Consider the following 48,895-nt stretch of genomic DNA (forward strand, 5'->3'; position numbering starts at 1 on the left):
GTGATCGCTCGGCTACTGGCCAGCTTGACCGCTCCGAGAGCGGACATGACCGTGGCGACGGAGGGTATGCCGTAACCGCTTGCCCGACCGTTCCCGGCGGTGTCAGCCGAGAATCGGCATAACCGTATCGACAATGGACTCTGTCGTCGGCAGCGCCGCGATCACGTCGGGCGGGCTCAGTTGACGCTGTAGTGCTCGTTGGTGCGCCGCGCCGACCAGCAGCAAGGCGGCGGCTCGCAGATCCACCGTGCCGGGATCCCGCTGGTCGGCGCGCCGCATCGACAGCTGCGCAACAACCGCGTCGACCGCACGATGCGGCCCGATATCCAACTCCCGACTGCGCTCCGCGAACTTCGCGCGTAACTCCACATCCGACTGCACCGCCGCCATCACCGGAATCGCATCCACGAAGAACTCCTCCAACGCCTCGACAAGCGCCACCAGCCCCGCCCGCAACCCCGGCTCCTCCTCGACCTCTCCGAGTACATCCTTCACCGGCCGCAAATGCCGCTGAATCACCGCCTGCAACAGCCCCATTCGATCGCCGAAGTGATAAAAAATGCTCGACTCGGCCACCCCCGCCCGCTTCGCAACCTCCTTCGTGGACAACCGAGCCACTCCTGCCTCCACCAAAATCTCCTGCGCCGCACCCACAATCGACTCCCGCACCCCCGTCGAAGGCCGCCCCCGCTGCCCGCGCGTCGCCCGCGCACCATCCGCAGCTTTCGCCACCGCAACCTCCTCTTCACACCGATCAGCCCTTGCAGTATGCCCCACCCGGGCGTATTTTCTGAGTATCTACTCAGTAATTATCCGAAAAGCGGAGCCACCCCCATGACCAGCACCAAAACCACCACCACCCAATCCCGAATCCAACGCACCGGCGACGTCATCGTCCGCTTCATCCTCCGCTCCCCACTACACCCCCTACTCAGCAAACGGCTCCTCATCATCACCGTCTCCGGCCGCAAAACCGGTCGCGAATACGCCAACCCAGTCGGCTACGCCCAACACGAAGCCCACCTCCTCATCGGCACCGCCGCCAATTGGCGCCACAACCTGATTCCGGGCGTTCCTGTCCGAATTCTCCTGCGCGGCAACCACATCCAAGCCACCCATGAAGTCATAACCGACGAACCCCGAGCCGCCACCCTCTACCGCGAAATCCTCACCCAAAACCCAACCCACGGCCGCTTCGCCAAAATCCACCTAAACCCCGACGGCACCGTAAACCTCCCCACCCTCCGCACGGCCCTATCCCGCGGCACCGCCATAGTCCGCCTCCATCCCCTGTGACCGGCCATGATCTTCGGCATCGCCCCAACTATTCGGCCAACTAGTCCGAATCCATAGTCTTCGTGTCGACCGATGGCCAGGTCGGGACTGTCTGAAATCAGATGCTCCCAGCAGTCGGAGGTCGCAGTTCATCCTGATTCCAACGGTGCAAGTTGATTTCAACCTGCGGCTTGGAACTCGCTGAACCTCTCCTCAAGCAGTTCGGGCGAGGGCCAGTCGCTGCGCCGGTGCGGCCTGGTCAGTGGCTTTCCATTCATCTGTTGGAATCCGTGCTGGAGCATCGGCCCGTTGCTCCGGTCTCTCATCAGCTTCGGGCCGATATGAATACGGTAATCGGGGGCTACCCCAAGCAGATTCGCGTCGTACGCCGCGTGGTGGATCTTGCAGAGGCACAACCCATTTATGACATCGGCGGAACCATGCTCTTTCGCGTCGCCAATGATATGGGCGGCATCGAGCAACTGCCCGTGGCCTACGGCGCATATCGCGCATCGCCTGTCATATGCAAGCAGGATCCTGCCTCTGAATTCTGGTTGGTGTAGTCGCTGATTGGTCACCCGCTGGGCATATGCGCGCTCAATGGGTTTCAGGTTGAGTGGATCGGCTACGGAACGCAGGCTGTCATCCAGCGCCAAGAGGAATCGCTGATTCTCCATGTCGTCTGCGAGGACGTACACCGGGCATACCGGGACGTAGACGCCTTCACGGATCCATTGAAGAAGGATGATGGGTAGTCCCAACTCGTAGGCGCGCCGCAACTTCGTGTTGTCGCCGTTGACGTTCCCTTCCCGGTATGCATAGGCGTAGAGCGATTCGCCGACTTTCTCGTCGGCATACTGGCTGTCAGGTTTGGACATAATGGACAAAGTGGCCAGCAGGTTCTTCGGATTCCATATGCCCTTGTTTCGATCAACCAGCTTGTAAACCTCGCCCTTGACGCGAAACTCCGTAAGTTCGGCACGGGTCAAGGTGCCCTTCTTCTCGACCTCCTGCGTCAGGTGCTCGAACAGCATCTGACGCAACGCTAGCTCCGCCCCACTCTCCACGAGTGGAGTGTGCCATGTTCACTCGATCGGCGTTGATCGTTCAGTCGAGCCCGAGTTCAGTCGAGTGACTGGATACTGACTCGTCGTCCTGGTCCATGTCTTCGCAGTACGCAGGCCAGCCGTCCTCGTCGACCTCGCACCACGAACCGTCTGATCGCTGCAACGTCGGATGGCTATGGGAAGGAGCCAGTTCCAGCTTCTCGGGGGTGTCTTCGTTGAATGCAGCGAGCAGCGCCTTGACCGATGGCGCGATTTCGTTCTTCTTGGGCTGGATCTCGCGCATCTGAGCTACGACCCCATTGGCTTTGGGAGGTCCGTCGCGGACAGCAGAGCGACCCAATAGTCATTACGAAGCGCGTCCCAGAGGTCGTCGTGCTCAGGAAGCATCTGCCGAGCGTCGGCCAGATCGGGGTACGTGTCGAAAATGATCGTTCCGAGTTGCGCTTCCGGAAGCTGTGTGCGCGACGGCAAACGAAAGGCGGTGAACGACTTATACGGGAACTGCACGCGCAAGATGTGCGCAGAACGCCCGACCAGTTGCCACACCGCGACCTTCCGGTCGTCCTGGGTTTGCGTGGTCCGCAACGCATCTCGGCGCATCACGCCGCCCCACCGTCGGTGCGCCCGGTGCCGGGGGCCTCGACACCCCGGCACCGAGACGATTCTGTGGGAATGGGATGGTCTGCCCATGAGCGGATTGCGGCCGCGAACCGCTCGACCATGTCGGCCGGTGCTCCGCTGTATACGGCTGGCGGCCCGACGAACGGATTGCGTTTCGGAAGCTCTCGGCTCGGCATGTGCAGACCTCCAGGACCTCGACGGTTTTGGGTGCGCCCGGTGCCCTGAAACAACTCCTGATGAGGGAAGAGAGTGTGCTCTTCGGGCGTACTACCAGCACACACTCTGTCGGCGCTGGTAGTAAGGTCGTCGGAGGTGTTGAAGGGTGGTGGAACGCCCACCATCGCTGACCAAATGGGTGATGTGATGAAGGCTCCGAACACGCAGCTCTCGCAGTGGCTCACCCGTTCCGGGTGGAGCAACAAAGAGTTGGCGCGCCGCGTGCGCTCCCTCGCGATCGAGTGGAACGAACCTCATGTCAGGCCGGACGCCTCGAGCGTGCGGCGGTGGACAGACGACGGGGAAGCCCCGCGCCGCCCGGTTCCGGCGATGCTCGCAGATCTGTTCTCCGCGCGGTTCGGATTCCGCGTGACGACCTATGACCTCGGTCTGGGTGACGCACTGTCTGTTGACCGTGCCCTCACCTATAGCCCATCGTTGGCGGAGACGGTAGAAGCTGTCGCAGATCTTGGGAGGGCAGACGTGGACCGGCGAAAGTTGCTTGTCACCGCGCCGTTTGCGGTAGTCGCGGCGATCGGACCATCCCGTGACTGGCTGCTCAACACCCTTGACCAGTTGCCTGACGAACGGCAGCGGGTTCGACTCGAAGACGTCACCGCGGTGAAGAACATGTTCGCCACCTTCCAGGAAATGGACATCTTCCAGGGCGGCGGCTCGGGTCGGTTGGTGCTGGCTGCGTACATGGACGAGCATGTCTACCCGCTGCTTCGCCGGACATTCACCGACGAGGTTCGACTGGCACTGTGCGGAGCGGCTGCCGAACAGACCTATCTGCTCGGGTGGATGGCGTTCGACAATGGCGAGCACGGGACTGCGCAGCGGTACTTGATCCAGGCACTGCGCCTGGCCGAGGAATCGCGCGACCCAGCGCTCGGCGCCCACGTACTTGCCGGAATGGCCGATCAAGCGACCCTGCTCGGCTACCCCAAGGAAGGCCGTCGACTGGCCCAGGCGGGCCGCCAAGGGCTTTCGAAGGTGAACTCTCCGGCGTGTCTCGCGGACCTATGGACGCTTGAAGCTCGCTCCCTGGCAGTCCTGGGCGACAAGGTCGGGACGGCGCAGGCGGTCAATGCCGCCGAGGACGCGTTCGCTCGGGTGGAACCCGATCATGAGCCGGAATGGGCGAAGTTCATCGATGAGGCGTACATCTGCGGTGAGTGGGCCAACGCCTTCCGAGACCTCGGACAACCTGAGGACGCTGCACCGCACGCCCGACGGTCGATCGCATACGCCCGCACGCAGAATCGTGCGCGGCGAGGTGCGTTGTCTCATGCCGCGTTGGCGGTGACGCACATTCAGAAGCGCGACCTTGATGCCGCCTACGCGGCAGGTGTGCGGACGGTTGATCTCTCCCGCAAGGTGAAGTCGTCTCGTTCGGTGGAAGCGGTCCGCGACGTTCAACGACGCATGAGGTCGTTCGGGCCGCACCCTTTGGTCGCGGACTTCAACGAGCGCGCTCGGACGCTGCTGGTGGCGTGACCTGAATCGTCAGGAGTGCGACCAAGAGCTCGCAGCGGGTCACTAGATGATGGTGTGTTTGTGCTGCCAGGCGGCCAGCCCGAGGGTGGCTACTCCCAGTAGCAGGAGCAGGACGGCGGAAGTCATTAGGCGGGTGGAGATTTGGGAGAGGCGGGTGGAGCGGGAGCGGGTGGTGAAGTAGGCGTCGGTGGGGAGGTTGTCGCCGATGAAGCAGGACTTGGAGGCTTGGGTGGCTTTGGTTGCGAGGGAGTCGGTGGCTACGGATGCGGTCAGGGCGGTGACTGCGGCTGTGATGCAGAGGATCGAGATGGTGGTGAGTGCGGCGAACGGCATGAGATCCCCCGAGGATGTCGGCTTCTAGAGGTCAGTCAGTGGTCGCGCTGACTACAAGAAGTGTTGCAGCAGGGTCTGACATCTTTTGCCGTACAACAGGTTCGTGAGCGGGCGTCGGTTTGTGCGGTTCGAAGCTGCGGATGCGAACCGGCATGGACGGCATCCGGGGGTGTTCGGGCTGGTCAATGGATTGGCGCGGGCGGGGGTGTTGACGGGGGAGCAGGAGTGGTTTCGGCGGGTCAACAATGATTGGTACAACGCGAATCTTGTTGACCCGAGTGAGGTGGATCCTGGGATTTACGACCGTGCGGTTCATCCAGGAGCGGCGTCGTGGTTCAAGGCGGCGGCCGTGGGGATGATCGCGCGGGTGGAGGGGTACCTCGCGATCCTTGACGCGCATGGCGTGAGGTGGGTGCGGTTGGATTCCGGTGCGCTGGGGGAGATCCTGTACGAGGATTCGAATCAGGTGGTTGCGGTGTGGGGTGCCGGATCGACGCTGGAGTCGTCTACCGCGCGGTTTGTGTAATGCGTTTGGCCAGTTTCCATTTCACGTACTAACCGAGTGGTGTGTCCGGCCATTCGCTGCCGCGCGACGGCGGCCGCTGGAGCACCGAATTGCACGCGAGCTGAGCCGAGGACGATATTACTGCAGCGCCGCTCGGTGAGGTTGCCCGCGCGAGAACCTCGCCGGATCAACGTCACCGGAACTGGTGGCGGGTCCTGCTCGGGCGATGCCGCCAGGGATTCCGGTGATTGTCGGTTCAGTTGGGGTGGAAGCCCCAGTGCGACCCAGACGGCGTGTACCTGTCAGCGGCGTACTTCGTCCACGGTAACTCGCTGATTTTCGTGTCGCGAAAGTTCGCATGCCTCAGCGATATAGAACGCTTCGAGTGCGTCGGCGGGTGTGCAAGGGCTGGCGAGTTCGCCAGATACGACCGACAGGAACGCCGCGAGTTCATCGGTATACGCCCGACGGAACCGCTCCATGAATCCGGGGTAGGCGGGGAGACCTGAAGGGGCGTAGTCGGATTCGACGGAAGTCAACGGTGCCCGATCGTCCAACCCGACGACGGCATTTCCGAGGGAGCCGAGCGCTTCGAGGCGGACGTCGTAGCCTGCGCCGTTGTAGCGGCTGAGGGAGACGGTTGCCAATGTGTCGTCGTCCAAGCGCAGTAAGACCGCGGCGGTGTCCACATCGCCCGCGGCGGTGAAAAATTCCTCGCCGCGGTTGGCGCCGGTCGCATAGACCTCGACCACCTCGCGCCCCGTAACCCAGCGGATTATGTCGAAATCGTGAACCCCGCAGTCGCGGAACAACCCGCCGGAACGTCCAATATATTCGGCCGGTGGGGGAGCGGGGTCGAGGGTGGTGGCGCGCAAGGTGTGTAGCCAGCCGAGTGAACCGGAGGCGATGGCGGCTCGGGCGGCGCGGTAGCCGGCGTCGAAGCGGCGTTGGAAGCCGATTTGGACTGGGACGGTGGAGTTTTCGAGGTGGGTGATGACGTCGAGGGTGCCTTGGATGTCGGCGGCTACCGGCTTTTCGCAGAAGACGGGGATGCCCGCGTCGACGGCGCGGGTGATGAGTTCGGGGTGGGAGTCGGTGGCGGTGGCGATGATCAGGCCGTCGAGTTGGGCGGCGAAGAGTGCGTCGATGTCGGGGACGGCTTGGACGCCGAGTTTGGTGGCGGCGGCATAGGCGCGTTCGGCGTCGGCATCCGCGACGATGACGGTGTCGACACCGGGCAGGTGTTTCAGCGTTTCGGCATGGGAGGTGCCGATACGGCCGACACCGGCCAGGCCCATGGTGAGTGCAGATGTCATCGGCTCTCCTTCGGGTGAAATAGCGGTTCAGTCGCGTGGTGCCGCGGTCGTCGAGCGCACAACCAGGGCGGGTTCCAGACGGCGGCGCACCGGTTCGGTGCGACCGTCGTGCAGTCGTTCGACGAGCGCTTCGATTGCCAAGCGGCCCATCTGAATGCGCGGTTGATCGATGGTGGTCAAGGAGATATGTCGGAGCGCGGCCAGTGAGGTGTTGTCGTAGCCGACTACCGAAACATCTCGCGGCACCGAGAGTTCGGCCTCTTCCAGTGCTGACATCGCACCGACGGCGTTGAAGTCGTTGCCGCACACCAGTGCGGTGGGAAAGTTGTCGCGGGAGAACAGGTTCAGCAGCTTCTGGACTGCGGCGATACCCCCGGAGTCGGTGTGCTCGCTGGCAATGATCATGGGCTCCAACCCATTTCGAGCCATTGCAGCGCGGTAGCCGCGACGGCGCGACGCCGAGGTGAAGGCACCTCCGCCGTCGAGATGCACGATCCGGCGGTGGCCGAGCGAGACCAGATGATCCACGGCGAGTGCGGCGCCGAGCTCGCCGTCGTCATTGACGGTATCGATGTCGGCAATGGTAGAGCTGCGCGAAATGAGCACGATCGGGCACTTCTCGGCGGCGTCGCGGATGGCCGCCACCGGCAGTACGGGTGAGAGCAGGATGATGCCGCCGGGGCGGAAGGACAGCAGGCTCTCCAGAGCGGTGCGCTCCCGGGCGGCACTGCGGCGTCCGGTATTGAGGATCAACTCCACGCCCGCGTCCTGGGCGGCCGCGTCCATACCCTCCACCACATCGGCGAAGAACGCATTGCGCAGGTCGGAGACCATGACGCCGATGATGTTGGAGGTTCGGCTGGCCAGCGACCGAGCCATGATGTGCGGCTGATAGCCGAGATCCTTCGCGGCCGCCAGTACCGCGCGGCGTCGATGGTCGCTGACCTTGGGGGAGTTGCGCATGACGAGGGAGACCAATGCGCGGGATACCCCGGCGCGCGCGGCGACATCCTCCATGGTCGGTCGAGCCATATCGCCTCCGTTCAGCATCTCACCGTGCTCCTGCAGTGTCGGACGTTACAAGGTCGACCAGGCCTAATCAATAGAGCGCTCTAATCCGACATTTTTCCCACCGCGAGCGCCGGGTATTTCCGCTGGAAGCGCCAATTTTCGCAGGTAGCAGCGATAAAACAGCGACCGGTGCAGTACTTGACACAGTATGACCTACGTTACATAGTTGGAGCGCTCCAATAGCGCCATACGTCGATCGACACCGAAGGTCGGAGAGCCCGGATGACCCAACCCCGCTATCCGCTGCGCATCGCGGCCGCGCCGATCTCCTGGGGAGTCTGCGAAGTCCCCGGCTGGGGTCATGTGCTCGACGCGCGAACCGTCCTCGCCGAGATGGCAGCGCTCGGCATCTCCGCGACGGAACTGGGCCCACCCGGCTACCTACCGCGGAATCCAGCCGAATTGCGCTCGCTGCTAGATGATTTCGACATCACCGCGGTCGGTGGCTTCCTGGCCCTCCCGCTGCACCGCGATCCGGAGCGGACAATCGAGACCGCTCGCGAGAACGCCGCGCTGTTCGCCGCGACGGGCGCGGAGGTGATCGTCCTCGCGGCCGCGACGGGCCTCGACGGATACGACACGCGCCCAGCGCTTTCCGACGAAGAGTGGCGGACCCTGATCGAAACCGCCGCCGCCATCCGGGATGTCGCTGCCGAATTCGGACTGCGCACCACTCTGCATCCCCACGTCGGCACCTACGTCGAGAGCGAAGCCGAAGTCGACAGGTTCCTCGCCGATTCCGATCTCGACCTCTGCCTGGATACCGGCCACCTGCTCATCGGCGGCACCGATCCGGTGCGCCTCGCACAGCGCTGTCCGGAACGCATCGGACATATCCATCTCAAGGATGTACGCAAAGCCATCGCCGACCGAGTGCGCAGCGGCGCAATGGAATACAGCGATGCCGTCCGCCGCGGCATCTATGTTCCGCTCGGCGAGGGCGATATCGACATCGAGGCCCTGGTGCGCAGCGTGCACGCCGCAGGTTACCGCGGCTGGTATGTCATCGAACAGGACACGGCATTGCGCCCCGACGATTCGGCAGAACAGCCGAGCCGCGACGCCGCACGCAGTCTGATCCACCTTGCGGGCATAGGTGCCGCGCTGGGCTCACCCCGATCCCCTTGGGCCCGAATCTAGATGGGAAGTGATGACAACGATGTCGCTCGAAATACGCACGGCATGGTGGCGGCGATCCCGCCGCGTGCTGCCGTGGCTGGCCGCGGCCACCCTCCTCGCCGCGTGCACCGGTCCGGGTGCGGATGTCCCGGCACCGACCCAATCCCCGGTCACCCATGGCAAATTGGGCTCCGTCGCCGTGGTGACGCACGGCAGCCCGGGCGACGCCTTCTGGAACGTCGTCAAGAACGGCGCGGAGGCAGCGGGCAAGGACCTCGGCGTCCGCGTCGAATACAACTCCTCGGGCGATCCCGGCCAGCAGGCCAAACTCATCGACAACGCTGTCGCGCAGGGCGTGGACGGTCTCGTCGTATCAATGGCGAATCCGGAGGCATTGCGGCCCTCGATCGAAAAGGCAGTGGCGGCAGGCATTCCGGTGGTGACCATCAACTCGGGTGAGAGCGAGAGCGCCAAGTTCGGTGCGGTCGGCCATGTGGGACAAAGCGAAACGTTGGCCGGACAGTCCGCGGGTAAGCGCCTCGCCGACGCCGGCCGCAAGAAGCTGCTGTGCGTGATCCACGAGGCGGGCAATATCGGTGCCAATCAGCGCTGTGACGGCGCGACCAAGGCCTTCGGCAGCGGCACCACATTGCAGGTGGATATCAACAATCCCACCGACGCCCAGTCCCGCATCAAGGGCGCGTTGGAGGCGGATAGGTCCATCGACGCGGTGCTGACGCTGAATTCACAGGTCGCCGCCCGCGCGGTGGACGGGGTGAAGGAATCGCAATCGTCCGCGACGGTCGCGACCTTCGACCTGAATTCCGATGTGGTCGAGGCGATTCGGGCGGGCAAGCTGCTGTTCGCCGTGGACCAGCAGCAGTACGAGCAGGGCTATCTGCCGATTGTCCTGCTGCAGCTGTATCGGACGAATCTGAACTCGGTCGGTGGTGGCGCACCGGTGCAGACGGGTCCCGCCTTCGTCGACAAGAACAATGTCGAGGCCGTGGCGGCCCGTGTGGCACTGGGCATGCGCTGAGGGAGTGGATGAAATGACTATTGCCACAAAAACTTCCGAGGTCACTCCGAGCACTCCGCCGGACGGTCCGTCGCTCTTCCAGCGGATGGTGGTGCGACCGGAGATCGGCGCACTGCTGGGTGCCGCACTCGTCTTCGTATTCTTCTCGATCATTACCGACCGCTTCCTCAGCCCGCTCGGCATCGCGACCTGGCTGGACGATTCGTCCACGCTCGGCATCATGGCGGTCGCGGTGGCGCTACTGATGATCGGCGGCGAATTCGACCTGTCCGCCGGTGTCATGACCGCTTCCACCGCACTGGTCACCGCCTTGCTCGCGGTGCACGCGGGTTGGAACGTCTGGCTCGCGCTCTTGGTTTCGCTGCTGTTCGCACTCACGGTCGGTGCGTTCAACGGCTGGCTCGTGATGCGAACGGGGTTGCCGAGTTTCATCGTCACCCTCGGCACTTTCCTTGCACTGCAAGGCCTCAACCTCGGCGTCACCCGCCTGATCACCGGAACCGTTCAGGTGTCGGGTATTCGCGGCGCCGACGGCTACAACTCGGCCGGTTGGGTCTTCGCCTCGACACTCGATATCGGCGATACGCACCTGCAGGCATCGGTCATATGGTGGGTGGTGCTCACCGCGATCGCCGCACTTGTCCTGGTGCGCACCAAGTTCGGCAACTGGATCTTCGCGGTGGGCGGTGCGCTGCCGAGCGCGCGGGCTGTCGGCGTCCCGGCCGATCGGACGAAGATCCTGCTCTTCATGACCACCGCCTTCGCCGGGTGGGTCGTCGGATCCTGCAGCATTCTCCGGTTCTCCAGCGTGCAGGCGAATCAGGGCGTTGGGCTGGAACTGCACTACATCATCGCGGCCGTGGTCGGCGGTTGCCTGCTGACCGGTGGATTCGGTTCGGCGATCGGCGCCGCGATCGGTGCGCTGATCTTCGGCATGGCGCGGCAGGGCATCGTCTTCGCCGGATGGGACAGCGACTGGTTCATGCTGTTCCTCGGCGTGCTCCTGCTGGCCGCGGTGTTGGTCAACAACATATTCAAGAAGCGAGCCGAAAGGGTACGCCGATGACGACACCATTGATCGAAGCGATCGATATCGGCAAGAGCTACGGCGGTGTGGTCGCACTGCGCGACGTCTCGACCGTGGTCAATGCGGGACAGGTCACCTGCATCCTCGGCGACAACGGTGCGGGCAAGTCGACACTGATCAAGATTCTCGCCGGCGTGCATCAGCACGATCGCGGGGAACTGAAACTGGACGGCCAGCCGACTCGATTGTCCTCGCCCCGTGCGGCTTTGGACCACGGCATCGCCACCGTCTACCAGGATCTCGCGGTGGTGCCGCTGATGAGTGTCTGGCGCAACTTCGTACTCGGCTCCGAACCGACGATCGAATACGGTCCGTTGCGGCTGCTGGACCGTCGCAAGGGACGCGATATCGCACGAGAGGCGTTGGCGGACATGGGGATCGAGATCCACGATTTGGAACAGCCGGTCGGCACGCTGTCGGGCGGACAACGCCAGTGCATCGCGATCGCCAGGGCGGTGCACTACGGGGCCAGGGTGCTCATCCTCGACGAACCGACCGCAGCGCTCGGCGTGAAACAGGCCGGTGTCGTACTGAAATACGTCGTGCAGGCGCGGGATCGTGGGCTCGGAGTCATTCTGATCACCCACAACCCGCATCACGCCTATCCGGTCGGCGACCGCTTCCTGCTGCTCAAACGCGGCGCGATGCTCGGCTCGTACGAGAAGTCGGAGATCGACCTGCCGGAGCTGACCCGGCAAATGGCCGGTGGCGCCGAATTGGACGCGCTGCAGCACGAATTGCAGCGCGTGGTGACGCCGTGAAGCTGACAACGGCGCAGGCCCTGGTCGGCTGGCTGGTCGCCCAGCATTCGGAGACCTTCGACGGTCGCGAAGTACCGCTGTTCCCGGCCGCTTTCGCGATATTCGGGCACGGTAATGTGCTCGGCCTCGGCACCGCACTGTCCGAGCGTCGCGATGAAATCCCGGTCTGGCGTGGGCATACCGAACAGGGCATGGCGCTGGCGGCCATCGGCCTGGCCAAGGCGACCCATCGGCGTCAGGTCGGAATCGCGACGTCCTCGATCGGTCCCGGCGCGCTGAATTTGGTAACCGCCGCCGGCGTCGCCCATGCGAATCGTCTTCCGCTGCTGCTGCTTCCGGGCGACACGTTCAGCAGCCGCGCACCGGATCCGGTGCTGCAACAGGTCGAACACTTCGGCGACCCGACCATTACCGTCAACGATGCATTCCGCGCCGTGAGCCGCTACTTCGACCGCATCACCCGCCCGGAACAACTCATCGCAACCCTGCCCCAGGCGGCCCGGGTACTGACCGATGCGGCCGATGTGGGCCCGGTGACACTGGCGCTGCCACAGGACGTCCAAGCCGAGATCTACGACTTCCCGGATGCTCTATTCGAGCCGGTCGTGCACCGAATCACGCGTTCGCGCCCCGACTCGCGAGTGGTGGCCGAGGCGGCACGGGCACTGCGATCGGCCCGACGTCCGCTGCTGGTCCTCGGCGGCGGTGTGCGTTATTCGGGTGCGGGCCGGCTGATACTGGAATTCGCGGAGCGGCACGAGATTCCCATTACAGAAACCACGGCTGGCCGCACCCTCGTACCGCACGACCACGAATTGTATGCCGGTCCGCTCGGTGTGACCGGCTCCGCATCCGCCAATGCCCTTGCCGCACAGGCGGATCTAGTGTTGGCCATCGGCACCCGATTGCAGGACTTCACCACAGCGTCCTGGACCGTCTTCGCGCCCGACGTCCGGTTGATCACCATCAACACGGCGCGGTTCGACGCGGTGAAGCACGGCGCGCTCGCGGTCGTGGGTGACGCCGCCGCGTCGGTGTCGGAATTGGCTGCGCTCCTGGTCAATTGGCAGGTGGATGCCGCATGGTCCGACCGTGCGGAAGGGCTGCGCACCACTTGGGACGCCCACATCGACAAGCTGCGCGCGCCGACCCCGGGTACCCCGAGTTACGCCCAAATCGTTGGCGTCGTCAACGAATTGAGCGCACCGGACGACTACGTCATGACCGCTGCGGGCGGTATGCCCGGCGAGCTGATCGGCGGTTGGCGGGCCACCGGCACCGTGCCGACCATGGATGTCGAGTACGGATTCTCCTGCATGGGTTATGAACTCGCGGGCGCCTGGGGTGCGGCCATGGCGCATGTGCACGGCCTGGTCACCACCATGCTCGGCGACGGCTCCTATCTGATGCTCAATTCCGAACTGTTCTCCGCGGCCTTCGCGGGCCACCGGTTCGTCGCGGTCGTCTGCGATAACGACGGCTACGCGGTGATCGCCCGGCTCCAGGAGGGGCAGGGCGGTGACCCCTTCAACAACTTCTACGCCGACTGCCGCACCAACCACCCACAACCGCCCCGCGTCGACTTCGCAAGCCACGCAAGATCATTGGGCTGCGCGGTATTCACCGCGACGGACCTGACCGAGTTCCGCGGCGCATACGTGCGGGCCAGGACAGCGGCACTGAGCGAGTCCCGCCCGGCCGTCGTGGTCGTGCGCACCCAGCCTTCCGCCTGGACCGATGCGGGTGCGTGGTGGGAGGTCGGTGTGCCGGAGCACTTAGCGGGCCGCGCGGCGTACGACGAGGCCAAGGCGGCGCAGGTGCGTTACCTGAACAGAGCCGAATCAGCGGAGTAGTCAGGCGTCGAATTCGCGCTATATGACGATCTCGTGGCACATTTGGTCACGGTCGCATAACTGAAAACCGACCACTTAGTGCACATCCAAGGCCGAAGTCGCGTATTTTCTTTACGAATTCTTAGCTTCGGTCCGGCGTCTGTGTCCGGTGTGGTTGCTGGGATTCCGGCAGTGTCCGCGCGGGTAGCCGAAAGTGTGCGCTGACCGGCCGATCTATGCGCCGCGAACGCTTTATGCTCAGGATAGCCAGCCCTTCGCAACCGGTGTTGCGTCCGCCGCCGCAGCGCCGCGCGAACGTCGGCTTGCTCACAGTTACCGCTGCTGGATGTGGCCGAATTCGTCGGATGATGGCATTGTTGATCGAGAGATCGGGCTCATCGAAGTGATCTGCTCGGCTCATCAACAGGAAGTAAGAAGTAAAGAACATGGCTCAAGGCAGTGTGAAGTGGTTCAACAGCGAGAAGGGCTTCGGCTTTATCGCTCAAGACGGAGGCGGCCCTGACGTCTTCGTGCATTACTCGGCCGTTTCCGGCTCGGGTTTCCGGTCCCTCGAAGAGGGCCAGCGCGTGGAGTTCGAGATCGGCCAGGGCCAGAAGGGCCCGCAGGCCCAGGACGTCCGCGCTATCTGATCAAGCGTGACTTAGGAGGCTCGCACCCGGCAGGGGGTGCGGGCCTCTCGTCGTTTTCGGGGGATATTCAGGCGGTCTTGGTGAAGGTGACATGGGTGACCGCGGGGGGATTGCAGCACCGAGCTGATCTGGTAGCCCGGCAGGGTGCCGAGATCGTCGTAGAGCCGCTCGCCCGCGCCGAGCAGAAGCGGGACTACCGCGAGATGCATCTCGTCCACCAGACCGGCGCGCAGGAACTGCCGGATCGCCGATGAGCCGCCCGCGAGCCGCACATCCTGACCGTCGGCGGCCTTGAATGCTTGGCGCAGAACCTCTTCCGGCGTTTCGTTCACGAAATGGAACGTCGTGCCACCCGTCATCGGCAGCGATGGTCGCGTGTGATGGGTCATCACGAAGGTGTCGTGGTGGTAGGGCGGGTTGTCGCCCCACCAACCCTGCCATTCGTGGTCGGCCCACGGGCCGCGGATCGGGCCGAACATGTTGCGCCCCATGATGGTTGCGCCGATACCGGCATCGCCCGCGACCATGAAATCGTTGTCCACGCCGGTCTCGCCGGTGTCCGCGCCGTCCATCTGGTGTGCGTAGCGCGTGGCCCACACCCAGTCGTGCAGCCGCAGCCCGCCCTCGCCGAGCGGATTCTCGGGTCCCTGATTCGGTCCGGCGATGTAGCCGTCGAGCGATATCGCGATGTTGTGTACGCGCAACTTGGCCATGATTCTCTCTTTTCCGATCTGATTGCATTTTGCAATCGCTTGTGGACAGCCTAAGTGCAACTGGTTGTAGAATGCAAGCAGTAAATTCGACGGAAGGAGCGCCGCATGCGCGACGAGGGACGTTCGGGCTGCCCGATCAACGCGACCATCGAGGTGATCGGCGATCGGTGGACGCTGCTGGTGCTGCGCGACGTGATGTTCGGCAATCGCCGCCACTTCCGCGAGCTGCTGGCCGGATCGGAGGAGGGGATCGCGTCCAATATCCTGTCCGACCGGCTCAAGCGCCTCGTCGCCGCCGGACTGCTCAGTCGTGAGGACACCCGTCCCGGTCAGAAGGCCGAGTACCGGCTCACCGAGCCCGCGATCCAACTGGTGCCGATCATGGCGCAGTTGGGCGCATGGGGGCTCCGGCATCGCCCGACGACGAAACGCCTGCGCGTACGCGCCGAACTCCTCGAGGAGGGCGGCCCACAGCTCTGGGCCGAGTTCATGGACGAACTGCGCGAGTCGCACCTCGGTATTCCGCGTCCCGATCCGGATGCCCCGACCGCCACCGACCGGTTGGCGCGCGCATACGCCGCCGTCGCCGAGTGATGCAGAGCTAGCTACAGCCCTTCTGCAGCGGCCAGGACTTCCTTGCGGAAGAAGTCGGCGGTCACCGCGCGAGCCCGATCCATGTCCCGGTCGCGCGTCTTCGGGAAAGCAGCTGTCGCACGGTCGAATTCGGCAGCGATGAACTCCGCGATCGGGACCGGCACTGCGCCGCTACCCATCTCACGGGTGCGCGACTTCAGCTCGGTCAGCTCGGCGAACCGGCAGTCGTAATCGGAATCGGGCGACGGGAATCCCCAAGCCCGGCTACCGCTTTCGATGGCCAGCGGCACCGACACCCGATGCGCGTGCTCGATCCGATCGATTTCGGCATCGATCGACCCGACCACCATCGGGTCCATCGAAGTCGGAATCGCGCGCAGGGACATGGTCGGTGATCGTAGTTCGGCCCCGATCAAGCGGACCAGCCGTTTTCGCACTGCCGCGGCGACTGAGGGTGTGTGACGATGAGCGTCGTGCCGGATTGGACTTATCACCCGTTGCGCCCGATGGCGAATGCCCTGGTCGGGGAGCGTCGCGCGCAACTATTGGCATTGCGGTTGCTATCGGGTTTGATCGCGCTGCCGGGCGGCGGGCGGGCGATCGAGCGCATTTTCGACCACCCGCGGTTGCCCGCCGAATGGGCCGAGCGATTCGGTGCGCGGGTTCCGCTCGAGGTCGCGTGGCATGCGATCCGGGTGCTGCCGGTGCAGGGCGCCGCAATCGTCGAGGTCGGGCCGGTGGGCCGGGACGATATCGCGGCAGTGCGTGCCGCCGCCCTGGATCGCCGGTGCCCGGTCATCGCGCTGGTCGACGACCCCGAGGTGGGCACGGAACTGGAGCCGCACGTCGATCAGGTGATCGTCGGCGAACCCGCCGACCGGCGCTACCTGACCGAACCCGATATCGCCGCCGCGGTGACGGCCCTGGCCGACTCCGCCGCCACCGTGCTCGCGACCCCCGCGGTGCTGATCGCTGCCGGACCCGGCTGGTTCAACCGCGTCATCGAGGCCGCGCAACCGACCGCACCGCCGCCGCCGACCCTGCGCGACGTTTCGCTGGACCCACGCCGCTGGCCCGCGTGGTGCTGGGGCCTGCTGGTCGGCATCGGCATGATCGTCGCCGGAATCGGGGCGGCGGCAATCACTTTGGGGCCTGTACTGCTCTGGTACGACCGCGACTACCTCGGCACGGACGCGGACGGACTGCACGAAATCAACCACCACCTAGTGCATTTCCTACAGCACGATCGAATCACCATGGCGGGCAATATGATCGCGATCGGGGCGCTGTACACCGGCTTGGCCTGGGGCGGCATTCGTCTGGGCCGCGTCTGGGCCCGCAACGCGTATCTGCTCTCCGGCCTGATCGGATTTCCGACGCTGTTCTACTTCCTGGTGATCGGCTTCGTCGAGCCACTGCACGTCACCGCGGCCGCGGTGCTGTTCCCGATGTTCCTGCTCGCGGTGTGGCGCAAGCCGACCACGCCGTATTGGACGGTGCCGCGGGAGTGCCCCGAGTGGATCAGGCGGCGCGCGCTCGTAGGCCAGCTGCTGCTGGTCGCGACCGGGGTGGGCGTATTCATCGGCGGCGTCGTCATCTCGACCGTCGGACTCACCTTCGTATTCGTGCCGACGGATCTCGAGTTCATGCACACCGATGCGGCCACGCTGGAAGACGCCAACGCGCACCTGCTGCCGTTCATCGCTCACGACCGGGCCGGCTTCGGCGGCGCGCTGATGGCGACGGCGGTGGCGATCGTGCTGCTCGGACTGTGGGGTTGGCGACAGGGCGAGGCATGGGTGTGGTGGACGCTGCTCGGTGCGGCCGTCGCCGGTTCGGCCAGTGCGCTGGTCATCCACTTCTTCATCCACTACACCGCGTTCGTACATCTGCTCCCGGTGTATTTCGGTAGCGCCATGCTTGCTGTCGCACTGATCTTGGCGCGCCCGTATCTGATGTATCGCGCCGACCAATACCGCTGACTCGCGATATCGCGGCAGTGCGGTCTGCTGTGTCCGAAAGTTGCCGGGGTTCTGCCTGGCCTATCTCGGATAGATCTCGGGTGATGTCGCTTATTTTCTCAGAGATCTCTCAGAAAGCTTCCTTTGCGGCGCTAATTACAGCTCGAAAAGGTGCTCCCGACCTGCGTTCATGCACATATGTCCTGATCAGAGATGTATTGGTCAGTTGTCCAGATCACAATGAAATGCGATACGTAGTCTGCGTCACAATCCGCTGGAATTTCGTAACCGTATTTGTGCACGCCCCGATGTGCCATGTGTCAGCCAGTTCGACTGGATTTGTTTTCGACGAAGAGGAAATTTCATGATCCCCGTTATCATCGACACCGGTTCCGCGGCTCTGGACGGCCTGTTCTCCACCGGTAGTGCTGCTCTGCACGGTATTTTCAACACCCTGTGGACGGGTTCGTTCGGCGGCTGATAGCGCTGTCTCGGTCGATCGCTTCGACCGCGTGGACGCCGCTGTGACGGCGTACGACGAGGGAAGGCCTCGCACCGATGGTGCGGGGCCTTCCTTCATGTTGAGGCACCCGCCTACCGGGGGGTAGGCCGCGACGGATTCCGGCCAACTAAGCTGGTGCGCGGTAATTGCCGACCCCCTTTCCTCCCAGGAGTGCCCCACAGTGAGCCAAGCAGGCCGCCCTGTTGTTCTGATCGCCGACAAGCTCGCCCAGTCGACCGTCGACGCGCTCGGTGACGGTGTCGAGGTCCGCTGGGTCGACGGCCCCGACCGTCCCGCGCTGCTGGCCGCGGTGCCCGAGGCGGACGCCCTGCTCGTCCGCTCGGCGACCACCGTCGACGCCGAGGTGCTCGACGCCGGGAAGAACCTGAAGATCGTCGCCCGCGCCGGCGTCGGCCTCGACAATGTCGATGTGCCCGCGGCCACCGAGCGCGGCGTCATGGTGGTCAACGCGCCCACCTCCAACATCCACACCGCCGCCGAGCACGCCGTCACGCTGCTGCTGGCCGCGGCCCGCCAGATCCCGGCCGCCGATGCCACCCTGCGCGAGCGCACCTGGGCGCGTAGCAAGTTCAACGGTGTCGAGATCTTCGACAAGACCGTCGGTGTGGTCGGCCTCGGTCGAATCGGCCAGCTGTTCGCCGCGCGTCTCGCCGCCTTCGAGACCAAGGTGATCGCCTACGACCCCTACGTCTCCCCGGCCCGCGCCGCCCAGCTCGGCATCGAACTGCTGCCCCTGGACGAGCTGCTCGAGCGCGCCGACCTGATCTCGGTGCACCTGCCGAAGACCCCCGAGACCAAGGGCATCATCGGCAAGGAAGCCATCGCCAAGACCAAGCCGGGCGTCATCATCGTCAACGCCGCCCGCGGTGGGCTGGTCGACGAGCAGGCGCTCGCCGACGCCATCAAGTCGGGTCACGTGCGTGCCGCCGGTCTGGACGTATTCGACACCGAGCCGTGCACCGACAGCCCGCTGTTCGACCTGCCGCAGGTCGTGGTGACCCCGCACCTGGGTGCTTCCACCGCCGAGGCGCAGGACCGCGCGGGCACCGATGTCGCCAAGTCCGTACTGCTGGCCCTGGCCGGTGAATTCGTGCCTGGTGCGGTGAACGTCACCGGTGGCACCGTCGGCGACGAGGTCGCGCCGTGGCTGGAGATCGTGCGCAAGCAGGGCCACCTGCTCGGTGCGGTGTCCAACGAGCTGCCGGTCAGCGTCGAGGTGCAGGTGCGGGGCGAGCTGGCCGCGCAAGATGTTGCGGTGCTGGAGCTTTCGGCGCTGCGCGGCATCTTCTCCGCGCTGGTCGAGGACCAGGTCACCTTCGTCAACGCCCCCGCGCTGGCCAAGGACCGCGGCATTACCGCCGAGGTCACCAAGGTTTCGGAGAGCCCGAGCCACCGCAGCGTCGTCGATCTGCGCGCGGTCTTCGGCGACGGCAGCACGCTGAATGTGGCGGGCACGCTGACCGAGCCGCAGCAGGTGCAGAAGATCGTCAACATCAACGGCCGCAACTACGACATGCGCGCCGAAGGCCTGAACCTGGCCGTGCTGAACTACGACGACAGGCCGGGCGCGCTCGGCAAGATCGGCACCAAGCTCGGTGAGGCGGAGATCGACATCCTCGCCGCACAGCTGAGCCAGGATGTCGACAAGGAGGGTGCGACCGTGGTTCTACGTGTGGCCCGCGAAGTCCCCGCCGACGTCCAGGCCGCGATCGCCGAATCCGTCGGTGCGGCCAAGATCGTCCTGGTCGACCTGTTCTGACCACTACCGGCGCCGCGCACGTCGACCGTGCGCGGCGCCGTCACTGTGCCGGGCATGACCTGTCATGCCGCGCACGGTGACCACCGGGCTGCGCTGCCTGCCCGACAGCGGCGTGCGGTGCGGGACGAAGTACGGTGGCGCTCGGCAATACTGAACGGAGCCTTGTTGTTATGAAGCTTGCTGTTATCGCTGGTGATGGGATCGGCCCCGAGGTCATCGCGGAGGCGCTCAAGGTGCTCGACGTGGTGCAGCCGGGCGTCGAGAAGACCGAATACGACCTCGGCGCGCGGCGCTACCATGCGACCGGAGAGATCCTGCCGGATTCGGTGCTGCCGGAGCTGAAGCAGCACGATGCGATCCTGCTCGGCGCGATCGGCGATCCGTCGGTGCCCAGCGGTGTGCTCGAGCGCGGACTGCTGCTGCGCACTCGGTTCGCGCTGGATCATCACGTCAACCTGCGTCCGTCGAAGCTGTACCCGGGTGTGACGAGTCCGCTCGCGGGCAATCCGGATATCGACTTCGTGGTCGTGCGCGAGGGCACCGAGGGCCCCTACACCGGCACCGGCGGCGCGATCCGGGTGGAGACCCCGCACGAGGTCGCCACCGAGGTCAGCACCAATACCCGCTTCGGCATCGAGCGCGTCGTCCGCTACGCCTTCGCCAAGGCGCAGGCCCGGCGCAAGCATCTGACGCTGGTGCACAAGAACAATGTGCTGACCTTCGCCGGTTCGCTGTGGCAGCGCACGGTCAACGAGGTCGCGGCGGAGTTCCCGGAGGTGCAGACCGCCTACCAGCACATCGATGCCGCCACCATCCACATGGTCAATGACCCGGGCCGCTTCGATGTGATCGTCACCGACAACCTTTTCGGCGACATCATCACCGACCTCGCGGCCGCGGTCAGCGGCGGAATCGGCCTGGCGGCCAGCGGCAATATCGACGCCTCCGGAACCAACCCGAGCATGTTCGAGCCGGTGCACGGCAGTGCCCCCGATATCGCGGGGCAGTCCAAGGCCGATCCGACCGCCGCGATTCTGTCGGTGTCATTGCTGCTCAACCACCTTGGAAACACCGAAGGCGCCGCCCGCATCGAAGCGGCGGTCGCCAAGGATCTCGTGTCGCGTGGCGGCGCGGCCTCGACCGTCGAGATCGGAGATCGGATCGCCGCGGCGGTCTGACCTGTTCTGCCCGACGGCCCGCGCTCGAGCGAGTTCGAGTGCGGGCCTTTCGGCTTCGCAGGAGCGCGAGGGAGTCCGATGAGCGAGCGCCGGGGACCGTATACCGATGTGGATTTGCACCGTTTACCGGACGGCGGTAAGGGTTTCGAGCTCGAGGACGGCTGGTTGATCGCGGTCGCGGGCGGTGCGCGTCACGATTTCGTGGTGCAGCGGCTCGGGCGCCTCATCGATATCGCGGCCGGTGGGGCCGCCGTGCACGTATGTATCGGTGGTGGTTGGGAAGTCAACACGCCCAGCGGCATTCGCAAGCCCGATATCGTGGTGGTCCCGAGAGATGTTGCGCGGGCGGCGATTATCGCCGAAACGCCCAGGCTGCTCTCCGGTACGGAGGTGCTGCTCGCCGTGGAGATCGTTGCGCCGGGCGACGGCAGCGAACGCACCGATCGGGTCAGGAAGGTTCGCGAGTACGCGGCCATCGAGATTCCGCAGTACTGGATAGTCGAGCACCATCCAGAGGTCCGTATCCACCGAATGCTGCTCGCGGACGGCGCCTTTCGCGCCCGTCCAACGGTGACGGCAGGCGCCGTGTTCACCGCGGCGATCCGAGCCGATCCACCGTTTCGGGTGAGTTTCGATCCGGCCGCCTTGATCGTGATCTGACCTGTTCGCGCTCGGTCAGCGCGCTGCCGACCGCCGTGGCCCTGCCATCGGGTCTTGGGACACGGTTATCTCCTTTGTTGTAAGGGAATTCGGTGAAGCCAGGATCAACGGGTTGGTGGGGTCGGCGGCTTCGGCATGTCGGGTGGGGTGGGCATCGGGGGTGGGCCGGGTGGCATCGGCATGTGCGGTGGGGCGGGGAATCCGGCTGGCGGGGTGGGGAATCCGGGTGGTGTCGGGGGAACGGGAGGGTTGGGCGGCATCGGCGGCATCGGGGGTGTGGGGAGCGGGCCCATCGGGGGCATCGGGCCGCTGAAGCGTTGGAATGCCGCTTGGCGGGAGGTGCCGAGGAGATCGCCGATTTCGGCCCAGGTGTGGCCTTCTTCGCGGGCCTGCCGGGCCAGGGTGTGCAGGATGTCGTCGACGAGTCGACTCAGATTTCGGGTCGCCGTGAGCGCGGCGAGCACCGGCACGCTGGGCCTGCCCTCCTCCGGGCCCAGCACACCCACGACCAGTTCCGCATTGGCGGACAACAACTTTCCGAGCATCGCCCGCTCGTCCTGCGGGTCTACGCGCTGCTGTTCATCGGACATATGTAAAGCCTGGCTTGACACGGTCGCCTTGTCAAGGCTGGGTTTACATGGCCGGTCGGAGGTGCGAATCCATTGCTTGGCCTAGGGGATGCCGCCTATCGCGAGGACCGGCTAGGCTCCGGCGTCGCGTTCAGTCGAAGATCAGGCGGACAACGTCTTCTCGGATCGGCTTCGATCCTGCGGCGCGACGCGACCTGAATCCGTGATTGTCTTTGGAGGCGGGCCCGACGTACATGCATCGCGCCCGCCCCGGAGAACCGGAACGGGCGCGAATTCCTAAGGGGCCGTTATTCGGATCGTCGATCAGTGGGGACCAACGGAACCGCCGCCATTGCCAGCACGGCGGCCAACAGATATGCGGCGGGGAAACCGCTTGCGGTGATCAGCGCGCCGAAAACCGGTGGTATGGCGGCCATTGCGAGGTTCTGGCCGGTGTTCTGGATGCCGAGTCCACGTCCACTCCAGAACGGTCCGGCGATTTCGGCCACCGCGGTGAAGGCCAGACCGTTATCGGAGACCGTGATGACCGATGCGGCGATCAGCAGCGGAATCGCGGCCCACCACGCGTGCGTCCATGCGGCCGAAGCCAAGGCGGCCATGGAGATTACGGCGGCGATGGCGACGGTGCGCAGCGGTCCCAGTCGGCTGCCGACGCGATCGGACCACGCGCCCGCGCCGATTCGTCCTATGGCGCCGAGGAATTGGGTTCCGGTCACCAGAGCGCCCGCCACGGGCAGCGACCAGCCAACGTCACTGTGCAACCACAATAATGCGAAAGTCCATACGGTCCCTTGGGGAATGCACAGCAGCACCGATACCGCGTGGATCCGCCACAGCGTTGAATCACCGCGATACGGGTTGGCTCGATCCGCCGCCGCGCCCGCGGGCCGTGGCGGATCGACTATTCCGATCAAGCAGCCAAGCGCGGCGACACCCGCCATCACGGCGGGCACGAGAACGGCCGCCGAGACCCCGTGTGCGGCCGCGACGGCCGGAATGCTGAGCGCGCCGATGCCGACGCCGATGGGCTGAGCGGTCTGTCGAATACCCATGGCCAGTCCACGCCGCTGCGGCGGGAACCAGCCGACGATCACCCGGCCGCTGGCCCCGTTGGTACTCGCCGCGCCGACGCCGCCCAGGAACAGCAATGCGCCGAGCAGCACGTGATCGGTGACGGTAGCCGCCGCGATGCCCGCGCAGAACATCAGCAGCGGTCCGCCGACCAGTACCTTGTGCTCGCCGATCCGGTCCACGACATATCCCCAGGCGATCAGCGTGCATACCAGGCCGACCGTCGGCATGGCCACGAGCAGGCCCGCAGTAGCCAGCGGCATGCCACCGGCCGTCAGCGCGGGCAAAAGAAATGGAACCCCGTGGACGAAGACGGCGCTGGAGGCCTGCGCGAACACACCGAGGCCGAGCATGGACCACCGTCGGACGTCGCGCATCTGCGTCACGGTCGTAGCCATCGGCCTCACCTCGGAATCTCAAAATATGGGAATGAGTTCTCATTGTATGAACATCGAGTCTCACCGTACACCCAGTGGGCAAGCGGATTCCGCTGTGGTGCTGTCGAACTGCTCACATCGCGAGCCGCCGAACCCGTCGCCGCGCGCGGTTCCGGACCGCTCGGTCGGGCGCGTTCGAGCAGGTCGAAGGCGGTCGATAGACTGCGGTGCATGCGTCTAGGTCGAATCGCCAGTCCCGATGGAGTCGCTTTCGTCAGCATCGAAGGGGAGGGGAGCGAGAGCGTCGCCAAGGAGATCGCGGAACATCCGTTCGGTACTCCGACATTCACCGGGCGGAGTTGGCCGCTGGCCGATGTGCGCCTGCTCGCGCCGATTCTGGCCAGCAAGGTGGTCTGCATCGGTAAGAACTACGCCGCGCACGCGGCCGAAATGGGCGGGGTCGCACCGGCGGATCCGGTGATCTTCATGAAGCCGAGCACCTCGATCATCGGCCCGAACGCGTCGATCGTATTGCCGCCCAGCTCATCCCAGGTCGATTACGAGGGCGAGCTCGCGATCGTCATCGGCCGTCCGTGCAAGGACGTGCCGGCCGCCCGCGCACTCGACGTGGTGCTCGGCTACACCGTCGCCAACGATGTGACCGCGCGCGATCAGCAGAAGCACGACGGCCAGTGGACCCGGGGCAAGGGCTACGACACCTTCTGCCCGCTCGGCCCGTGGATCGAAACCTCGCTCGACCCTTCGGATCTGGAGATCGTCACCGAAGTCGACGGCGAGGTACGCCAGCGCAGCCGCACTTCACTTCTGCTGCACGATATTCCGAAGTTCATCGAGTGGGTGACCACAGTGATGACGCTGCTGCCCGGCGATGTGCTGCTCACCGGCACCCCGGAGGGCGTCGGCCCGCTGCAGGCCGGGCAGAACGTCTCCGTGACCGTCGAGGGCATCGGAACCCTCACCAATCCTGTTGCCGCCAAGCGCTAATCGAAAGAGAGCCATGACTGAAGTACGGGTCCGCTTCTGCCCGTCACCGACCGGAACGCCGCATGTCGGCCTGGTCCGGACGGCGCTGTTCAATTGGGCGTACGCCCGCCACACCGGCGGCAAGTTCGTCTTCCGCATCGAAGATACCGATGCCGCACGCGATTCCGAAGAATCATACGGTGCGATCCTGGACGCGCTGCGCTGGCTCGGTCTCACCTGGGACGAGGGCCCGGAGGTCGGCGGCCCCTATGCGCCCTATCGGCAATCGCAGCGACGCGAGCTGCATATGGAAGTCGTGCGGAATTTGCTGGCGGCCGGTGAAGCGTACGAATCCTTCTCCACCGCCGAGGAAGTCGAGGAGCGCCATCGGGCCGCGGGCCGCGATCCGAAACTCGGCTACGACAACTACGACCGCGATCTCACCCCCGAGGAGATCGAGGCCCATCGGGCCGCCGGGCGCCCGGCGGTAATCCGGCTCCGAATGCCCGACGAAGACATCACCTGGCACGATCTCGTGCGCGGTGAAACCACCTTCAAAGCGGGTACCGTGCCCGATTTCGCACTCACTCGCGGTAATGGCGATCCGCTCTATACGCTGGTTAACCCGGTCGACGACGCATTGATGAAGATCACCCATGTGTTGCGCGGCGAGGACATTCTCTCGTCCACGCCGCGCCAAATCGCACTCTATGCGGCTATGCGCCGGATCGGTGTCGCGGAGTTCACTCCGGAGTTCGGTCATCTGCCGTTCGTGATGGGGCAGGGCAACAAGAAGTTGTCCAAGCGCGATCCGGAGTCGAATCTGTTCGTCCATCGGGATAGGGGATTCATCCCGGAGGGTTTGCTGAATTACCTGGCGCTACTCGGCTGGGGCATCGCGGATGATCGCGATGTTTTCTCGATGGCCGAGATGGTGGCAGCCTTCGATATCTCGAAAGTGAATTCGAATCCGGCCCGTTTCGATCAGAAGAAGGCGGACGCGCTCAACGCCGAACACATCCGATTGCTGGAGCCGGGTGATTTCACGCACCGCTTGCGTGAGTTCCTCACCGAACACGGCCACATCGGCGCCGACATCGACGACAAGTTGTTCGCCGCGGCCGCCGAACTTGTGCAAACCCGGATCGTGGTGTTGTCCGACGCGTGGGAACTGCTGCGTTTCTTGTTCGCGCCCGCGGAAGAGTTCGCGATTGATCCGGCGGCGGGGTCGAAGAACCTCGGTTCCGAAGCCACCCCGGTATTGGACGCCGCCATTGCCGCGCTGGAGCCGCTGACGGCCTGGACCACCCCCGCTATCGAGGATGCGCTCAAAACCGCGCTCATCGATGATCTGGGGCTCAAACCACGTAAGGCGTTCGCACCAGTGCGAGTGGCTGTGACGGGTTCGCATATCAGCCCGCCGCTGTATGAATCGCTCGAGCTGCTCGGCCGCGAGACGAGCCTGGCTCGGCTGCGCTCGGCGCGGGACTGGGCGGCACCGGCCTGAAAATCCGCCTTTGACCGAAAAACAGGGCGTTGACCAGCCGATTTGTAGTAGACCGTATGCGGTTTGGTACTCTACTTCTCGGCTCGGAACTCCGGCCTCGGGTCATCCGGACACGAGGCCGAACGTCCTGGTCATTGGGGTATGGTGTAATTGGCAACACAGCTGATTCTGGTTCAGCCATTCTAGGTTCGAGTCCTGGTACCCCAGCGGAAATGTTGTTCTTCTCTCGGCGCGCGACCGAAAGTTGTTCAGCATCCGGCGATTTGGTCGCCGAGCTTCGGTCGGCTAAGCTAACCGAGCTTCCACTGATCGAAAGATCAAACGGAAAGATCACCCGCTGAAATGTGGGAGATCGAGTCCTGGCCCCGTCGTCTAGCGGCCTAGGACGCCGCCCTCTCAAGGCGGTAGCGCGGGTTCGAATCCCGTCGGGGCTACAACGAGTGCAAGGCTCATGCTCACACAGAGCGTGAGCCTTTCTCGTTTTCGCATTGTTTTGTGGGGGTGAAACCCCCACACCCACCCGGAGGGCTTCGCCCCCGGACCCCCGAGTCTGGCCTGGGCTTCGCCCGGAACAGCAGGTCGAGGTGTAGTTGGGTGGGTGGGGCCCTGTTTCCTCGGTGCTGTGGGCACTTTTTCGTGGCGGTGTCCATCAGGGCGCTGGCGTGGGTGCGGGTGCGCCCAACGGGGGCGATGCCCTCAGGTGACCCAAGTTGCCCCTCGGGTGGCCCGAGTTGCCAGAGTAGGGAGAGTTTCTGGATACGCAAAAGCCCTCCAGAGGTTCAGCTGGAGGGCCTTTGGGTGATGGGGCTTTTATCCGCTCTTGCGGCGGAACTCTCGCTTATGGCTGGCGTTGCCGTGGGGGGAGGTTGCCTTGGAGCGGCCGTCGAGGTGGTCGTTCGACTTGGCGTTGTGCTGGTTTTTGCGCTCCAGGGCTTCCTTGAATTTGCGTTTGACGTCTTCGGTGCTCGGTGCCGCCTTGCCGTTGGAACTATCCGCTTCCGCCATGTCTGCTCCTCGTCGTCGCGGCCGGGTGGCGCGCCATGGGGCGTCGCCGCGCTGCCGATTCGGGTCGATCAGGGTTGACGCTACTGTGCCGCACCCGGCGTGTCAGGCCGATTTTGCCCGCGTGGCGCGATCAGTCGAGGGGTGGGGCGGTGGTGCCGCCGAGGGGGAGTTGGGGGAGGCCGAGTTTGCGGTGGTCCCAGCTGCGGAGGCGATCCGGGACCACGCGGACGGCTATGCGCTTGTTGAGCATCTGCTCGACGAGCGGGCGGACTTCTTCGCTGTAGGGGGCGGTGTAGCGCTCCCAGACGCTCACGCCGACGGCGAAGAGCTTGTCCGGATCATCGATGATCTCGGCGTGGCCTTCGATCGAGACGCCGCGCAACTGGTCGTAGGTCTGGCCCGCCTCGACCATGCAGGTTACGCGGGGGTCGCGGCCCAGGTTGACTGCCTTTTGCGACTTGGCCTTGGTCTCGAACCAGATCTCGCCGTCGATGAGCGCGTACCACATCGCGGTCAGGTGCGGCGCACCGTTCGGGCCGATGGTGGCCAGCGTCGCGATGCGGCTGCGCTGCAGGAATTCGGAAATCTCGGCGTCGGACATGACGATCTGCGCCCGTTGGTTTACTCCCATGCGCACCAACTTTAGAGGTTCGAAACTAGAACGTGTTACAGCCGCTTGTGGAGTGCGTCCGCGGCGGCTACCAGGTCGGCTGCCCAGCGGGCGCCCGGTCTGCGGCCCATGCGATCGATCGGGCCCGACACCGAGACCGCCGCGATGACGTGGCCCGCGGCGTCACGCACGGGTGCGGAGACGCTGGCCACACCGCTGGCCCGCTCGGCGGCGCTCTGGGCCCAGCCGCGCTTGCGGACCTCGGCCAGCGCCCGCTCACCGAATACCGCATCGGCCAGGATGATGCGCTGCAGTTCCGGATCCGCCCAGGCGACCAGCACCTTGGCCGCCGAACCGGCGGTGAGCGGCAGGCGCGCCCCGATCGGCACGGTGTCGCGCAGGCCGACGGGTGGTTCCAGGGCGGCGATGCAGACCCGCGCATTGCCGTCTCGGCAGTAGATCTGGACGCTCTCGCCGGTGATCTCGCGCAAGCGCGGGAGAATGGCCGCGGCGGCCTCGTGCAGTGGATCGCTGGCCCCGGCGGCGAGCTCAGCGAGGGCTGGTCCGGGCCGCCACAGACCGTTGTTGTCGCGGGCGAGCAGCCGGTGTACCTCGAGCCCGACGGCCAGGCGATGGGCGGTGGCCCGGGGCAGGCCGGTGCGGGTGCACAGTTCGTTGAGACCGCAAGGGTGCTCCGCGACGGCGTATAACACCGACACCGCTTTGTCGAGGACGCCGATACCGCTATGCTGTCTCATAGAACGATATTAGCGTCTCGGATACTGAGAATGCCACTCAAGGGGCTGCTCGCTCCGGACGCGTCGGAACAGCCAAAAAACTTGTGCAACCGTGAGCGCGCCTCAGCCCGGAACGCGTACCTCGGTTGCTCGTCGGAAAGGTGATCGAGAATGGCCGAGCGCCGCACACTGGCCGAGAAGGTGTGGGAGCAGCATGTCGTCTCCCGCGGAGCGGGCGAGGGCGCCTCGCGGGAGCCCGATCTGATCTACATCGATCTGCACCTCGTGCATGAGGTGACCAGCCCGCAGGCCTTCGACGGACTCCGCGCCGCGGGCCGTCCGGTGCGCCGTCCCGATCTCACCATCGCGACCGAGGACCACAACGTCCCGACGATCGATATCGATAAGCCCATCGCCGACCCCATTTCGCGCACCCAGGTAGAGACGCTGCGTCACAATTGCGCGGAATTCGGTGTGCGCCTGCATCCGATGGGGGACCTGGATCAGGGCATCGTGCACGTCGTCGGGCCGCAATTGGGTTTGACCCAGCCGGGGACGACGGTGGTGTGCGGCGATAGCCACACCTCCACCCACGGCGCATTCGGCGCGCTGGCCATGGGCATCGGCACCAGTGAGGTCGAGCACGTCCTTGCCACGCAGACGCTCTCGCTGCGCCCGTTCAAGACCATGGCGATCACTGTCGACGGCCAATTGCCGCCCGGTGTCACGAGTAAGGACCTGATTCTGGCCGTCATCGCCCAGATCGGTACCGGCGGTGGTCAGGGCTATGTGCTCGAGTATCGCGGCGAGGCCATTCGCGCCATGTCTATGGAGGCGCGAATGACGATCTGCAACATGTCGATCGAGGCGGGCGCGCGGGCCGGCATGATCGCTCCTGACGAAACCACCTATGAATTCCTCAAAGGACGCCCGCACGCGCCGCAGGGAGCCGACTGGGATGCCGCAGTGGCCGCCTGGGAGGCGCTGAAGACCGATGAGGGCGCCGTTTTCGATGCCGAGGTGCACATCGACGCCGCCGCGCTGAGCCCGTTCGTCACCTGGGGTACCAACCCGGGACAGGGTGCGCCGCTGGGCGAGCAGGTGCCCGATCCCGCGCAGATTACCGACGAGACGGCACGCGAGTCCGCGGAGAAAGCGTTGCGATACATGGATTTGGAGCCGGGTACTCCACTTCGTGATGTATCGGTCGACACTGTATTCGTCGGTTCGTGCACCAACGGGCGCATCGAGGATTTGCGTGCGGTGGCCGGGATTTTGAAGGGACGCCGCGTCGCCGACGGGGTGCGAATGCTGGTTGTACCGGGATCTATGCGGGTGCGCGCCCAGGCGGAAAAAGAAGGACTGGGCGAGATTTTCACCGCCGCGGGCGCCGAATGGCGTCAGGCGGGCTGCTCGATGTGCTTGGGAATGAATCCCGATCAGCTCGCACCGGGTCAGCGCTGTGCTTCGACTTCGAACCGTAACTTCGAGGGTCGGCAGGGCAAAGGTGGCCGTACACACCTGGTTTCCCCGCTCGTAGCGGCCGCAACGGCGGTCCGCGGCACCCTGTCCTCGCCTGCGGATCTGGACTGATCGGCGCGCGGACGCCGTTGTGTCCGCGCCGATTCGTTCTGTCGCCCGCGCAAATCGTCTAATGACCCAGGAGAATCAGCAAATGGAAGCCTTCACCGTGCACAAGGGGATCGGAGTGCCGCTGCGCCGATCCAATGTCGACACCGATCAGATCATTCCGGCCGTGTACCTGAAGCGGGTGACGCGAACGGGATTCGAGGACGGACTCTTCGCAGCATGGCGATCGGATCCGGACTTCATTCTGAACACCGAACCCTTTAACCGGGGCAGTGTGCTGGTGGCTGGTCCGGACTTCGGTACCGGATCCTCGCGCGAACACGCGGTATGGGCGCTGTCGGACTACGGCTTTCGCGTCGTCATCTCGTCACGCTTCGCCGACATCTTCCGCGGCAATGCGGGCAAGGGCGGAGTGTTGGCCGCGCAGATGTCACAGAACGATGTCGAAATGCTCTGGAAGTTGCTCGAGGAACAGCCGGGTCTCGAATTGGTAGTAGACCTCGAGGCGCGCACGGTGACGGCCGGAACCGTCGTGTTGCCGTTCGATATTGATGACTACACGCGGTGGCGTCTGCTCGAAGGATTGGACGACATCGGGCTGACACTGCGGCGTAGTGACGTCATCGGCGAGTTCGAAAAGGCAAGGCCAAGTTGGAAACCCACAACCCTTCCGGCGCATATTTCGCAGGCGTAATCACCCGGTAGCGATAGCTGAGTTCGCCTTGGGGCGGTAGCTGGACGTGTGCTAAACCACATGAATTTTGGCGTGGCACATAGACTCTTGCCCAAAGTGGGTTTACCGTGGTACCTAGTCGGTCCGACGACGGGCCATTAGTCTGCGGAGGATTCAATGAACAAGGCGGAACTGATCGACGTTCTGACCGAAAAGTTGGGTACGGACAGGCGCACGGCCACCGCGGCAGTCGAGCATGTGGTCGACACCATCGTGCGCGCGGTGCACAAGGGTCAGAGCGTCACAATCACCGGATTCGGTGTGTTCGAACAGCGTAAGCGTGCGGCTCGTGTCGCGCGGAACCCGCGTACCGGCGAAACCGTGAAGGTGAAGCCCACTTCGGTGCCGGCGTTCCGTCCGGGCGCGCAGTTCAAAGCCGTCATTGCGGGTAAGCAGAAGCTGACCGCGAGCGGCCCTGCGGTAAAGCGCGGCGCGAATGCACCGGTGGCAGCCAAGAAGGCGGCCGCAAAGAAGACGGCGGCCAAGAAGACCGCCGCCAAGAAGACGACCGCCACCAAGGCGCCCGCGAAGAAGACGGCGGCCAAGAAGGCCCCGGCAAAGACGACGGCGCGCAAGGCAACTGCCACCAAGACGGCTGCTAAGAAGGCACCCGCCAAGAAGACCGTCGCCAAGAAGGCGACGACCGCGGCCAAGAAGGCGACGACGGCGGCCAAGAAGACCGCCACCGCCGCCAAGAAGACGGTCGCGAAGAAGGCACCAGCGAAGAAGACCGCGGCCAAGAAGGCTCCGGCCCGTCGCGCGCGCTGACGCTGAAGGTGCACTGCCGCCGGGTGATTCGGCTCCGCTAGGCGGAATCACCGGCAAACCGACTCGAAACGGCCCCGAGGTTCGCCTCGGGGCCGTTTCGGCTGTCTGCGTCTGGATTGGGTGTCGAGAAGCGACCGTATGACGGTTGTGGTCCCCTCAGGCGTCAGGACTCGACTGCGACGTCAGGACTTTACGATGGCGTCCGAGAGTGACCGGTCGAGGTGGTCGGCGGCGACCAGTCGACCCGAGACGAACGACAGCACCCACGCACTGCCCTTGCGGTTGCGCGCGGACGGCAGCGTAATGCCGTCCCGTTCGGCCCACCACTGCAGCAGATCGGGAATTACCTTGCCCTGACTGCACAGAACGCGCACCGCGCGATCCGACACGAGTGAAAGGGCGCGTTGTCGAGCCTTGTCGGGCGCTGCGGCATAAGCGGTTTCGGAGAAATCCGGTTCGATGCCGATGGTCGTGCCGAGTTTCTCCGCTAGCGGTTCCATCGTCTGGACGCAGCGCAGCGGATCGGCCGAAAAGATCTCGGACGCACCGAATGCCAGCAGATTCGGGACCAACACATCGGCTTGAACCCGACCGGCCCGCTCCAGCGGACGCTGGTCGTCCGGACCGTCGAATCGGTCCCTCCTGCCCGCCTTGGCGTGCCGCACCACAACCAACGTGCTGGTGGCGGCGGGCAGGCGGGTGAAGGCGCGCATCACCTGCCGGTCCATCGGATACGACAATTGGTCCATCACCCGGTCCAAGGTGCACCAGGACAGCGCATCGACCTCGGAATTGGCGCTGAATTCACCGCCGGAAACCTCGGCGGCCCAATAGTCCACCCGCTTGAGTTTCCGATGCCCGGGAATCGGATACGTGACGTGCCCGAGGTAGCGGCCGAGCAGGCAGTCGAGGCCGGTTTCCTCGCCGACCTCGCGCACGGCGGCCAACACCGGTGTCTCGCCCGGATCGAGTTTGCCTTTCGGCAGCGACCAATCCTGATACTTGGGGCGGTGTACCACGGCGATCTCGATGGCGCCGGATTCAGCGGACGTTCTACGCCACAACACCGCGCCCGCGGCGTGAATGTTGGCTGTTACCCGAGGATCCCAGAACGGCCCGCCGTCCATCTCGTATCCCGGCGTGCTGCTCACGACTGCGCCTCGATGGCGCTCGACTCCGTCGTGCGCGATTGCGCGCTGTATTGATGGTTCATTCGCTGCCGCTCGTTCACGGCTGATCCGGTCTCCGTACTCGCATCATGAATTGCTGGTGGTCACGTACCTCGACGCCGTTGCTATCGGCACCGTCGGGTGAGGCATGCCAGCTGCCGTCGGCTTTGAGAACCCAGCAGCGCGTCGTCGGATACAGCGCCGAGTCGAAGACCGAGCCCAACTGCTCGCACAGCTTCGGATCCTTCACCTGTGCCATGACTTCCACGCGCCGGTCCAGATTCCGGTGCATCATGTCGGCGCTGCCGATCCAGTATTGGTCCTGGGCCTGGAAGTACATGATCCGCGAATGTTCCAGGAAGCGACCGAGAATCGAGCGCACCTCGATGTTCTCGCTCATCCCCTCGACACCGGGTCGCAGACCGCAGATGCCACGCACCACGATCTGCACCGGTACATCGGCCTGAGAAGCTCGGTAGAGCGCGTCGATGACTTGCTCGTCGACAATTGCATTGGCCTTTATCCGGATTCGCGCCGCGACGCCCTGGCGCGCCAGCTCGATCTCGCGCTGGATCCGCTCGATGATTCCGGCGCGCACACCCTGCGGCGCGACAAGCAGGTTGCGGTAGTTGGCCTTTCGCGAGTAACCGGTCAGCGAATTGAACAGATCGGTCAGATCGGCGCCGATTTCCGGTGCGGCGGTGAGCAACCCGACGTCCTCGTAGAGGCGTGCGGTCTTCGGGTTGTAGTTGCCGGTGCCGATATGGCAGTAGCGGCGGATGGTCGAACCCTCGCGACGCACCACCAGGCAGGTCTTGCAGTGGGTCTTGAGGCCGATGAGGCCGTAGACGACATGCACGCCCGCCTGTTCCAGCGCCCGGGCCCATTTGATGTTGGCCTGTTCGTCGAAGCGGGCCTTGATCTCGACCAGCGCGACGACCTGTTTACCCGCCTCGGCCGCGTCGATGAGCGCGTTCACGATCGGAGAGTCACCGGAGGTGCGGTACAGGGTCTGTTTGATCGCAAGCACCTGCGGGTCGGCGGCGGCCTGTTCGATGAAGCGCTGCACGCTGGTGGAGAACGAGTCGTAGGGGTGGTGCACCAGCACGTCGCCCTCGCGCAGCGCCTGGAAGACATTGCGCGGGGTTTCGCGCTCGCCGAACGCGGGCGGCGTCGCGGGCACATACGGCGCGTCCTTGAGATTGGGCCGGTCCACGCTGTACACCTGCCACAGGCAGGACAGGTCCAGCAGGCCGGGCACCTGGATCACATCGCCGGGATCGACCTCGAGCTCACGCAGCAGCAGATCGAGCATGTGCTCGGTCATATCGTCGGAGACCTCTAGTCGGACCGGCGACCCGAAGCGGCGGCGAGCGAGTTCCCGCTCCAACGCCTGCAGCAGATCCTCGTCGCGATCCTCGTCGACCTCGAAATCGGCATTGCGGGTGATCCGGAACGAGTGGTGTTCGACGACCTTCATACCCGGGAACAGCAGATCGAGGTGCGCGGCGATCAGTTCTTCCATCGGGAGGAAGGCCGCGACCGGGGAGCCGGAGTCGGTGCGCCGCACCCGAACGAAGCGATCGACGTTGTCGGGCACCTTGACGCGGGCGAAATGTTCGCCGCCGGTGGAGGCATCCTTAACCGTCACCGCGAGGTTGAGACTCAGGCCGCTGATGTAGGGGAACGGGTGCGCCGGATCCACCGCGAGCGGGGTGAGGACCGGAAAAACCTGATCCTGGAAGTAGCCCGAGAGGCGTTGGCGCTCATCGCTATCCAGATCGGACCAGACGATGACGGCGATGCCCTCGGCGGTCAGCGCGGGCAGTACTGAGTCGAGGAAGACGCGGGCGTGCCGATCGGCGATCTCCTGGGCGCGCGCCGCGATCAGCTCCAATTGTTCGGTGGGCGAACGGCCGTCGGCCGAACGCACCGAAAGTCCGGTCTCCGCACGGCGTTTGAGGCCGGCGACGCGGACCATATAGAACTCGTCCAGATTGGAGGCGAAGATCGCAAGGAATTTCGCGCGCTCCAACAATGGCAGCGATGCGTCCTCGGCAAGTGCGAGAACTCGGGTGTTGAAGTCGAGCCAACTGAGTTCGCGGTTCAGGTAGCGATCGCGTGGCAACCGCTGTACGCCGCCATCCTCGGCCGGTGGAGTCGCGGCGGGCAGTGCGGTCGGCAGCACCTGTTGTTTGACGGTTTCGATATCGCTCATGCCCGCGCCTCGCTGGCACGCGGCACCGACATGCGCGACGCACGCTGGTTCCGGAATAGCTTGCTTCGCTCACTCACGTCAACGATCATCCCCTACAAACCGGGCCGTGTGCAGCCCGACGCCATCATTGCCGTGCGTATCACGCCGGATGTGGCGACCGGCTAGCACACCCGGCGTACCCGCTCGTGAACGTGAGTCGGCCAGCCGATGTCGTGCAGGACAGCACCTGTCGAATCGCCCGCGCCGAGTTCGACGGCACGGTCCAGATCGTCGGCGGTGTCGACGTCGAGCCGCAATCCGGGCCAGTCACCGCGCAGGTCGACCGCACCCGCGTCGATGTGCCGACGCGCCGAGCCGGGACCGAAGCGCGGATCCAGCGGGGCGACGGTATCGCGGACCAATAATGCAGCCGTGCCGCTGCCGGCGTGGTCGACGATGACCGAGCGAACTCCGACCGGCGCGGTGGTCAGCATGTCCGAGAGTTCGTCGGGGCGCAAGGCGGGCAGATCCGCCTGTAGGGCCAGCAGTTCGACCGGGCCGTGCCGCTGTCGCAATGCGGTCGCCGCGTCGGTGAGCGCGGTGTTCAGGCCGTCCGGGTCGGTCGCGTCGATCACCTCGCGGCGAGGTTCGGGATGCACCACCGCGCCGAGCGTGCGCGCCAACTCGGCGACGACCGGATCCGGGGTCACCACGGTGACCGACGCGATCTGCGGAACCGCGACGGCGGCGGACACGGTGTCGGCGAGCATGGCGAGCACCAGCCGGGCCCGGTGTTCCGGGCGCAGCCGATCGGCCAGACGGCTCTTTGCCCGATCGAGGCTCTTCACCGCGATCACGGCGTGCAACGCATGCGGACGCATGCTGCTAATCCTTCCATGAGTGGTTCCGTGGCATATTGGGCAGATGACGAGGGCGGCAGTGCTGGGCGCGGGATCATGGGGGACCGCGTTCGCGAAGGTGTTGGCGGACGCGGGAACCGACGTCACGATCTGGGCCAGGCGGCCCGAGGTGGCCAAGGCCCTGGCCACGGAACATCGCAATCCGTTTTATCTGCCCGATGTGCAACTACCCAGCGTGACGGCCACCCACGACCACGCCGAGGCACTCGACGGCGCCGAAATCGTCGTGCTCGCGGTTCCGTCCCAATCCCTGCGCGCGAATCTCGAGACATGGCGGGACTCGATCGGGCCGGATGCCGCGCTGCTGAGCCTGGCCAAGGGCATCGAGACCGGCACGCTGCTGCGGATGAGTCAGGTCATCGGTGAAGTCACCGGTGCCGACGAGAGCCGCATCGCGGTGCTGTCCGGTCCGAATCTGGCCAAGGAGATCGCCGCCGAGCAGCCCGCGGCCACCGTGATCGCCTGCACCGATGCCGCTCGGGCCGTCGCACTGCAGCAGGCCTGCGCCAACGGCTACTTCCGGCCCTACACCAATACCGATGTGATCGGCTGCGAGATCGGAGGCGCCTGCAAGAACGTCATCGCCCTCGCCTGCGGCATCGCCTCGGGAATGGGATTGGGCGACAACTCGATTGCCAGCCTGATCACCCGTGGGCTGGCCGAGATCATCCGGCTCGGGGTCGCACTGGGCGCGGAGCCGGTCACATTGGCCGGACTGGCCGGTGTCGGCGATCTGGTCGCCACCTGTACCTCGCCGCTGTCGCGCAACCGGTCGTTCGGGCATGTGCTCGGGGCGGGCGGGTCCATGGAGGCGGCCCAGGAGGCGACCCATGGTCAGGTCGCCGAGGGTGTGAAGTCGTGCACATCGGTGCGGGCGCTGGCCGCGGCGCACAATGTCGAGATGCCGCTGACCACGGGGGTGCACCAGGTATGTCATGAGGGCGTTTCGGTACAGGAGGCGGTCGACAATCTGCTGGGTCGGCGGATCAAACCGGAATAGGGGGCGAACGCTATAACCGCACGGGCACGAGGTTGGTTCGGCACCCATAACGGGTACGGTTCCGTTCATGACGAACCGGATCAGGGTTGCTGTGGTGTTCGGCGGGCGCAGTAACGAGCACGCCGTCTCGTGTGTGTCGGCCGGCAGCGTGCTGCGCAACCTCGATCCGGAAAAGTACGAAGCCGTACCCATCGGCATCACCCTCGACGGCGCCTGGGTGCTCGGCGGTTCCGAGGTGGCCTCGCTCGGATTCAGGGACAATGCGTTGCCCGCGGTGGACAGCAGCGGCACCGCGCTCACGCTGGCCGCCGATCCGAGCCGGTCCGGCTCGTTGGTCGCGCTCGATGATCCGAATGCGGCACTCGGTTCGGTCGATGTGGTGTTCCCGATTCTGCATGGTCCGTTCGGTGAGGACGGCACGTTGCAGGGCATGCTCGAATTGGCCGGGGTGCCGTATGTCGGGCCGGGGGTGCTGGCCAGCGCCGCGGGCATGGATAAGGAATTCACCAAGAAACTGCTCGCCGCGGAGGGGCTGCCGATCGGGCGGCAGTTGGTGCTGCGGCGCGGGACCGACACGCTCGATGCGGATGATCGCGCGCTGCTGGGCCTGCCGGTATTCGTCAAACCGGCGCGCGGTGGTTCCTCGATCGGCATCACCAAGGTCACCGACTGGAGCGAGTTGGACGCGGCGATCGCGACGGCGCGCGAACACGATCCGAAGGTGATCGTGGAGGCGGGCATTGTCGGACGCGAAGTCGAATGTGGCGTGCTGGAATTTCCGGACGGGCGAGTCGAGGCCAGCGTGGTCGCCGAGATCCGGATGCCCGACGCCGATGCCGCGGCACCGGAATTCTACGACTTCGACACCAAATACCTCGACGATGTCTGCGAATTCGATGTTCCGGCGAAACTGGACGACGAAGTGTCCGACAGCGTCAGGGAACTCGCGGTGCGGGCATTCAAAGCGCTTGACTGCCAAGGGTTGGCGCGGGTGGACTTCTTCGTCACGGCCGAGGGGCCGGTGATCAATGAGATCAATACGATGCCCGGCTTCACCTCGATCTCCATGTATCCGCGGATGTGGGAGGCGACCGGAATCGACTACCGGGCGCTGGTTTCCACGCTGATCGAAACGGCGCTCGCCCGGGGTACCGGGTTGCGGTGAGCGATGCTCGCCCTTCGGGTAGGACCCGCGGTGTCGCACGCACACAGGTTCGGCGCAACGACGCGGGGTGTGAACGTCAGTTCGGCAGCGGGCCGGGATCGATCGGCTGGGCCGGTATGTTGGCGGTGATCGTGTCCGAAACTCCTTGCAGCGGAGTCGGTCCGGAGCCGTCGGGGACGGTCAGCGCGATATAGGTCGCGCGGTCGACGGCGAACCAGGTGCTCGCCTTGGCGGCCGCATCGCGGACCTCGAACCATTGCACGCCATTGACGATCTGTAGCGGCGAGGCGCGGTTGAACTCCAACGGTCGCTCCAAACCGCAGCGCAGCACGATGGCGTCACCGCCGTCCTCGCGCTGCCAGGCGCGAGTCGCGGGGGGAGCCGGTTCCACCAGCGTGGATTTGGAGTAGTCGCCGAGGTCGACCGGCAATGCGGGCAGCAGCGCGGCGCACGCCGGACCATCTGCTGCGGGTGCGGGAACCGGACCGAGGACCAGCGGTTCGCGTTCGGTCGGTGCGCGTAGCGCAAGGACTGCGGCGACCAGAACGGCGACTACCAGCACGACCGGGAGTGCGACAGCGGTCGCGATCAGCGCGGGCGGGTAGCCGCTGGATTCGGTCGCGGGCTCGTCGGCGGATTCGGTGCTGTCGGAGGCTGCGGGCTCGGCGTCTTTCGACAGCTCGGCCTTCGACGACTCCGCCTCCGACGACTCCGCCTCCGACGACTCCGCCTCCGACGACTCCGCCTCCGACGGCTCCGCCTCCGACGAATCGCGGTCCGACGATTCCGCCGCCATGCTCACCGGTCCTTCCTGTTTCGTGCTGGTGGGGTCCGGTCACCTGGGAGATGGATGCCGCGCACCGGCCTGGTAGTACTCGATTGCCTTGGAAAGGGTACCCTCGGGGCGATTTCAGCCAGCACGACGCCGGGAAGGGACCAGGTCATCAGCGACAGCACACGGCCGAAGACAGTGCGTGAGCTGGGGGAGTTCGCGCTGATCGAGCGGATCAACTCGGGGCGGGTGCAGGCGCCCGGCGTGCTGCTCGGCCCCGGTGACGACGCCGCCCTGGTGGCCGCGCCCGACGGCCGTTTCGTGGTCACCACCGACATGCTGATCCAGGATCGACATTTCCGGCTCGACTGGTCCGGTCCGCGCGATATCGGGCGCAAGGCCATCGCGCAGAATGCCGCCGACGTGGTCGCGATGGGTGCCGTGCCGACCGCATTCGTAGTGGCGTTCGGCTGTCCGGCCGATACGCCGCTCGAGCTGGTGGACGGGCTCACCGACGGGATGTGGGCCGAGGCGCGCCGCGCGGGCGGTTCCATCGCGGGCGGCGATGTGGTGCGCAGTCCGCAGCTGGTCATCTCGGTCACCGCTTTCGGCGATCTGGACGGCCGCGCGCCGATCACCAGAGCCGGTGCGCGCGTGGGGGATACGGTCGCGGTGGTCGGTCGCCTCGGCTGGTCCGCAGCCGGGTTGGCGGTGCTGACCGCCGGATTCGATCCGGCAGACGAACTATTCGCCGAAGTGCTTGCGGCCCATCGGGTCCCACAGCCGCCCTATTCGGCGGTGCTCGCTGTTGTCGCCGATTCCGCCACCGAAGTGGACAACTCGGGAGCGTCCCCTGCGGAAGGCGTACTCGGCTCGGAGCACATCGGGGTGCCGGATCAGAACGCGACGGAGTTCGGATCTGAAGGCATCATCGGGTCTCCCACCGAATGGCCCGCGACACCCACCGCGCTCACCGACATTTCGGACGGATTGCTCGCGGATCTGGGCCATATCGCTGAGGCGTCCGGCGTCGCCATCGATATTTACTCGAAGACATTGCGCGATCCGGCTCTGGCGATGATCGCGCGGCGTCTGGATGCCGATGCGGCGCAATGGATTCTGACCGGCGGCGAGGATCACGCGTTCGTCGGAACCTGGCCCGCGCACCGGGAGCTGCCGCCCGGCTGGGTGCCGATCGGACGGGTGCTGGCAGGTCACGGCGTCACCGTCGACGGTGCGCGGCATCCGGGCAGTGGGGGCTGGGAATCGTTCAGCGGGGTGGACTCGGCATCCGAGCCCGAGCCAAGATAGGTTGTGCGGTCATGGGCGCGAAACCACTGACGGAAATCATGGATCCGGGTTGGGCGAAGGCTCTCGAACCGGTTGCCGAACAGATCTCGGCGATGGGCGAATTCCTGCGCGCGGAAAACGCGGCGGGCCGCGGTTATCTACCGGCCGGTGAAAATGTGCTGAGCGCTTTCCAGCGCCCGTTCGGCGCGGTGCGCGTGCTTATTGTCGGCCAGGATCCGTATCCGACGCCCGGACATCCGATGGGCCTGAGTTTCTCTGTCGCCCCGGATGTTTCGCCGGTACCGCGCAGCCTCGCCAATATCTTCGCCGAATACAGCAAAGACCTCGGCCACCAGACGCCGTCGAACGGCGATCTGAGCCCGTGGTCGGATCAGGGCGTACTGCTGCTGAACCGAGTCCTGACGGTTTCGCCGGGACAGCCCGCCTCGCACCGCGGCAAGGGCTGGGAAGCGGTGACCGATCAGGCGATTCGCGCGCTGGTGGCCAGGGACGAACCGCTGGTCGCGATCCTGTGGGGTCGGGACGCGCAGACACTGAAACCGCAGCTGGCCGCGGCCGAGGTGCCCTATATCGAATCCGTGCACCCGTCACCACTGTCGGCCTCGCGCGGCTTTTTTGGTTCTCGACCCTTCTCACGAGTGAATGAACTACTCGACGAATTGGGTGCCGAACCTGTTGACTGGCGCCTGCCCTAGATCCCGGGCGTCGAGGTTAAAACACAGTAGAGGAGCACAATTACATGCAGAACAAGACCGTTCGCGGCGCACTGCGCGGCACCACCGCCACGCTGGCCCTGTGCGCGGCCCTGGCCGGCGGCAGCGCGGCGGCGAATGCGGCCGGGTTGCCGCTCGAGCCCGCCACGGAGACCTCCGCGCCGAAGACCGCCGCTCCGGTCGGCGAGGAATTCACCTCCAATGGCTCCTCGACCATCTCGTCCTCGGTGAATGCCAAGGTCGCGTGCCTGCTGCAGAACACCATCAGCGCGCAGGGCAAGTGGGACTGCTGAAGTCCCATTGACCGGGGCTCGCATGAGCCCCAGCGGTAACTGTGCGATCCTCGGATCGTGACTAATGCGAACAACCTTCTCGATCCGATCCGGCTGCGACTGCGCGGTTCGGATGGGATCGAGCTGGCCGCCGACCAGTTCGGCCCGGCGGACGGCCCGCTCGTCCTGTTTCTGCACGGTGGTGGTCAGACCAGACACTCGTGGAAGCAGACCGGTGCGAAGCTGGCCGCCGCCGGGATGCGGGTCGTCACGCTGGACGCGCGCGGCCACGGCGACAGCGAATGGTCGCCGAACGCCGATTACCGGCGCGACACTATGGTCGCTGACCTGGGCGCGGTCCTCGAACAGCTGGCCACTCCCGCGGTCGTGGTGGGCGCGAGCATGGGCGGGATGACCGGCCTGCTGACTACCGCGGATCCGGGCGGCGCGGCGATCACCGCCCTGGTGCTCGTCGATATCGTCACCCGTCCCGAGCCCGCCGGTGTCGCGCGGGTGATCGACTTCCTCGGTAAGCATCGCGACGGCTTCGACAGCCTCGAACAGGCCGCCGACGCGGTCGCGGAATATATGCCGCATCGGCCACGGCCCAAGAACACCGACGGCCTGCTGCGCAATCTGCGCCAGCGCGACGGTCGCTGGTACTGGCATTGGGATCCGAATATGCTCACCCACCGCGTCGAGGATCCGAGCGAGATGGTGCAGCAGCTCGAGGCCGCCGCGCGCGCCCTCACCATTCCCGTGCTGCTGGTGCGCGGCATGCAATCCGATGTGGTGACGCCGGAAGGCGCCGCGGAATTCCAGGCACTGGTGCCGCATGCGCAGCTGGTCGAGATCGGCGGCGCGGCGCATACCGCGGCCGGTGACGACAATGATTCGTTCACCGACGCGGTCGCGAAATTCGTGCTCCAGGTGCGCGGTTAGCTACCGGTTCCGGTAGTCGGGCTTGCGCTTCTCGACGAAGGCATCCACGCCCTCGCGCCCGGCCGGGCTGTTCGCCGCGGCGCTGATGGCATCGCGCTCGTAGTCGAGCTGGTCGCTCAGCGTCGACGAATTCGACCGTGCCAGTAGCGATTTGATGCTCGCGTAGGCGGATCGCGGTCCGGCAGCGAGGGTTCGGGCCACATCCAGTGCCTCGGCCCGCACCTGCTCGTCATCGACGAGCCGACTCAGGATGCCGAGTCGCACCGCCGTTTCGGCGTCGAGAATCGCGTCGGTGAGCAGGATTTCGCGGGCGCGTCCGGCGCCGACGATCCGCGGCAGCGTCCACGACATGCCGCCGTCCGGGCTCAACGCGATGCCCGGATACGCCGGGCGCAGCTTGGTGCTCGGGCCGCCGATCGCGATATCCGCCGCGCACACCAGGCTCATCCCGGCTCCGGCCGCCCACCCCTGCACCCCGGCGACGACGGGCACGATGGTCTCGTCGAGTGCGCGCACGAATTCGTGCAGATCCGTGGCGAGGCCGTAGATATGACCGGCCCGATCCTCGGCCGCCGCGAAACCGCGCACATTGCCACCCGCGGAGAAGTTCGGTCCGGCGCCCGTCAGCAGGACGGCCCCGATCTCGCGGTCGGCTGACCGCAATGCCTCTGTGCCCGCGCTGATGCCCGCGAAGTCCAGGGAAGTGCCGTTCGCGGCGGTCGAGATGGTGATCTGTAGTACGCCGTCGACGACGGTGACGTACTCGGTCTGCGTTGAAGTCATGACCAGCACATTAGCTCCCCGCCCCGAGCCGTCTTCCGGTCAGCGGCGGACCATGCGGACTTCGATGGCGGGGGTGAAGGCCTCGATGCGGCTGGTGCCGTCGAGTTCGAAGCCGTGTTTGCGGTAAAAGGCCTGGGCGCGCGGGTTCTTCTCGAAGACCCAGAGAGAGCACGGTATGTCGGGTGCGACGGCGGCGCGGATGAGATCGTGGGCGACGCCGGTGCCGTACCAGGCGGCGCGGACGTAGAGGGCATTGAGTTCGGTTGGGGTGACCGGTGATTCGTCGCGTGACGCGCTCGCACACGAGAAGCCGATTACCTCGTCGTCGACGAGGGCGACGTAGGCGCTGCCCGGATTGCGGACCCGGACGCGTTCCCACTGCTCCGCGCGGCGGTCGACCTCGAACGCATCCAGGATGTGGTCGGGGACCAGGCCGCGATAGGCCTCACGCCAGCAGGCGATATGGCATTCGGCGAGGCTGTGGACGTATTCGGCGGTGAGTGGGGCTATGCGCCAGGCGGGCTGGGTCATGGAGACCATCGTTGCCGAGGGAGGTCGTCGATGACCAGGTCCGCAGATGACTACGCCCCGAGCACCTGGTGGTGTCGGGGCGTATGTCGGTCTCTGGGAAATCAGCCGCGAACGACCTTGCCCGCCTTCAGGCAGGAGGTGCACACGTTCATGCGGCGGGTGTTGCCCGGCGCGACCTGTGCGCGCACGGTCTGGATGTTCGGGTTCCAACGACGGTTGGTACGCCGGTGCGAGTGCGAGACCGACTTCCCGAAGCCGGGGCCCTTGGCGCAGACGTCGCAGACGGCAGCCATAGTCGCGAACTCCTTCATGTCATGTGGGGACCGCCGCACGTCGGCAGCATGTCCGGAAACAATGTCTAATGCCCTGCCGACTGACGTCGGCCAGCGCGAACCCTCTCGGCCGCGCTAGGCAACCCTGCAAGGGTAGCTGGCGGCGCCCTGATCCGCCAAACCGGGTCATGAACCGACGGCCCGTGGGCACACCCGATGGTAGTGGATCGGTGTCGCCGATCGACTGTCGGTATCGCCAGCTAACCTGGCCAACGGTGGCAGAACCTTTCGAGCGATCTGCCAGCAGTCGCTTGGGTGCGGGTGGCATGGCGGTGTGAACGATCGCGGAGAGAGGTGGCGGTGCCCGGAGTGCGGGACATGATGGGCGACGGCCCTGACACGGGTCTGCCTGCCGTTGCCGGTCCGAATGAACTGAACGGCACGGCCCTGCTGCGCTGGGGCCGCATCTGCCTCGAAGGCCTGCGGCAACGCCGCGAGGAGATCAACGCCCTCAACGTCTTCCCCATCGCCGACGCCGACACGGGTACGAACATGCTCGCCACCATGCGAGCGGCAATGCAGGCTGCGGATGCCGCGGTGATCTCGGCGCGCGGTGCCGAGCAATCGGATGGCTTCGCGGCCGACGGTCACGCAGTGGATGCTGGGGCGGTCGGGAATGGGGCGGTATCGGGTGCCGGAGCGGACAGCGGGGTCGCGGTGTGGCAACCCGCGGCGGAGTCGCCCGGGGAATTCACGGATCGAGTTGTCCCCCGCACTGGCGTTGATCACCCCAACCCGCCTGATCGTGCTGGGCGGGGCAGCTCGCGGAATGGCTTCAGCGCAGCGCCGTTGAATGGAACCGCGGACGGATATCTCGAACCGTGGGCGCTCTCGACGCACGATGTGGCCGCGGCGATGGCGCGCGGGGCGACGCTCGGGGCGCGTGGGAATTCCGGGATCATCTTGTCGCAGGTGTTGCGGGGGATTGCCGAGGCGGCGCGCGGGGGGCCGCTGACGGCGCGGACGTTGCGTGACGCGCTGGCAACGGCATCGGCGCTGGTTCGGGAATCGCTGAGTGTGCCGGTCGAGGGGACCATCCTGACCGTCCTGGAGCGGGCAGCGGAATGTGCTGCGGCTTCTCCGGAATCAGCCCTGGCCGAGGTGGCGGTGGCGGCGGCCGACGGTGCTGCCGAGGCGCTCGGTGATACGCCCGCCCAGCTCGGCGTGCTGCGCGAGGCGGGTGTGGTCGATGCGGGGGCGCGCGGGTTGGTCGTGCTGCTCGACAGTCTGGTCGTGGTCACCCTCGGCCGGACACCCGATCGACCGGCGTACGCGCGCGGCGAATTCGCATTCGCTGGTGACCAGGCGGGAGTTGAGCGTGTCAGGGCCGCACCGCATGCCGTTGCCGCACCGCGAGCCGACGCCGAACCGCGCGGCACCTGTGCCGAACCTCTGAACAGTGCCGAACCCCACTTCGAGGTGATGTACCTCCTCTCCGGCACCGACGACCGACGAATCGCCCGCCTCCGCGATCGCCTCGCCGACCTCGGCGACTCGGTGGTGGTCGTCGGCGACGGCGCGGGCTCCTGGTCGGCGCACGTCCACTGCGCCGATGCGGGCGCCGCCGTGGAAGCAGGAATCGCCACCGGCACCCTCAGTGCAATCCGCATCGAAAGCTTCACCATCACCGCCCGCCCGACACCCGCGCCCTGCGATGCTGCTGCGCACTCGGGCAAATTCCCGCACGCCGACTTTGCCGACCACGCTGAGGGCGTCGGGCACCCAGACGCAGCCCCCGCCGATGTTGCGGGTCGCGCTGATGTCGTCGGGCAGCCTGGACGCACTGACGCGACCACGCGTATTGCTGCGGGTCATGCTGATGCCGCCGTGCAGCCTGGAGGCGTTAGTCGCACTGATGCGCCCGCGCGTGCTGAAGCTCCCGGCACGACCGTCGGATCCGGCACAACCGCGCGCATCGGTCCCGATCACGACGGTCCCGCAGACCGCGCCGTGCTGGCTGTTGTGTCGGGCGATGGCGCGGCGGCGCTGTTCGAGGCCGGAGGTGCGGTGGTGCTCGGCGGTGACGGGCCGGTGACCAGTGCGGCGCTGCTCGCGGCGATTCGGCAGCTGCCGAATCGGGAGGTGTTGGTGCTGCCGAATGGTGCGCTGCCCGCGCACGAGTTGGTTGCGGTCGGTGTTGCGGCGCGTGACGCGCATCGGGACGTGTTGTTGTTGCCGAGCGGGTCCATGGCGCAGGGGTTGGCGGCGCTGGCAGTGCACGATTGCGGCCGGATCGCGGTGGACGATGCGTTCGCCATGTCGGAAGCGGCGGCCGCTACTCGCTGGGGGTCATTGCGTGCCGCGACAGAACGGGCGCTCACCATGGTCGGCACCTGCGAGGCCGGTGATGGGCTGGGGCTGGTCGGTCACGATGTCGTGGTGATCGACCGGGATGTGCCGACCGCGGGCCGGACCCTGCTCGACCGGATGCTCGCCTTCGGCGGTGAGCTGGTCACCCTGCTGATGGGTGTGGCGGCCCCCGGCGAACTCGCGGACGAACTGGCCGCGCATATCGCGAACGGCTTCCCCGGCGTCGAGGTGAGTGTGTATTCAGGTGGGCAGCAAGCGGATCTGGTGCAGATAGGGGTGGAATAGGGATATGGCGACACTCAGCGATCGGCTGGACCACCTGCTCGGCGTGAAGGCGGCGGAGCCGCTCGCCGATGCCTTCGACATGCACACCGTCGAGGATCTGTTGCGGCACTACCCATTGCGCTATGCCACTCAGGGCCAACCGCTCACCCAGGAGCAGCCGGAAGAGGGCGCGCACATCACCGTCATCGGCCGGGTGACGAAAACCGAACTGCGCCCGATGAAGAACCGCAGGGGGCGACTGCTCAAGGTCGCCCTCGACACCGGTTCGGTCGCCCCGATCGATATCACCTTCTTCAACGGAGACAAGGTGAGTTACCTTGTCCGCGAAGGAGTCCGGGCCATGATGTCGGGCACCGTGCACTGGTGGCGTCCGGACCGCTGGAACCTCTCGCATCCCGACTATCTGATCCTGCCCGAGAAGGAAGAGGATTCCATCGAGAACCTCACCTCGGTGCGCGGCGGCGGTGCCTTGCGCGGATTGGCGCAGAGCGCGAAAGATAAAGGGGGAGTGGATGTCTCGTTCTTCGAACGGGAGTACATCCCGGTTTACCCCGCGACCGCGAAAGTGCAGAGCTGGGATCTGCTCGCCTGCGTCCGGCAGGTACTCGATCAGCTCGACCCGATCGACGATCCGCTGCCGAGCGATCTGCGCGACGACCGCGCGCTGATGAAGATCTCCGACGCGCTGCGCCTGATCCACCTGCCCGAACGCAAGTCCGATATCGAACAGGCCAGGGAGCGTTTGCGTTTCGACGAGGCGCTGGCCCTGCAACTGGTCCTCGCCGAGCGGCGACACGACGCGGAGGCCCGAGCGGCCCGGCCGTGTCCGCCCCGATCCGACGGTATCGCAGCGGCTTTCGATACCCGCCTGCCCTTCGAACTGACCGAGGGGCAGCAGCAGGTGATCGCGGAGATCTCCGACGATCTCGCGCGCAGTCATCCGATGCACCGGCTACTGCAGGGTGAGGTGGGTTCGGGCAAGACCATCGTCGCACTGCACGCCATGCTGCAGGTGGTCGACGCCGGTCAGCAGTGCGCGCTGCTCGCCCCCACGGAAGTACTTGCCGCCCAACACTATCGGTCACTGCGCACGATGCTGGGCGATCTCGGCACCGCCGGTGAACTCGGCGCTGCCGACAACGCGACCAAGGTCGTGCTGGTGACCGGCTCGATGTCGGCGTCGGCGAAGAAGGCCGCGCTACTGGATGCGGTCACCGGCGAAGCGGGCATTGTGATCGGCACCCACGCGCTCATCCAGGACGCGGTGGAGTTCTTCGATCTCGGCATGGTGATCGTCGACGAACAGCATCGGTTCGGTGTCGAACAGCGGGATGCGTTGCGCGCCAAGGCGAAATCCGGCACCAGTCCCCATCTGCTCGTCATGACCGCGACCCCGATTCCCCGCACCATCGCCATGACCACCCTCGGCGATCTGGAGACCTCAACCCTCACCCAGCTGCCCCGCGGTCGCTCGCCGATCGTGTCGAAGGTGGTGCCGCGCAAACAGCATCCGAACTGGGTCGATCGGGCCTGGGAGCGCATACTCGAGGAGGTCGGCGCCGGTCGACAAGCCTATGTGGTGTGCTCGCGCATCGGCGACGACGAGGAGAATGGCAAGGCCCGCAGCGGCAAGAAGTCCGGTAAGGCAGAGGAGAAGGAAGGCCCGACCACGGCCGCCGCCCTCGAGGTCTTCGACATGCTGCGCACCGGTCCGCTCGCGAGCGTCCGGGTCGGCCTGCTGCACGGCAGGCTCCCGACCGATGAAAAAGACCAGGTGATGCGCGCATTCAACGATGGCGACATCGATGTGCTCGTCTGCACCACGGTCGTGGAGGTCGGTGTCGACGTGCCGAATGCGACCGTCATGGTCATCGTGGACGCGGACCGCTTCGGTGTCTCCCAGCTGCATCAGTTGCGCGGCCGCATCGGCCGCGGCAAACACCCCGGCCTGTGCCTGCTCATCACCGACGCGGGCCCCACCGGCACCGCCATGGCCCGCCTCGACGCCGTCGCCGCCACCACCGACGGCTTCGAACTCGCCGTCCTCGACCTGCGCCAACGCCGCGAAGGTGACGTCCTCGGCGCCGCCCAATCCGGCACCGCCCGCTCCCTGCGCCTGCTCTCCCTACTCGACGACCTCGAAGTCATCACCGCCGCCCAAGACCTCGCCCGCCAACTAGTCGAATCCGACCCTGGCCTGCACCACCACCCAGGCCTGGCCACCATGATGCACGCCGCCGTAGACGCCGAACGCCTGGAATACCTGGCGAAGTCGTGAGAATGCACTGGTGGAGAGGCCTTCTCGACGATTGCCCGCACCAGCGCATGGTGATCAATTGTCCGGAACTAGTGCCGCGTCCAGCTGGCTTCTGAGGTATCGAGATCCGTCGAGCGCAGTCATATGGCGGTGCCGCGGGCCGTGTCGTGCCGCATTTCGACTG

The 48,895-nt window shown here is 65.6% G+C and carries 48 protein-coding genes and 2 tRNA genes; 29 read left to right on the forward strand and 21 right to left on the reverse strand.

The features are described 5' to 3' along the window. Positions 1 to 102 precede the first annotated feature (102 nt). On the reverse strand, positions 103 to 732 hold the full coding sequence (locus ACZ60G_RS14290) for a TetR/AcrR family transcriptional regulator (RefSeq protein WP_465810461.1): 630 nt from the start codon (positions 730 to 732) through the stop codon (positions 103 to 105). A 102-nt stretch (positions 733 to 834) separates the two neighbouring features. Between ACZ60G_RS14290 and ACZ60G_RS14295 the strand changes: the two genes are divergently transcribed. Next, complete coding sequence (locus ACZ60G_RS14295) at positions 835 to 1,296, forward strand: nitroreductase/quinone reductase family protein (RefSeq protein ID WP_465810463.1); 462 nt, start codon at positions 835 to 837, stop codon at positions 1,294 to 1,296. Positions 1,297 to 1,454: 158 nt separating this feature from the next. On the opposite strand, the gene ACZ60G_RS14300 is transcribed toward ACZ60G_RS14295, so the two are convergent. The 3 genes from ACZ60G_RS14300 to ACZ60G_RS14310 form a co-directional block, all read right to left on the reverse strand. Then, a complete protein-coding gene (locus tag ACZ60G_RS14300) occupies positions 1,455 to 2,309 on the reverse strand; it encodes an HNH endonuclease (protein ID WP_387289296.1) in 855 nt (284 codons plus the stop codon). 73 nt (positions 2,310 to 2,382) lie between these two features. Next, the gene (locus ACZ60G_RS14305; protein WP_465810466.1) at positions 2,383 to 2,625 is read right to left on the reverse strand and encodes a hypothetical protein; all 243 of its coding nucleotides are present in this window, start codon (positions 2,623 to 2,625) and stop codon (positions 2,383 to 2,385) included. 5 nt (positions 2,626 to 2,630) lie between these two features. Next, entirely contained in the window at positions 2,631 to 2,945 is a 315-nt protein-coding gene (locus tag ACZ60G_RS14310) for a hypothetical protein (RefSeq protein WP_465810468.1), read from the reverse strand. A gap of 381 nt (positions 2,946 to 3,326) precedes the next feature. Here ACZ60G_RS14310 and ACZ60G_RS14315 point away from each other — a divergent pair, with 381 nt between their 5' ends. Beyond that, complete coding sequence (locus tag ACZ60G_RS14315) at positions 3,327 to 4,679, forward strand: hypothetical protein (protein ID WP_465810470.1); 1,353 nt, start codon at positions 3,327 to 3,329, stop codon at positions 4,677 to 4,679. Between the two features lie 42 nt (positions 4,680 to 4,721). Here the strand turns inward: ACZ60G_RS14315 and ACZ60G_RS14320 are convergent, their stop codons facing one another. After that, entirely contained in the window at positions 4,722 to 5,012 is a 291-nt protein-coding gene (locus tag ACZ60G_RS14320) for a hypothetical protein (protein ID WP_465810472.1), read from the reverse strand. A gap of 103 nt (positions 5,013 to 5,115) precedes the next feature. Between ACZ60G_RS14320 and ACZ60G_RS14325 the strand changes: the two genes are divergently transcribed. Continuing rightward, on the forward strand, positions 5,116 to 5,538 hold the full coding sequence (locus tag ACZ60G_RS14325) for a hypothetical protein (protein WP_465810474.1): 423 nt from the start codon (positions 5,116 to 5,118) through the stop codon (positions 5,536 to 5,538). A gap of 281 nt (positions 5,539 to 5,819) precedes the next feature. Here the strand turns inward: ACZ60G_RS14325 and ACZ60G_RS14330 are convergent, their stop codons facing one another. After that, positions 5,820 to 6,833, reverse strand: a complete 1,014-nt coding sequence (locus ACZ60G_RS14330; protein WP_465810476.1) for a Gfo/Idh/MocA family protein — start codon at positions 6,831 to 6,833, stop codon at positions 5,820 to 5,822. A gap of 27 nt (positions 6,834 to 6,860) precedes the next feature. Continuing rightward, positions 6,861 to 7,865 (reverse strand): LacI family DNA-binding transcriptional regulator, encoded by a 1,005-nt coding sequence (locus ACZ60G_RS14335; protein ID WP_465810478.1) that lies wholly within the window; start codon positions 7,863 to 7,865, stop codon positions 6,861 to 6,863. A 261-nt stretch (positions 7,866 to 8,126) separates the two neighbouring features. Here ACZ60G_RS14335 and ACZ60G_RS14340 point away from each other — a divergent pair, with 261 nt between their 5' ends. From ACZ60G_RS14340 to ACZ60G_RS14365, 6 genes are all read left to right on the forward strand, one after another. Further along, positions 8,127 to 9,044: a TIM barrel protein gene (locus ACZ60G_RS14340; protein ID WP_465810480.1), complete on the forward strand. Its 918-nt coding sequence runs from the start codon at positions 8,127 to 8,129 to the stop codon at positions 9,042 to 9,044. 10 nt (positions 9,045 to 9,054) lie between these two features. Beyond that, positions 9,055 to 10,062: a sugar ABC transporter substrate-binding protein gene (locus ACZ60G_RS14345; protein ID WP_465810482.1), complete on the forward strand. Its 1,008-nt coding sequence runs from the start codon at positions 9,055 to 9,057 to the stop codon at positions 10,060 to 10,062. A gap of 13 nt (positions 10,063 to 10,075) precedes the next feature. Then, a complete protein-coding gene (locus tag ACZ60G_RS14350) occupies positions 10,076 to 11,128 on the forward strand; it encodes an ABC transporter permease (RefSeq protein ID WP_465810484.1) in 1,053 nt (350 codons plus the stop codon). Next, the gene (locus ACZ60G_RS14355; RefSeq protein ID WP_465810486.1) at positions 11,125 to 11,910 is read left to right on the forward strand and encodes an ATP-binding cassette domain-containing protein; all 786 of its coding nucleotides are present in this window, start codon (positions 11,125 to 11,127) and stop codon (positions 11,908 to 11,910) included. Before ACZ60G_RS14350 ends, ACZ60G_RS14355 begins: the two co-directional genes overlap by 4 nt. Then, a complete protein-coding gene (gene iolD, locus ACZ60G_RS14360; RefSeq protein ID WP_465810488.1) occupies positions 11,907 to 13,763 on the forward strand; it encodes a 3D-(3,5/4)-trihydroxycyclohexane-1,2-dione acylhydrolase (decyclizing) in 1,857 nt (618 codons plus the stop codon). The genes ACZ60G_RS14355 and iolD overlap by 4 nt, the downstream gene beginning before the upstream one ends. A 425-nt stretch (positions 13,764 to 14,188) precedes the next feature. After that, positions 14,189 to 14,392 carry a cold-shock protein gene (locus tag ACZ60G_RS14365; RefSeq protein WP_040693519.1) on the forward strand — a complete coding sequence of 68 codons (204 nt, stop codon included), beginning with the start codon at positions 14,189 to 14,191 and terminating at the stop codon, positions 14,390 to 14,392. A gap of 11 nt (positions 14,393 to 14,403) precedes the next feature. Here the strand turns inward: ACZ60G_RS14365 and ACZ60G_RS14370 are convergent, their stop codons facing one another. Next, complete coding sequence (locus ACZ60G_RS14370) at positions 14,404 to 15,105, reverse strand: dihydrofolate reductase family protein (RefSeq protein ID WP_465810491.1); 702 nt, start codon at positions 15,103 to 15,105, stop codon at positions 14,404 to 14,406. Between the two features lie 105 nt (positions 15,106 to 15,210). Between ACZ60G_RS14370 and ACZ60G_RS14375 the strand changes: the two genes are divergently transcribed. Beyond that, a complete protein-coding gene (locus ACZ60G_RS14375; protein WP_465810493.1) occupies positions 15,211 to 15,699 on the forward strand; it encodes a winged helix-turn-helix transcriptional regulator in 489 nt (162 codons plus the stop codon). An 11-nt stretch (positions 15,700 to 15,710) separates the two neighbouring features. On the opposite strand, the gene ACZ60G_RS14380 is transcribed toward ACZ60G_RS14375, so the two are convergent. Then, complete coding sequence (locus ACZ60G_RS14380) at positions 15,711 to 16,085, reverse strand: DNA polymerase beta superfamily protein (protein ID WP_465810495.1); 375 nt, start codon at positions 16,083 to 16,085, stop codon at positions 15,711 to 15,713. An 87-nt stretch (positions 16,086 to 16,172) separates the two neighbouring features. Here ACZ60G_RS14380 and ACZ60G_RS14385 point away from each other — a divergent pair, with 87 nt between their 5' ends. From ACZ60G_RS14385 to ACZ60G_RS14400, 4 genes are all read left to right on the forward strand, one after another. Further along, positions 16,173 to 17,681: a hypothetical protein gene (locus ACZ60G_RS14385; RefSeq protein WP_465810570.1), complete on the forward strand. Its 1,509-nt coding sequence runs from the start codon at positions 16,173 to 16,175 to the stop codon at positions 17,679 to 17,681. A gap of 662 nt (positions 17,682 to 18,343) precedes the next feature. Next, positions 18,344 to 19,942, forward strand: a complete 1,599-nt coding sequence (serA, locus tag ACZ60G_RS14390) for a phosphoglycerate dehydrogenase (RefSeq protein ID WP_465810497.1) — start codon at positions 18,344 to 18,346, stop codon at positions 19,940 to 19,942. Positions 19,943 to 20,112: 170 nt separating this feature from the next. After that, positions 20,113 to 21,120, forward strand: coding sequence for a 3-isopropylmalate dehydrogenase (locus ACZ60G_RS14395; protein WP_465810499.1), 1,008 nt, complete (start codon positions 20,113 to 20,115; stop codon positions 21,118 to 21,120). A 78-nt stretch (positions 21,121 to 21,198) separates the two neighbouring features. Then, on the forward strand, positions 21,199 to 21,780 hold the full coding sequence (locus ACZ60G_RS14400; RefSeq protein WP_465810501.1) for a Uma2 family endonuclease: 582 nt from the start codon (positions 21,199 to 21,201) through the stop codon (positions 21,778 to 21,780). 104 nt (positions 21,781 to 21,884) lie between these two features. Here the strand turns inward: ACZ60G_RS14400 and ACZ60G_RS14405 are convergent, their stop codons facing one another. Both ACZ60G_RS14405 and ACZ60G_RS14410 read right to left on the reverse strand, forming a co-directional pair. Next, positions 21,885 to 22,370 carry a hypothetical protein gene (locus ACZ60G_RS14405; RefSeq protein ID WP_465810503.1) on the reverse strand — a complete coding sequence of 162 codons (486 nt, stop codon included), beginning with the start codon at positions 22,368 to 22,370 and terminating at the stop codon, positions 21,885 to 21,887. A gap of 287 nt (positions 22,371 to 22,657) precedes the next feature. Next, the gene (locus ACZ60G_RS14410) at positions 22,658 to 23,839 is read right to left on the reverse strand and encodes an MFS transporter (protein ID WP_465810505.1); all 1,182 of its coding nucleotides are present in this window, start codon (positions 23,837 to 23,839) and stop codon (positions 22,658 to 22,660) included. 210 nt (positions 23,840 to 24,049) lie between these two features. On the opposite strand from ACZ60G_RS14410, the gene ACZ60G_RS14415 reads away from it, so the two are divergent. The 4 genes from ACZ60G_RS14415 (at position 24,050) to ACZ60G_RS14430 (ending at position 26,743) form a co-directional block, all read left to right on the forward strand. After that, a complete protein-coding gene (locus ACZ60G_RS14415) occupies positions 24,050 to 24,823 on the forward strand; it encodes a fumarylacetoacetate hydrolase family protein (RefSeq protein WP_040693506.1) in 774 nt (257 codons plus the stop codon). A 13-nt stretch (positions 24,824 to 24,836) separates the two neighbouring features. Then, on the forward strand, positions 24,837 to 26,309 hold the full coding sequence (gltX, locus tag ACZ60G_RS14420; protein ID WP_465810507.1) for a glutamate--tRNA ligase: 1,473 nt from the start codon (positions 24,837 to 24,839) through the stop codon (positions 26,307 to 26,309). A gap of 135 nt (positions 26,310 to 26,444) precedes the next feature. Further along, positions 26,445 to 26,516: transfer RNA gene (locus ACZ60G_RS14425), tRNA-Gln, on the forward strand. 154 nt (positions 26,517 to 26,670) lie between these two features. Then, positions 26,671 to 26,743: transfer RNA gene (locus ACZ60G_RS14430), tRNA-Glu, on the forward strand. A 376-nt stretch (positions 26,744 to 27,119) separates the two neighbouring features. On the opposite strand, the gene ACZ60G_RS14435 is transcribed toward ACZ60G_RS14430, so the two are convergent. From ACZ60G_RS14435 to ACZ60G_RS14445, 3 genes are all read right to left on the reverse strand, one after another. After that, the gene (locus ACZ60G_RS14435) at positions 27,120 to 27,314 is read right to left on the reverse strand and encodes a DUF5302 domain-containing protein (RefSeq protein WP_465810509.1); all 195 of its coding nucleotides are present in this window, start codon (positions 27,312 to 27,314) and stop codon (positions 27,120 to 27,122) included. Positions 27,315 to 27,444: 130 nt separating this feature from the next. Continuing rightward, entirely contained in the window at positions 27,445 to 27,945 is a 501-nt protein-coding gene (locus ACZ60G_RS14440) for a pyridoxamine 5'-phosphate oxidase family protein (RefSeq protein WP_465810511.1), read from the reverse strand. Between the two features lie 35 nt (positions 27,946 to 27,980). Next, positions 27,981 to 28,682 (reverse strand): IclR family transcriptional regulator, encoded by a 702-nt coding sequence (locus ACZ60G_RS14445; protein ID WP_433630691.1) that lies wholly within the window; start codon positions 28,680 to 28,682, stop codon positions 27,981 to 27,983. 150 nt (positions 28,683 to 28,832) lie between these two features. Between ACZ60G_RS14445 and leuC the strand changes: the two genes are divergently transcribed. The 3 genes from leuC (at position 28,833) to ACZ60G_RS14460 (ending at position 31,752) form a co-directional block, all read left to right on the forward strand. Beyond that, on the forward strand, positions 28,833 to 30,254 hold the full coding sequence (leuC, locus tag ACZ60G_RS14450; protein WP_465810513.1) for a 3-isopropylmalate dehydratase large subunit: 1,422 nt from the start codon (positions 28,833 to 28,835) through the stop codon (positions 30,252 to 30,254). Positions 30,255 to 30,336: 82 nt separating this feature from the next. After that, positions 30,337 to 30,945, forward strand: coding sequence for a 3-isopropylmalate dehydratase small subunit (gene leuD / locus ACZ60G_RS14455; RefSeq protein WP_465810515.1), 609 nt, complete (start codon positions 30,337 to 30,339; stop codon positions 30,943 to 30,945). Positions 30,946 to 31,101: 156 nt separating this feature from the next. Next, positions 31,102 to 31,752 carry an HU family DNA-binding protein gene (locus ACZ60G_RS14460; protein ID WP_465810517.1) on the forward strand — a complete coding sequence of 217 codons (651 nt, stop codon included), beginning with the start codon at positions 31,102 to 31,104 and terminating at the stop codon, positions 31,750 to 31,752. Positions 31,753 to 31,934: 182 nt separating this feature from the next. On the opposite strand, the gene ACZ60G_RS14465 is transcribed toward ACZ60G_RS14460, so the two are convergent. From ACZ60G_RS14465 to cofC, 3 genes are all read right to left on the reverse strand, one after another. Then, positions 31,935 to 32,879 carry an NUDIX hydrolase gene (locus tag ACZ60G_RS14465; RefSeq protein ID WP_465810572.1) on the reverse strand — a complete coding sequence of 315 codons (945 nt, stop codon included), beginning with the start codon at positions 32,877 to 32,879 and terminating at the stop codon, positions 31,935 to 31,937. 100 nt (positions 32,880 to 32,979) lie between these two features. Then, on the reverse strand, positions 32,980 to 35,139 hold the full coding sequence (locus tag ACZ60G_RS14470) for an RNA degradosome polyphosphate kinase (RefSeq protein WP_465810519.1): 2,160 nt from the start codon (positions 35,137 to 35,139) through the stop codon (positions 32,980 to 32,982). A gap of 161 nt (positions 35,140 to 35,300) precedes the next feature. Next, positions 35,301 to 35,999: a 2-phospho-L-lactate guanylyltransferase gene (cofC, locus tag ACZ60G_RS14475; protein ID WP_465810521.1), complete on the reverse strand. Its 699-nt coding sequence runs from the start codon at positions 35,997 to 35,999 to the stop codon at positions 35,301 to 35,303. Positions 36,000 to 36,042: 43 nt separating this feature from the next. Between cofC and ACZ60G_RS14480 the strand changes: the two genes are divergently transcribed. Then, positions 36,043 to 37,038 (forward strand): NAD(P)H-dependent glycerol-3-phosphate dehydrogenase, encoded by a 996-nt coding sequence (locus ACZ60G_RS14480; protein WP_465810523.1) that lies wholly within the window; start codon positions 36,043 to 36,045, stop codon positions 37,036 to 37,038. A 67-nt stretch (positions 37,039 to 37,105) separates the two neighbouring features. After that, the gene (locus ACZ60G_RS14485; protein WP_465810525.1) at positions 37,106 to 38,203 is read left to right on the forward strand and encodes a D-alanine--D-alanine ligase family protein; all 1,098 of its coding nucleotides are present in this window, start codon (positions 37,106 to 37,108) and stop codon (positions 38,201 to 38,203) included. Positions 38,204 to 38,279: 76 nt separating this feature from the next. Here ACZ60G_RS14485 and ACZ60G_RS14490 read toward each other — a convergent pair whose 3' ends face one another. Next, the gene (locus ACZ60G_RS14490) at positions 38,280 to 38,999 is read right to left on the reverse strand and encodes a DUF3515 domain-containing protein (protein WP_465810526.1); all 720 of its coding nucleotides are present in this window, start codon (positions 38,997 to 38,999) and stop codon (positions 38,280 to 38,282) included. Positions 39,000 to 39,173: 174 nt separating this feature from the next. Between ACZ60G_RS14490 and thiL the strand changes: the two genes are divergently transcribed. The 4 genes from thiL to ACZ60G_RS14510 are packed head-to-tail and all read left to right on the forward strand — an operon-like array spanning position 39,174 to position 42,213. Next, a complete protein-coding gene (thiL, locus tag ACZ60G_RS14495) occupies positions 39,174 to 40,286 on the forward strand; it encodes a thiamine-phosphate kinase (protein WP_465810528.1) in 1,113 nt (370 codons plus the stop codon). Positions 40,287 to 40,297: 11 nt separating this feature from the next. Beyond that, positions 40,298 to 40,981, forward strand: coding sequence for a uracil-DNA glycosylase (locus ACZ60G_RS14500; RefSeq protein WP_465810530.1), 684 nt, complete (start codon positions 40,298 to 40,300; stop codon positions 40,979 to 40,981). A gap of 44 nt (positions 40,982 to 41,025) precedes the next feature. Then, positions 41,026 to 41,292, forward strand: coding sequence for a hypothetical protein (locus ACZ60G_RS14505; RefSeq protein ID WP_040693471.1), 267 nt, complete (start codon positions 41,026 to 41,028; stop codon positions 41,290 to 41,292). Positions 41,293 to 41,349: 57 nt separating this feature from the next. Next, entirely contained in the window at positions 41,350 to 42,213 is an 864-nt protein-coding gene (locus ACZ60G_RS14510) for an alpha/beta fold hydrolase (protein WP_465810532.1), read from the forward strand. Here the strand turns inward: ACZ60G_RS14510 and ACZ60G_RS14515 are convergent, their stop codons facing one another. The 3 genes from ACZ60G_RS14515 to rpmB form a co-directional block, all read right to left on the reverse strand. Beyond that, positions 42,214 to 42,996 carry an enoyl-CoA hydratase/isomerase family protein gene (locus tag ACZ60G_RS14515; RefSeq protein ID WP_465810534.1) on the reverse strand — a complete coding sequence of 261 codons (783 nt, stop codon included), beginning with the start codon at positions 42,994 to 42,996 and terminating at the stop codon, positions 42,214 to 42,216. 39 nt (positions 42,997 to 43,035) lie between these two features. Continuing rightward, positions 43,036 to 43,527 (reverse strand): GNAT family N-acetyltransferase, encoded by a 492-nt coding sequence (locus ACZ60G_RS14520; protein WP_465810536.1) that lies wholly within the window; start codon positions 43,525 to 43,527, stop codon positions 43,036 to 43,038. A 101-nt stretch (positions 43,528 to 43,628) separates the two neighbouring features. Continuing rightward, on the reverse strand, positions 43,629 to 43,820 hold the full coding sequence (gene rpmB, locus ACZ60G_RS14525) for a 50S ribosomal protein L28 (protein WP_011210730.1): 192 nt from the start codon (positions 43,818 to 43,820) through the stop codon (positions 43,629 to 43,631). An 828-nt stretch (positions 43,821 to 44,648) separates the two neighbouring features. Here rpmB and ACZ60G_RS14530 point away from each other — a divergent pair. Next, positions 44,649 to 46,454: a DAK2 domain-containing protein gene (locus ACZ60G_RS14530; protein ID WP_465810574.1), complete on the forward strand. Its 1,806-nt coding sequence runs from the start codon at positions 44,649 to 44,651 to the stop codon at positions 46,452 to 46,454. Positions 46,455 to 46,458: 4 nt separating this feature from the next. Continuing rightward, positions 46,459 to 48,732, forward strand: coding sequence for an ATP-dependent DNA helicase RecG (recG, locus tag ACZ60G_RS14535; RefSeq protein ID WP_465810539.1), 2,274 nt, complete (start codon positions 46,459 to 46,461; stop codon positions 48,730 to 48,732). Positions 48,733 to 48,895: the final 163 nt, after the last annotated feature.

It is taken from the genome of Nocardia sp. NPDC102475 (genome assembly GCF_055584605.1).

What these genes read in the sequence shown, in the direction of transcription:
- recG (WP_465810539.1), top strand. Translation starts at nt 46,459, where the DNA reads ATGGCGACACTCAGCGATCGGCTGGACCACCTGCTCGGCGTGAAGGCG.
- ACZ60G_RS14370 (WP_465810491.1), bottom strand. Translation starts at nt 15,105, where the DNA reads ATGGCCAAGTTGCGCGTACACAACATCGCGATATCGCTCGACGGCTAC.
- ACZ60G_RS14380 (WP_465810495.1), bottom strand. Translation starts at nt 16,085, where the DNA reads ATGTCCCTGCGCGCGATTCCGACTTCGATGGACCCGATGGTGGTCGGG.
- ACZ60G_RS14410 (WP_465810505.1), bottom strand. Translation starts at nt 23,839, where the DNA reads ATGGCTACGACCGTGACGCAGATGCGCGACGTCCGACGGTGGTCCATG.
- cofC (WP_465810521.1), bottom strand. Translation starts at nt 35,999, where the DNA reads ATGCGTCCGCATGCGTTGCACGCCGTGATCGCGGTGAAGAGCCTCGAT.
- ACZ60G_RS14465 (WP_465810572.1), bottom strand. Translation starts at nt 32,879, where the DNA reads ATGGACGGCGGGCCGTTCTGGGATCCTCGGGTAACAGCCAACATTCAC.
- ACZ60G_RS14500 (WP_465810530.1), top strand. Translation starts at nt 40,298, where the DNA reads ATGGGCGCGAAACCACTGACGGAAATCATGGATCCGGGTTGGGCGAAG.
- ACZ60G_RS14515 (WP_465810534.1), bottom strand. Translation starts at nt 42,996, where the DNA reads ATGACTTCAACGCAGACCGAGTACGTCACCGTCGTCGACGGCGTACTA.
- ACZ60G_RS14440 (WP_465810511.1), bottom strand. Translation starts at nt 27,945, where the DNA reads ATGGGAGTAAACCAACGGGCGCAGATCGTCATGTCCGACGCCGAGATT.
- ACZ60G_RS14490 (WP_465810526.1), bottom strand. Translation starts at nt 38,999, where the DNA reads ATGGCGGCGGAATCGTCGGACCGCGATTCGTCGGAGGCGGAGCCGTCG.
- ACZ60G_RS14395 (WP_465810499.1), top strand. Translation starts at nt 20,113, where the DNA reads ATGAAGCTTGCTGTTATCGCTGGTGATGGGATCGGCCCCGAGGTCATC.
- ACZ60G_RS14405 (WP_465810503.1), bottom strand. Translation starts at nt 22,370, where the DNA reads ATGTCCGATGAACAGCAGCGCGTAGACCCGCAGGACGAGCGGGCGATG.
- ACZ60G_RS14435 (WP_465810509.1), bottom strand. Translation starts at nt 27,314, where the DNA reads ATGGCGGAAGCGGATAGTTCCAACGGCAAGGCGGCACCGAGCACCGAA.
- ACZ60G_RS14445 (WP_433630691.1), bottom strand. Translation starts at nt 28,682, where the DNA reads ATGAGACAGCATAGCGGTATCGGCGTCCTCGACAAAGCGGTGTCGGTG.
- ACZ60G_RS14355 (WP_465810486.1), top strand. Translation starts at nt 11,125, where the DNA reads ATGACGACACCATTGATCGAAGCGATCGATATCGGCAAGAGCTACGGC.
- ACZ60G_RS14470 (WP_465810519.1), bottom strand. Translation starts at nt 35,139, where the DNA reads ATGAGCGATATCGAAACCGTCAAACAACAGGTGCTGCCGACCGCACTG.
- ACZ60G_RS14295 (WP_465810463.1), top strand. Translation starts at nt 835, where the DNA reads ATGACCAGCACCAAAACCACCACCACCCAATCCCGAATCCAACGCACC.
- ACZ60G_RS14480 (WP_465810523.1), top strand. Translation starts at nt 36,043, where the DNA reads ATGACGAGGGCGGCAGTGCTGGGCGCGGGATCATGGGGGACCGCGTTC.
- leuD (WP_465810515.1), top strand. Translation starts at nt 30,337, where the DNA reads ATGGAAGCCTTCACCGTGCACAAGGGGATCGGAGTGCCGCTGCGCCGA.
- ACZ60G_RS14300 (WP_387289296.1), bottom strand. Translation starts at nt 2,309, where the DNA reads ATGCTGTTCGAGCACCTGACGCAGGAGGTCGAGAAGAAGGGCACCTTG.
- ACZ60G_RS14305 (WP_465810466.1), bottom strand. Translation starts at nt 2,625, where the DNA reads ATGCGCGAGATCCAGCCCAAGAAGAACGAAATCGCGCCATCGGTCAAG.
- ACZ60G_RS14335 (WP_465810478.1), bottom strand. Translation starts at nt 7,865, where the DNA reads ATGGCTCGACCGACCATGGAGGATGTCGCCGCGCGCGCCGGGGTATCC.
- leuC (WP_465810513.1), top strand. Translation starts at nt 28,833, where the DNA reads ATGGCCGAGCGCCGCACACTGGCCGAGAAGGTGTGGGAGCAGCATGTC.
- gltX (WP_465810507.1), top strand. Translation starts at nt 24,837, where the DNA reads ATGACTGAAGTACGGGTCCGCTTCTGCCCGTCACCGACCGGAACGCCG.
- ACZ60G_RS14365 (WP_040693519.1), top strand. Translation starts at nt 14,189, where the DNA reads ATGGCTCAAGGCAGTGTGAAGTGGTTCAACAGCGAGAAGGGCTTCGGC.
- ACZ60G_RS14315 (WP_465810470.1), top strand. Translation starts at nt 3,327, where the DNA reads ATGAAGGCTCCGAACACGCAGCTCTCGCAGTGGCTCACCCGTTCCGGG.
- ACZ60G_RS14345 (WP_465810482.1), top strand. Translation starts at nt 9,055, where the DNA reads ATGACAACGATGTCGCTCGAAATACGCACGGCATGGTGGCGGCGATCC.
- ACZ60G_RS14320 (WP_465810472.1), bottom strand. Translation starts at nt 5,012, where the DNA reads ATGCCGTTCGCCGCACTCACCACCATCTCGATCCTCTGCATCACAGCC.
- ACZ60G_RS14330 (WP_465810476.1), bottom strand. Translation starts at nt 6,833, where the DNA reads ATGACATCTGCACTCACCATGGGCCTGGCCGGTGTCGGCCGTATCGGC.
- ACZ60G_RS14520 (WP_465810536.1), bottom strand. Translation starts at nt 43,527, where the DNA reads ATGACCCAGCCCGCCTGGCGCATAGCCCCACTCACCGCCGAATACGTC.
- ACZ60G_RS14485 (WP_465810525.1), top strand. Translation starts at nt 37,106, where the DNA reads ATGACGAACCGGATCAGGGTTGCTGTGGTGTTCGGCGGGCGCAGTAAC.
- ACZ60G_RS14400 (WP_465810501.1), top strand. Translation starts at nt 21,199, where the DNA reads ATGAGCGAGCGCCGGGGACCGTATACCGATGTGGATTTGCACCGTTTA.
- ACZ60G_RS14505 (WP_040693471.1), top strand. Translation starts at nt 41,026, where the DNA reads ATGCAGAACAAGACCGTTCGCGGCGCACTGCGCGGCACCACCGCCACG.
- ACZ60G_RS14340 (WP_465810480.1), top strand. Translation starts at nt 8,127, where the DNA reads ATGACCCAACCCCGCTATCCGCTGCGCATCGCGGCCGCGCCGATCTCC.
- ACZ60G_RS14375 (WP_465810493.1), top strand. Translation starts at nt 15,211, where the DNA reads ATGCGCGACGAGGGACGTTCGGGCTGCCCGATCAACGCGACCATCGAG.
- rpmB (WP_011210730.1), bottom strand. Translation starts at nt 43,820, where the DNA reads ATGGCTGCCGTCTGCGACGTCTGCGCCAAGGGCCCCGGCTTCGGGAAG.
- ACZ60G_RS14460 (WP_465810517.1), top strand. Translation starts at nt 31,102, where the DNA reads ATGAACAAGGCGGAACTGATCGACGTTCTGACCGAAAAGTTGGGTACG.
- ACZ60G_RS14415 (WP_040693506.1), top strand. Translation starts at nt 24,050, where the DNA reads ATGCGTCTAGGTCGAATCGCCAGTCCCGATGGAGTCGCTTTCGTCAGC.
- ACZ60G_RS14350 (WP_465810484.1), top strand. Translation starts at nt 10,076, where the DNA reads ATGACTATTGCCACAAAAACTTCCGAGGTCACTCCGAGCACTCCGCCG.